This is a genomic window from [Limnothrix rosea] IAM M-220, from assembly GCF_001904615.1.
Taxonomy (GTDB): domain Bacteria; phylum Cyanobacteriota; class Cyanobacteriia; order Cyanobacteriales; family MRBY01; genus MRBY01.
Genome location: NZ_MRBY01000001.1, coordinates 1 through 57,671 on the forward strand (window position 1 = coordinate 1; position 57,671 = coordinate 57,671).

Genomic DNA, 57,671 nt, shown 5'->3' on the forward strand with positions numbered 1-57,671 from the left:
ATAAGCTCCTTTACTTTACCCCTTTCCTGTCTTTTATTTTGATGCGATTACCCTGTAAAGTTGCAGAAACAGTAGCTTCCTTGAAAAGAAAAATATTTTCCTGACCTTTACATTTCACAGAGTAAGTTTATGGCTGACGTTTCATACATCATTTGTACCTATAATAATGCCTCGCTCCTGTCAGGGTGTATTTTATCTATTCTGAATCAAGACTATACAGATATTAACTCTGTAGAACTAATCGTCGTTGATAACAACTCCATAGACGAAACAAAGAAAGTTGTTGAAGAATTTCAGCAGACTAGTAAATTCGTCAACATAAATTATGTTTTAGAAAAAAAGCAAGGAGTTGGATACGCCAGAATCACTGGAGCAAAAAAAGCAAAAGGAGAATTTTTAATTTATGTAGATGATGATATTCGCCAAAAGCCAAACTGGTGTAAAGAAGCCCTCAGATTTTTTCACAATCATCCCAAAGCCGGCCTAGTCGGCGGTCGCATTGCCCTAAAATATCTAGTTCCTCCAACACCGACTGTACAAATGTGTGAAACCGTTCTTTGTCGTATGGACTTCGGCTCAGAGGAACTAGAAGCTTGGTCTGGTAAAGGAAATATCTATCTCGTTGGAGCAACATTTGCTTGTCGTAGAAAAGCCTTGTATGAATCGGGTTGGATTGAAAACCCTGTCCTCATAGGACGAACAGGAAAAAATTTAACCTCCGGTGAGGACACGGAGATTTTTTTTAGGATTAAAAATCAAGGATGGGAACTTTGGTATTCTCCAAACTTAGGTGCTACCCACGAAATCCCAGAAAAGAGAATGACAGTCTCCTACCTTTGTCAGTTACATCGCAATATATCGAGGAGTAGTGCACAACTGCGAGCTTTATATTCATATGGTGAAGTCTCCGTAGGGACTCAAGCTCTAAATCTAACGAAAGATCTATTTAATCTTGGTAAACGCTCCATGGCATGGCTGATAAAAGATATGTTGTTAGGGAAAAATATCGGCAATAAGAGGTACATTCAAATTTTTGAAACCTATGGAAGAGTCGAAAGCTCTTTTGCATATCTATTCGAAGATAAGAGCAAATACCATATTGAAAAAAAACAGTCTAAATAATATGCTCGGAGATGTATGCTTTCTATAAATTCGAGTTATTAAAATTGCTAAATGAAAAGAATTTATCTTGCAATTCAACATTCATTAAACCCTCGCTTTTATTATGGAAAATTATGGATAGATAATTTTGTGCCTGCTCTGGAAAATTTGGGCTATGAAGTTGTTATCTCAGCTGTTGACTTATTACCGGCTAGCCATTTTATGGGGGTAAAAAAGCCTTTTACTTCGGAAGAGTTGGCGATGCGCTCAAAGCTCACGGAACAAATAATTAATGAGGTTAAAACAGTTCATCAACAGCAGGGTATCGATCTGTTTCTCAGTTATTTTTACGATTCTCATTTTGATCCAAGTGGCTTCGATGAAATAAAAAAATTAGGCATTCCTATTGTCAACTTTTACTGCAATAGCATTTATCAGTTTGAGCTTGTTGAAGAAATTTCAGCAGCAGTAGATTTTGCTTGGCATGCAGAAAAGCATGCGCGGGATTCATATTTGAGTGTCGGAGCAAATCCGATTTGGGTGCAAATGGGAGGTAATCCGGATTTGTATGCTCCGGTAGCGGTCAGCAAACGTACTAAAAAGGCTTGTTTTGTGGGTCAGCGGTATGCGGATCGGGCGATGTATCTGGCGGCTTTAGTGGATAATCAGGTGCCGGTAGATATTTATGGGAATAGTTGGGGCTGGACTCCTCCTGAAAATGAGGCGGCGATCGCCCCCCCAAAACCCAAAGAACCTTCTATCGAACCGCAGGATGCAATACCAACAGGCTCCTATTTAGGTCGTGAAATTCCGCAACTAGGGGGATTAAAAAGTTACCTCAATGTTATTAGTGAAACATTAAATGAGCGCGGCTTAATCAAAGGCTGGGCTAATGTTTTTGAACAATTTCTTTATCGTCAACAAAATCAGCAGCTCATTGCCAAATTAACCAGTTCGGCAAAGGGCTTTGCGGAGAGTATTCCTGAGACTTTTTCGTCCTATGAAGTGGTGCTAAATTTTAGTAATGTCTGGGGCAATGGTCGTCCGGGTTCTGGGTTGATTCCCCATGTACGTTTGCGGGATTTTGAAGCACCTTTATGCCGGAGTTGTTATCTGACGGGCTATACCGATGAAATTACTGAGTTTTATGAAATCGGCAAAGAAATTGACACCTATAGCTCCCCTGAAGAACTGGTGGAAAAAACAAAATTTTATCTAGAACATCCAGATGCGGCAGAAAAGTTGCGGAATGCAGGATATGAGCGGGCTTTGCGAGACCATACTTGGGAAAATCGTTTTCGAGAACTTTTTAGTAAGATTGGGCTTAGTTAATGTTTGGAGCTTGTGATGGCTGAAATTTTGCCAATATCGGCACTGATTCCAACTCGTAATCGTGCAGTGGTTTTCCGCAGAACCTTGGAAAGTCTTGGGCAACAGTCGGTTCAGCCCGATGAAATCGTGGTAGTGGATGGCTCGGATGATGAATCTACGGCAGTAGTCTGTCGTGAAAAGATTGCTAATTTGGAGACTAAAATTCGGTATTTTCGTGCTGATAAGCTTGGGGCTGCGGTGCAACGAAATCAGGCGATCGCCGAAGCAACCCAAGAAGTGATTTGGCTACTAGATGACGATATTCTACTAGAGCCCGAATGCCTACAGCGACTATGGACAGCCCTCCATTCAGATCCAAAAGTAGGTGGCGTTAACGCCATGATTACCAATCAAAAATATACGCCGCCCGGTCGCATTAGCCGTCTGCTCTACGAGATTTTGTCAGGTCAAAAGCGAGAAAGTTATGCCGGACAATGTCTTGGCCCTGCGCTAAATTTGTTGCCAGAAGATAGAGAAGAACTACCCGAAGTTGTACCCGTTGACTGGTTAAATACCACCTGCGTTTTATATCGTCGCGAAGCCTTGCCAGAACCTTTATTCCCTTCAAATTTTAGGGGTTATTCTCTCATGGAAGATGTCACTTTATCTTTGACAGTGGGAAAAAAGTGGCAGTTGTTGAATGCTCGAACAGCAAGGATTTTCCATGATAGTCAGCCGGGTGATCATAAAAATAGCCAGAAAGTTTTGGCGCAAATGGATTTGGTGAATCGTCACTTTGTCATGACTAAAATTCTAGAGCGTCGGCAATTATCTGATTATTTTAAATTAACTCTCCTTCAGCTTTTTTCTATTGCTGCGTTATTTGGTTCCCAAGGAAATGTTAAGGATTTACCGGCCGTTGTATCGGGAAAAATTGCAGGGTTATTTGAAATTTTAAATTCTACTAAAACCCAAAAACATTCGCCGAGCTGAAATGAATAATGATTGATTTGTTAGAGCGAATTTATACTGGTTTATTGTCCCGTTACCGGAATAACTATTACAAGCTACGGGGAGTCCATTTATCTGGCTATTCACGGCTGCAAACTATTGAGATTCCGCGTAATTTTGATGATATTGAAATTCATGAAAATTGTGCCTTAGATCGAGGTGTAACGTTACTGTGTAGTGGTGAAAAAACGGATAAACCTAAAATTCAAATCGGTGCGCAAACCTATATCAACCGCCATTGTTTTTTTGATGCTGCAAAATTAATTGTGATTGGCAAAAATTGCGGTTTTGGACCTGGTTGCTACATTACCGACCATGACCATGGTTTAGACCCGGCGTTAGCACCACTGGAACAAGAGTTAATCTCTAAAGAAACCATTATTGGCGATCGCGTTTGGATTGGGGCAAATGTCACGATTCTCAAGGGTGTAAATATTGGTGATGACGCGGTTGTGGGTGCTGGCAGTGTGGTCACAAAAGATATCCCGGCGCAGGCGATCGCCGTCGGCAATCCAGCAAAAGTATTACGGATAAAGGGTCAGGAAAAATGACGATTTGCGATATCAGTGTGGTCATCCCAACTTACAAGCGACCCGATGATTTGGTGGTTGCCATCGAAAAGATTGTCGCCTGCGATCCCCAGCCAGCGGAGATTGTGGTGCACATTGACTACGGTGAAACGGTGACTAAACCAGTCCTTGACAAGCTAAACTACGACTCGATAGATATTGTGATTATTGAAGGCGATCGCCGCGTGGGGCCGGGAGGAGGTCGGAATAAGGCCATAAAAAAAGCAAAACATAACATTATTGCGAGTTTTGATGATGATTCTTATCCCCTAGACAAAGACTATTTTGCACGGCTATTAAGTCTGTTTGAAAAATATCCAAAAGCAGCAGTGATTGGCGCAGCAATTTATCACAGAGATGAAACCATTTTGCCGGAACGTCATGAAGCTCAATGGGAACATTCTTTTGTGGGTTGCGGTTGTGCCTATCGCAGAGAATTATTTCTTAATACGGGGGGTTATGTTGAGCTACCTGTCGCCTATGGCATGGAAGAAGTCGATTTATCTTTGCGTTTATACGACCAAGGTTGGCGTGTTTTGGTGAGTCCTTGGTTGAGGGTTTTTCATGATACAAATTTAGCGCGTCATGGTAATCCGAAAATTACAGCAGCGAGCATTAGCAATCAAATTTTATTGACCTATTTAAGATATCCTGTATTACTGTGGTGGATTGGTATTGGTCAGACAGTAAGTCGTATTTTGTGGCTAATCCGGAATAATCGTTTTGCAGGGATTGGCAAAGGACTGATCAATATTCCAAGCCTAGTATTTGATAATCGTCAATATCGCGCTGTCGTTAAAGCAAATAGTTTAAATGACTTTTTGAGATTAAAACGTCAACCGATTCCTGAAAAAATTACTTAAATAGCTTAGGTTTAATCACTATTTTTGATCTTTTAGCGCATTGGATTTATCTGTGACACACCCAACAAAAAATGATACAACATGGTTCTGTTGTCAGCTTGGGGCAAGGGAACATTACTCAATTCCTAGAGCCTTAAAGCAAGCGGGTCAACTAGGAGCTTTGCTGACGGATGCTTGGGTACAGCCTGAGTCTCTAGTGAAAAAAATTCCGGTTAGTAGTTTAAAAAGTTTGGGCGATCGCCACCATCCTAACCTATCAAATACTGAAGTTTATAGCTTTACCAATCAACTGATTTTATTTGAAGTACAGCAACGTTTACAAAGAACTGAATCTTGGCCGAGAATGATTTCTCGGAACAATTGGTATCAAGGACAAATTATCAAAAAGCTCAAGCAACTCTCAAGTCAAAATCCTCACCACAAAAAGATTTTATTTTCCTATAGTTATGCGGCATTAGAAATTTTTAAATATGCAAAATCCCAAGGCTGGCAAACTATTTTAGGTCAAATTGATCCCGGAGTTGAAGAGGAAAAAATCGTTATTGAGGAATTTCAAAAAGACCAAACTCTTGCTCCTGATTGGCAGCCTGTACCGCAAAAATATTGGCAAGATTGGCAACTGGAATGTGAGCTAAGTGATCGTATTTTAGTGAATTCTGAATGGTCGAAAAAATTATTAGTTAAAGGTGGTGTTGAGGAGACGAAAATTAAGGTTGTGCCGCTAGTTTATCAAGCCCCTAAAAATGTTGATGATTTTACACGAAAGTATCCGGCGCAATTTACGAAAGAGCGACCTCTACGGGTTTTATTTTTAGGATTAATTACGCTGCGGAAAGGGATTCGGGCTTGTTTAGAGGCGATCGCCCCATTGGTTGACGATGAAACCATTGAGTTTTGGTTTGTGGGCAGCCAACAAATTAATATTCCAGAAGAATTTCACAATCGAAAAAATATTCACTGGGTCGGCTCAGTGCCCCGTAGTGAAACCGCAAATTATTACCGACAAGCGGATGTGTTTTTATTTCCCAGTTTATCCGATGGTTTTGGCCTCACTCAGCTAGAAGCCCAAGCTTGGCAACTGCCAATTATTGCCTCAAATCGTTGTGGTGATGTGGTGACAGATGGTGAGGATGGGGTTGTTTTATCGGATGTTAGTGGCGAAGAAATTCGGCGATCGCTCCTGCAACTGAAATCCCAACCAGAGCTTTTACAAAAATTTGCTGATGCTATTCAACCGAAACCGCAATTTTCCCTTGAATATTTAAGTCAATCCCTCCAAAAACTCACTGTATCAGCCTGAGAATTCTCCGATAAAATAACAGCGCGGTATTCCATCAATTTATGAGCCAGTCACCCATTCGAGCCACGTTTTATTCAATTTTGCCCTCGCCCTATCAGCGGGATTTATTTGCGGCGATCGCCGCCCGCCCTGATATTGATTTGCAGGTGAAGTACCTCGAAATGACGGTGGATGACTCGCCATGGCCGCAAAAAGAATTGCAAGCTTATGAATCCGTTTTACCCGGTAAAGATCTGCGGTGGGGTTCCTCGCGCTTCCATATAAACTGGCATTTGCCAAATTTTGCCGACACCGATGTGGTTGTACTCAATGGCTATCAAAGCTCGGTATCCCAATGGATTCTCCGTACCCAAGCTGGCAAAATTCCCTGTGTGTTTTGGGGTGAAAAAATAGTCGGTGCTGCAACCGGCGTAAAAGGAAAAATGCAAAAAAACTTTGCTGATTCTCTTAGTAATTGTCAGGCGATCGCTGCCATTGGTGCTGCTGCCGTAGAAGACTACAAACAGCGTTATCCCAACATGCCCGTTCATCCCATTCCGTACTACTGCACCCTCAGAAACTTTCAAGATAATATTCCCCAACGTCCCAGAGACCCCATTAATATTTTCTTTTGTGGTCAGATGATTGCCCGCAAAGGCGTTGATCTATTGCTACAGTCCTTTTCCCAAATTATTGACCAAGGTTTTAACGCCACATTAACCCTTGTCGGTCGTGAGGCTGAACTGCCGGAATTTATGGCAGCGATTCCAGAAAAAACCCAAGAAAAAGTAATTTACAAGGGATTTCAAGCCCCTGAAACCCTACCGAAATTTTTTAATGAAGCGGACATTTTTGTTTTGCCCAGTCGTTACGACGGTTGGGGTGTCGTTGTGAATCAAGCTGTTGGGGCGGGATTGCCGATTGTTTGTTCTGATGCGGTCGGTTCGGCAGCTGATCTTGTCAAAGATAACGGCATAATTTTTGAGGCAGGCAATCAGGCAAAACTCTACGAAGCTCTACTGACCTACATTAGCAATCCAGAAAAATTAACCGCTGCCAGCAAAGCGTCCTACGCAAATTCGGCTGACTGGTATCCGGAAGTTGGGGCAGAACGCTGGGCTAATTTGTTTCGTCAGGTGCTGGCGTAAATTTAGTAAATTTAGGGATGAATCATTGTTTGAGTTCAAGGATCATGCTGTCACGGGCGGGTAATTTCAGCGCAAGTTGGTTCTTCGTTAGCTCACTGCCGTTACCGTAAAGGGTGGCGATCGCCTCAAATTTTCCTAGAGAATCTAGCGACACTTTACCGTGATAATTTTCTAGTCCAGCATTAACAAAAACGAGAATCGTTTGGGTAAAATTCTCTGTTTGGAGTTGACGACTAAACCCGTAAACTTTGCCCTCTGCGAGCAGAAATTTGTAAGTACCGCGTTGTAGCGCAGGGAAACGCCGTCGCAACTGAATTAACTCGCGATAACACTCGGTAATGTCCGGTTGCCAATCGTTTTCGCGGGGGAAAACCCGCCGACAATCGGGATCAATACCGCCCCCTAAACCCACCTCATCACCGTAATAAATGGAGGGCGCACCGGGAAAAGTCATGAGCAAAACCGCACACAATTTCACGCCTGCAATGGCGGTGGCGATCGCCCCTTGTTTTTCAGTTTCACCGCCGAGAACCGTGAACAACCGTGCAACATCATGGCTCGACAAAAGATTCATTTGGGTGAGCTGAATTTCCCAATCGTACAAGCCCAAAAGATGCTGAATGCGACGGTCATATTCGGCGGCATTAATCGGTTCATATTGACGGTGAAAAGGTTTTTCCATCAGTTCGGGCACGATATTTTCGCCCCCCGCAAAGGCGATCGCCTCTCTGGTAAACAGATAATTCATTACGCCATCAAACTGTGTGCCGTCCAGCCACGGGCTGGCATCAAACCAAATTTCGCCGACAATATAAAGATCAGGATTGATTTTTTTGAGGCGATCGCGAAACTCCTGCCAAAAGCCCTCCACTTCAATTTGCTCCGGCACATCCAACCGCCAGCCATCGATACCAAACTCCGCCCAATATTCCCCGACCCGCATAATATATTCCCGCGCCTGTGGATTCTCATGATTAAACTTGGGCAACGAGCGATTATCAACCCAGCCCACATAATTCGCCGGAAAATTACCGTCATAGGCAGACACCGGCCAATCCGTCACCTGAAACCAATCAAGCCAAGGAGAATGGGGGCCATTTTCGAGGATGTCATTAAAAAAGAAAAAGCCGCGACTAGCATGGTTAAACACACCATCTAAAACAATTTTCATGCCCCGTTTGTGAGCCGCATCCAGCAAAACTTTGAGGGCACGATTGCCGCCTAACATTGGGTCAACTTGATAGTAATCGTGGGTGTGGTAGCGGTGATTACAAGCAGACTGGAAAATTGGTGTGAGATAAATGGCTGTAATGCCGAGATCTTTGAGATAATCCAGCTTTTCGATTACGCCCCAGAGGTTGCCACCCTTATAACCCTGTAGCGTTGGCGGACTCTCCCACGGTTCAAGGGGCACTTGCATCGCGGGCGAAGGAGTGGGCGGTTCGGCTTTGGCAAAACGGTCTGGAAAAATTTGATAGAAAACCGCTGATTTAACCCAATCTGGTGTCTGAATCGACATATTTCACCCTACATTTACAGCTAATGTCTAGGGTAACGAAGGCTCCCAGAGATTCAAGTCGGTAGCGGCGATCGCCCTCTGGGAAATCTCGCAACATTTTGTCGTAAAGAAAATAATCAACGGCTGGAACTTTAAAATAGGGTTTATTTTAAAAATTCTTTAATTCGCTCAAAATTTAATTCGCCCAAAATCTTTATACCCCACAAGCTATGACTGCAAGTACGCCTACCAAGGAAACTGACTTTCGTTCTAAATTAGTGAACCGTATTTTATCGGTGCGTCCCCTTGCCGACTTTGCGAAAAATCGTGCTCGCCACATGATGATTACCCGGGCGGAAAAGTTGGGTGTGCCTTGGCGGAAAACGGTTGCAGAACTTCAACAACGCAATTGGCAGCCGGATCTGGAAAAAATCACAAATTCTAATCTAAAATATCCCGACTATTACACCACTTCATTCCACGCCTACGATGAGGGTAATCTCGGTTGGGAACCGGCGTTAGAAGTTGAATGTGCCTCAAAAGCTGTGCATTCTACTTTGTTTGGGGAGCCGACAATTGAGGGCGATCGCCTATTGCGAGAGAGCTATCACAACATTCTCAAGGCACAATTACCCGAAGCTCCTGAAACCATTGTCGATATTGGCTGTGGGGCTGGTTTAAGTACAGAGGCATTGCAAGAACTTTTTCCCGACGCGCAGGTGACTGGGGTTGATTTATCGCCCTATTTTCTCGCAGTGGCAAGTTATCGTACGGCTCAAGCTGAAAAGCAATTAACTTGGCTCCATGCGGCAGGGGAAGCGACGACTTTGCCGGACAATTCTGTTGACTTGGTTTCTTGTTCTTTGGTGTTTCATGAGTTGCCCCAGAGCGCGGCGATCGCCATTTTTAGAGAAGCAAAACGCATCCTCAAACCCGGTGGTCACTTTGCCATGATGGACATGAATCCCCAGGCGGAAGTGTATCGCACGATGAAGCCTTATATTTTGACGCTGTTGAAAAGTACCGAACCCTATCTTGATCAATATTTTGCGTTAGATGTGGGAACAGAGCTGGTAAAAGCTGGGTTTAATGCGCCCTATTTGGAAGAAAATACCGCTCGCCATCGTACGGTTATTGCTCAGGTAAAAGGCTAAACCATGACCCAAAATGTGGTGATTTTAGGGGCTGGGGTTGTAGGGGTGGCGATCGCCTACGAGTTGAGTTTGCGCCCAGAATTTCACGTAACTTTGCTCGATACTCAGCCGCCAGCTCAGGGTTCAACGGGAGCAGCGCTCGGAGTTTTGATGGGGATTATTAGCCGCAAAACCAAGGGTCGAGCATGGCAATTGCGGCGGCGGAGTATGATACGCTTTCCTGAGTTGTTGCAGGAATTAGAGCAAGCGGGATGTCCTGTTCCCCACAATCCTGACGGCATTTTAAAACTGTTTGACGCAGAGACCGATGTTTCAAAGCTCGAAAATCTGCAACAAAAACGCCACGATGGGGGATGGCAATTAGAGCTGTGGGATCAAGGCAACATTAACGAAACCTGTCCGCAAATTACCGAAAATATTTGTGCTGGTGCGGTGTATTCTCCCGAAGATTTTCAGGTGCAACCCGTTCCTTTTGTGCAAGCTTTACTCGAAGTTGCCCAGCAAAAGGGTATTGAAACAGCCTTTGAAATTGAGTCCCCAAAATTAAATTTTGATGGGGGAAATTGTGTCAGTGTCACGGCCGGCGATCGCCTTTTTTCCTGTGATTGGTTAATTATTTCGGCGGGGTTAGGCTCCCTTGAAATTACAAAACCATTGCTGGCAGACTTCCAGATGAAACCTGTTTTGGGACAAGCCTTTCATGGGAAAATCCCCAATTACCAAGCCCCTGATTTTCAGCCTGTGGTCAGTTATAACGATGTTCATGTTGTGCCTTTAGGGGATGGCGAATTTTGGGTGGGTGCAACGGTGGAATTTCCTGACGATGAAGGCAATTTGGCAGCAGATCAGGACTTAGCTCAAAAAGTATGGGAGGCGGCGATCGCCTTTTATCCGGCTCTGGAAAATGCGGAGATTTTGCGCCATTGGTCTGGTCAACGTCCCCGTCCGGAAGGACAAGGCGCACCCGTAATTCAGCCATTACAGGGCTATCAAAATATTTTGTTGGCAACAGGACATTACCGTAATGGTGTGTTGCTGGCTCCGGCAACTGCCCTGAAAATTTGTGACTGGCTACTGGCTCCGGAAACGATTCCCCGTTAACCATTGCCGCGTCCCGAAAAATTGGCAAGCATAACTGGCAACCTCGGCTGCCGATCTCAAAGCTGTTGCAAAGTCTTGTTGGAGAATGTAATGGCAAAATGCGCCGTGGAAAATGTCGCCTGCCCCTAACGTATCCACAACTTTAGTTTTTGGGACTGGAATTTCACCGTGGCGATCGCCCTGCCACCAGCGAATTGGATCTTGCCCTTGAGTAATCGCGATTGATTTAACCCCTAAATTTTTTAAAAAATCCACAACCTCATTTTGAGTTTTACAGTTGGGCGGCAGAAAATTATTAGAACAAATGGCAAAATCTGTATTTTTGAGAACCGTTTCAAAGTTGGGTTTCCAGCTCCCGCCATCCACCACCACCGGAATGTTTTTTTCTCGACTTTGCTGGGCGATCGCCGCGCCGATTTCCATCAAATGACCATCAATTAACACCACATCAAAATCCTCTAAAGGCGGCATTAAATGCTCAAAATTATGCGGAATAAATCCCTTGGTATTGCGGGAAATAACCGCGCGATCGCCTGTGGATTTGGTCACGATAATCGAAGAAAGAGGTGGTTCATATGCGCTGTTTTGAGCTGTGTCAATAATTTGAAGACCGTATTTTTTTAGTTCCTCACCAAGGAGTAAACCGAATGTTTGCTCGCCTAAAAAACTCAGTAAAGTCGCCCCTGAACCGAGATGATGACAGGCGATCGCCGCATTTGTTGCCGGGCCACCCGCCGTAAAGCAATAGTCTAGAGCCTGCACTTTTTCATTCCCTTGGGGGGGACGATGGGCTAAATACAATAAATCCCCGGTCATTAACCCCACAAATAATCCTCTGTGTTTCATTGCCACATTTTTAAAATGACTTTTGTTTCTAGAACTAAACTAGTATTGCTCGCAGATAGTATAAATTCCGCATTCTCTTATGACTGATGGCACGCTCTACCTAGTCGGCACTCCCATTGGGAACCTCGACGATATGACCTTTCGGGCGATCGCCACCTTGAAAGCCGTGGATCTCATTGCCGCAGAAGACACGCGCCACACAGGAAAATTACTGAAGCATTTTCAAATTACAACGCCCCAAATCAGTTACCACGACCACAATCGTCAACAACGGTCGGGACAGCTCATCGAAAAATTACAGACAGGCACAGCGATCGCCCTTGTGAGCGATGCGGGGATGCCGGGCATCAGCGATCCCGGCTATGAACTTGTCGTTGCGGCGATCGCCGCAGGGATTACCGTAATTCCCATACCGGGTGTGAGTGCGGTGCTCACCGGCTTAGTGGCATCGGGGTTATCACCAGAGCAATTTGTCTTTGCCGGATTTTTACCCAATAAAAAAAAGCTCCGTTTACAGCAGCTAGAGCAATTAAAAACAGAACCCAAAACAATTGTTTTCTACGAAGCGCCCCACCGCGTCCTCAAAACGCTGCAGGAATTTCAAGATTATTTTGGCGGCGATCGCCCCATTGTCTGCGCTAGAGAACTGACGAAACTCCACGAAGAATTTTGGCGAGGAACCATTCAGGGGGCGATCGCCCACTACCAAACCCAAGCACCCAAGGGAGAATTTACGCTGATCGTTGCAGGTCAATCACGCACCGAAACCACAGAAATTACCGATGCGGAGATTCTAGAAGAACTTCAAAAACAACTTGATGCAGGCGTTAGCCCATCCCAAGCTAGCCGTTTACTCGCCAACGAATTACAAATACCCAAGCGGCGTATCTATCAACTCAGTCGAAACTTAAACGACTCCAAAAATTAACTCTTCAGTCGATGGCACTTATTAACGTCAGTTCGGGTTAAGGAGTGATCTGAATGCCTTGAAGACACAGGGACATTGGGAGAGGGGGACGCGGGGAAGGAGAGACGCGGGGAGGGAGTAAAACATTCAAATGCGCATTTTTTGACTCCTAGAATTTTTGGATGAACAATCGCCCCATCCCTCGCTCTCCCTGTCGCCGCGTCGTCATTCCAGACCATGCTTAAACCGAACTCAGGTTTTATTAAGAAGCCGTTCGTTCAATCCGCGTTGCATCATCAGCAAGGGCTTGGTAGGTAAACTCTTCCACTGCGCCCGGTTCACCCAAGGGCTGAGGTGTTTCGTTATTGATGGTAATGAGGACAGCACCAGCATTACCTGTGCGAATTTTGATACTTTCATCGACAACCCATTGCCTTTCGGTTCCTTCCGGTAATGTCCCTTCAAAGGCTGTTTCGCCATCGACTTCGACGCGCATCCAAGCCGACTCTTGGGTTTTAATATCGACAACAACGGATTCTACTGGGCTCGTGATAGATTTTGGCAAACTATCGACTAAAGCTGTGCCCGGATTAACCGATGCTTGGGAGGTCGGCACGGGAGCGGTAGGGGCTTGGATAGGAGGCGTATCAGGCGTAACTTCGGTGGGCGTTTCTAACTGTGGATCAAGACTGAGTTGTGGCGATCGCAGATTATTCGCAAGGGACTGTACAGTCGTCACGATAACGACCAAATACACGACGTAGAGGTGTACTGGACGGAGGTGAAACTGTAGTGATAGCCGTTGCCAGAAAGGTAATTTCCAACCGTGGGGATTTTCGTCTATGGGAAATGTCAAGGCGATCGCCTGGGCATCAAGACCGAGGCATTCTCCATAGCGTTGGAGCAAACTCCGAATATAAACAGGTTCCGGTAATCTATCCAGCGCTGCCTCTTCGATATGTTGAAGCAGAGTGGCACGAATTTTTGTTTGGCGCGCGACAAAAGCAAGGCTCCAGCCTTTGGCAAGACGGGCATTTTGGAGCAGACTGCCGATTTCAGTAAGGCGCTCTTGCTGCTGAATCAAAATATTCGAGGTGGTCTCCTTCATACTGAATGCTCCCGGTGCGAAACGGGCAATTTTGGTGAGGCTTGAGGGTGAATATGTTGTTGGAGTTGATGAAGTTCGATGGTCGTCAGAGGACGGGATTGACCCCGTTTGAGATTCCCTAAATGAATATCGCCGATGGCAAAACGATGCAGACTAATCACGGGATAGCCAAGCTGTTCGGCGACACGGCGGATCTGACGATTTTTTCCTTCGGTAAGCATAATATCAACACAAGTTTTATCTTGGTTAACTTTTTTTAGCGTAATTTCCGCCGGAAGAGTTTTTCTGCCATCGAGCATTACGCCATTACGCCACTGGGTAAGGATGCTATCGGGAACTCGACCCTTTAGCCAAACGCGATAACGCTTGCTGACATGATAGCGGGGATGGGTGAGGGCGAGCGTTAAATCACCGTCATTGGTGAGCAGCAGGGCACCAGTAGATTGGGCATCAAGTCTACCAATGGGGTGCATTCCTTGTCCTTCCTGTAAGTTTTGAGGCAATAGTGTCAGAACTGTGGGGCGATCGCGGGGATCGCGACAGGTAGAGACTACTCCTTTTGGCTTATGAATCAGATAGTAATGATTATGGGGACGGTGGCTGGGGCTGATTTTTTTGCCATCGACACAAAGTTCGTCGATGCTGGGATCAGCACGGTCACCTAGTTGGACAGGTACGCCATTGAGCGTAATACGTCCAGCGGTAATCATTTTTTCTGCACTACGTCGGGAAGCGATTCCCCAATGCGCAAGGATTTTTTGGACTCTTTCCGCCATTTAGGTATTGACAAAACTGCTTTTTTCGGGATTCTCTTACTAGCCTTCACAAATCTTAGCAGGCATCGGTTGCCATGAACGTGGGTTTTTGATACTAAATTTGTTTTTTATGGGGTTCGTGCTGTGGTTCGTGATGATGTGATGGGTGAATCGGTGCTAAGGGGTTGTGTTAGTCTGTTTTGCCTGTACCACCGCACATGGGGCAGGTTGATTCGTATTGGCTTTTGCCGACACAGTCGCGAATTGGCACATAGCCTTTGCCTTCGCAGGGGTTGTCATGGTGTGAGGGGCATGGGGGTTTTTTGAATATTACAGAAATAATTTAGTTGTGGCGGGCGGCGATCGCCCACTAATTTAGGTTTTAATAAAAAATTCCGAACTAAAGCAATAAAAACATAATGAGCGCGCAAGTAATGTCTTCTGTGTGGCAATTTTGGATTGATCGGGGTGGCACATTCACCGATATTGTCGCGAAATCCCCAACGGGCGAGCTTATTACCCATAAATTATTGTCGGAAAATCCTGAGCTTTACCCCGATGCGCCGGTGCAAGGTATACGAAATATTTTAGGTTTAGCGTCGGATGAAGCGATTCCCCTAAATCAAATCGAAGTGATCAAAATGGGGACAACGGTAGCAACGAATGCCCTACTGGAGCGGAAGGGCGATCGCCTTGTTTTGGTGATTACGCAGGGATTGCGAGATGCGCTGCGCATTGGCTATCAACATCGCCCAGATATTTTTGCGCTCAATATTCAGTTGCCGGAAATGCTTTACGAACAGGTTATTGAAGCGGACGAGCGGCTCGATGCCCATGGTGACATTCTTCAACTTTTAGATACGGAACAGATTCGGCAGGATTTACAAAGGGCTTTTGACTTAGGCATCCGCAGTTGTGGTGTGGTGTTGATGCATAGTTATCGCTATCCAGATCATGAGCAAAAAATTGGGGCGATCGCCAAAGAGATTGGTTTTACGCAGATTTCACTTTCCCACGAAGTTAGTCCGCTGATGAAGCTCGTTAGTCGCGGCGATACAACGATGGTGGATGCTTATTTGTCACCAATTTTGCGTCGCTATGTTGATCAAGTGGTTGGCTTTTTACAGGAAAAAGTCCCCCTTACAAAGGGGGATTTAGGGGGATTCTCCGTCGGTTACGACAACCCAAATAATCCTCTCCAGCTTCCCTTGTCAAAGGGGGATTTAGGGGGATTCTCCATCGGTTATGACAACCCAAATAATCCTCTCCAGCTTCCCTTGTCAAAGGGGGGAGGAAGAGATATCAATCTCATGTTTATGCAGTCTAATGGGGGTTTGGCAGAAGCAAGTCAGTTTCAAGGGAAAGACAGTATTCTGTCGGGGCCAGCGGGAGGGATTGTGGGCGCGGTAAAAACGGCGGCGATCGCCGGATTCGAGAAAATTATCACCTTTGATATGGGGGGCACTTCGACGGATGTGGCTCACTACGATGGCGAATATGAACGGAGCCTAGAAACAGAGATTGCCGGGGTGCGGCTGCGGACACCGATGATGGCAATTCACACCGTGGCGGCGGGGGGCGGTTCGCTGGTGCAGTTTGACGGGGCGCGGTTTCGAGTGGGGCCGGAGTCGGCGGGGGCAAATCCGGGGCCTGCTTGTTATGGCAAAGGCGGTGAGCTGACGGTGACGGATTGTAATGTGATGCTCGGCAAAATTCAGCCAGCGTTTTTCCCGAAGGTGTTTGGGCGTAATGGTGATCAACCTTTAAATAAAGAAATTGTTCTGCAAAAATTTCAGCAGTTAGCAAAAAATCTTGGTCAAGACGCAGAAGAAATTGCCGCCGGATTTTTGGCGATCGCCGTGGACAACATGAGCAATGCCATTAAACAAATTTCCCTCCAACGGGGCTACGACATAAGTGACTATACGCTGTGTTGTTTCGGCGGGGCTGGCGGTCAACATGCCTGTGGGATCGCCGCAACTTTGGGGATGAAACGGATTCTCATTCACCCCTTTGCGGGAGTGCTGTCTGCCTACGGGATTGGGCTGGCGGAGGTGCGGATTCTCAAAGAAAAGTCATTGGAAATGCCCTTAAATCCGGCTCTAATCGCAACGCTCCAGCAAGAATTTTTACAGTTGCAAGATCTTGCCCAACAGGAATTAGCCCAGCAAAAGGTGTCGTCGGAGGCTTCCCAAACTCAGAAAAAAGTTCACCTAAAATATCAGGGGACAGATTCCAGCTTAATTGTGGATTTTGATGAATTAGCACCGATGCGCCAAGCCTTTGAAACCCTTCATCAGCAACGCTACGGGTTTACCCTGCCAGACAAACCTCTAATCGTTGAATTGGTTACTCTCGAATTAATTTGTGAAACTCAAACGGCAACTGAGAAAGAAATCACTCGGCGATCGCCTCATCCTCCAAAACCAGTGGAAACTGTGCAAATGTACAGCGGAGGTCAATGGCGAGATACCCCAATTTATTTACGAGAAAACTTACAACCCGGCGATGTAATTTCTAGCCCAGCGTTAATCATTGAAAGCACCGGAACAAACGTGATCGAATGGGGTTGGCAAGGAAAAGTTACTGAATACAACCATCTCGTTCTTGAAACAGTGAACAGTGAACAGTTATCAGTTATCAGATATCAGATATCAGACATCAATGAACCGGATCCTGTGCAGCTCGAAATTTTTAATAATCTTTTTCGGGCGATCGCCGAGCAGATGGGCGTGACCTTACAAAATACGAGCTACTCGGTAAATATTAAAGAACGCCTCGATTTTTCCTGTGCAATTTTCGATCAGGAGGGTCATCTCGTTGCCAATGCGCCCCACATTCCGGTGCATCTGGGATCAATGAGCGAAAGCATTTACAGTCTCATTCAAGCGAAGGGAAATGACTTAAAACCGGGCGATGTGTATATGCTTAACAATCCCTACAACGGCGGCACACACCTCCCCGATGTTACTGTTATCACCCCTGTTTTCTCTCCGGAAGTCCCCCTTTCAAAGGGGGATTTAGGGGGATTTCCCCAACCACTTTTCTATGTCGCATCCCGTGGACACCACGCCGATCTTGGCGGCATTACGCCGGGATCCATGCCTCCCCAAAGCCACACCATTTCTGAAGAAGGCATCCTCATCGACAATTTCCAGCTGGTTAAAAACAACATTTTCCAAGAAGCAGCCGTTACTCAATTATTCACCGAAGCCGAATACCCCGTCCGCAATCTCACCCAAAATATTGCCGATCTCCAAGCCCAAATTGCCGCTAACGAAAAAGGCGTTCAGGAGCTGCATCGTATCGTCGCTCAGTATGGCTTAGAAACGGTGCAAGCCTATATGCAACACGTTCAGGACAATGCCGAAGCTGCCGTAAAAAAGATTATCCCGACCCTGAAAAATGGTGAATTTAGCTTGGAGCTGGATGGTGGCGATCGCCTATCCGTCTCTATTCAAATCGATCATAAACAAGAAAAAATCACCGTTGATTTTACGGGCACTTCTCCCCAATCAGAGACAAATTTCAATGCCCCGAAAGCTGTTACCCAAGCGGCGGTTTTGTACGTTTTTCGCACCCTTGTCCAAGACAATATTCCGTTAAATTACGGCTGTCTTAAACCCATTAAGGTAATTGTCCCTGAAGGCTGTTTACTAAATCCCGTTTACCCCGCGGCGGTCGTGGCGGGCAATGTGGAAATTTCTCAAAACATTACCGATTGTCTTTATGGCGCGTTAGGGGTTTTAGCCGCATCCCAAGGCACGATGAACAATTTTACCTTTGGCAATGAAAAGTACCAATATTACGAAACCATTTGCGGGGGATCAGGTGCAGGGCAAGGCTTTCACGGCACAGACGCTGTGCAAACCCATATGACCAATTCCCGACTCACTGATCCTGAAGTGCTCGAATGGCGTTTCCCTGTGCTTTTGGAAGAATTTTCGATTCGTAAAAATAGTGGTGGCAAAGGCAAATTTCACGGTGGTGATGGAGTGAGTCGTCGCCTACAATTCCGTGAACCGATGACTGCAGCCATTTTATCCAGCCGCCGTAAAATCCAGTCCTTTGGCTTAAACGGCGGTAATTCAGCAAAAACTGGTGAAAATAAATTAATTCGCGCGGATGGTACAGAATCTCAATTAGATTCAACCGTTGAAGTGGAAATGAAAAGCGGCGATCGCCTAGAAATTAGAACACCCGGCGGTGGCGGTTACGGTAAGCCTGATTAGATGCCTTTTGCGCCGGAAATATTAGTTTCGATGTCAACGTAAGCAAAATAAAACTTTGTGCCAGTCAGATCCGCGTCCCGTAAATTTGTGCCGAGCAAACTCGTGTTAGCGATCGCCGCATTTGCCAAACTACAACCTCCTAAATCGGCGTGGTCAAATTTTGTGTTTTGCAGCTTGGCATCACTAAAATTCGACTTACAAAGATTGACCCCAATCAACGTTGCACAGGATAAATCAGAACCCGCAAAATCAATCCCGACATGATGATAAGAATAACTTTTGCCAGAGGCGATATTACTGCCGTTGAGGTTTGTGCCGACCAACTGTGCTTGGGTAAAAGTTGTCCCCTGCAAATTGGCGTTGGTCAGTTCAGCTCGACCGAGATCCGCTCCAGAAAAATCGGTATCACTCAAATTGGCATTTTCCCAATGGGCATTGGCTAAAGTGACTTCGGTAAAAACACTTTTTTTCGCCTTCGTATTGGTCAAAATCGCGCCAGAAAAATCAGCTTTGTGACAGTGAGTATCGTCAAGATTTCCCTCGAGCCATTGCACCTGCTTTAGACTTGCCGCACAAAAAATCGCCTGCTGTGCATTAGCGTGATTTAATGTCGCTTTATCAAATTTTGCCTCGGAAAAATCACTCCCTTTAAAGCTGCCGTCAATCCACTGCACGCTATCGAGATTTGCCCCAATAAAACTGGCCTGATCGGCGATCGCCCCCGACAGATCCGCCTCCGACAAATCCGCCCCATCAAGGTTCGACCCCGTAAGCTGCACACCCGCCAACTTTGCCTTGTGGAGTTTTACCCCCTGTAAATTCGTCTCACTCAAATCCGCACCACTGAGATCAACGCCACTTAGATCCGGCACATAGGTTTCACATTGGCGAAATAAATTCCATGCTCGAATACCCGCCTCTCCAGCTTGTAATAGCCGTACTGCTCGCGCCGTTGTAATCGTCTCTTCGTTAGTCGTCGTCGTGTAATGGGGTTGCTCGGCTGCTGCCGTTGTTTTTCGATGTTGTAAAAGTGCTAGATCAGCTTCGATCTGTGCTCGCAACTCACGGGAATGGACAACAGCTAATGCCTGCTTTAAATAGGTTTCGACAAGGGATAGATCCTGCACTTCGACGGATTCGGACAAGGCAACAGCCAGCGCATATTGCACCTCTGCAAGAATATCGCCACATTCACTGTCTTCTGGAAACAACCCATACAAATTTTTGGCGATCGCCACCGCCTGCTCCAGTTCCCCCAAATCACAAAAATAATCAATCTCCCTAATCAATGCCTGACGGCGATCGTCATTCAGAGAATCGTCATAAACCTCCCGTTGAGACGGCTCAGACAGAATTTCGTAGATCAGATTAAGCTCTTTCAACCTTTCCTCAGCCAACTGACGTAGAGATTGTGCCGTGTCACCACTGAGTTTATCTGGATGAATTTCTATGGCTTTTTTGCGATATGCCTGCTTAATTTCTTTCTGGGTCGCACTAACCGGAACCCCTAAAATCTCATAATAGTTCACGGCAATAACCCTTCCCCTGAGCCAGAACCCAGACAATTTAATAAACTTTTTTTCGATGTCGTCAATTGCTGCGATCGCCGTAGTTGCTCATGAAACGTCATCAGCAAACCCACTTCCCCCATACAAATCCCAATCAACAAATCCACCAAATCATTAATATGAGCCAAGTTCAGGTAAACACCACCCGTTTCCCGTGCCATCTCCCGGAAAACCCGTTCCGTATCCCGATGCCGACCACACTGAATCGCATAAAGCTTAATGCCCTTACGCTTCAAAACCTGAACCTCTTGCCGCCAAAAATGCCCATATTTACAATTTTTTACCGAATCAATCACACCATGGGGCGGTGCATCCCCAATCAGGGCGATCGCCCGCCTACTCCCCAGCCGCCAATCCATCTGATTTGCCCGAAACAAAGCCTCCTCAATGGCCTCAGGAAAATCACCACCATCCGTTTTTTTAGTGCCCAGAAGAAACCGAGAAACCTGACTAATATCCGCAGTAAAATCCAAACCCCTTGTCACGTAGGTAGTCCTTGCATCACAATAGTCCCCGTAGGCTAAGACCCCTACCCTTGACTTCGGAATGTAATCCCGAATCACCTGCGACAAGTGAGATATCTCACCGCGTACCCGTTCCAAAAAACGGTACATACTACCCGTCGTATCAAAACAAAACAAAATATCTAGAGATGCCACCCGAGATAATGTCGGAACAATTTCATCCCCTAGTTTGCCATTAGCGCAATAACGCATCACATTATGACTTCGGCGTAAGTAGGACATTGCATACCCCAAGCCCTAAACCTCAACACATAGATGTCTTACCTAGAGCAGTGAATTTCCCTTAACCATATCTCAAAAAAAAACAGAAAAAGCACAATTTACACTTCATAACCTTTGGCTAAATCTTGACAAGTGATCATACCCAAGCCAAGCCTTTCACCATTGTTAGTTGATTACCAAATCAAAGACCCAAAATCTTTGCTTATTCTTAGATAAATATTTTCCTAGATAAGCTTAGAAATTGACCCTAGAAAGACTTTATTAGGCTTTCGAAAACACGAAATACATGATCGACAGTTATCAAGACATTAACTCACCGCGATGCACCCGAATAATCCCTAAGCCAGACCCCTCAGATTTGATTTAAAACCCTAAGAAATACAACAACAATATAACCTTGATTTCGATGTCATGAGTTGGGACAGTACTAGAAAAAAACGCTCACCCAGCACATCCCTTGAGCCCGCCGTCTCTACCCAAATCAGAAACCAGTACTTCGACAAACAAATATGTTTGCGGTTGATTAGAGCTGAGCGCCTCAGCGATGTTGAAAAAATGGCCAGCTTCTTAATTAAAGACCGCATAGCTCAAACGCAACATCTATATACACTATGACCCAATCTATCCAATCACATACAGCCTTTTCTCCAATGCTTTAGCCGAAAGCTTGACACTATTGCAAATGCCCAAACTAGTTGTGAGGCCGCAGAATTTTGGGACAAAACCAGTCTCAAAAATATCTTAGATGACAGACAAGCCGATTTTTTTTTGAAAGCTTTGATCGTTTTTTCGTTGAAATGGGAATCCTATATCATCATAAAACAATACGTACGTAGATGATTTATTCTTGGTTTTGGACTTGCAGTTTTGTGGGTTCCATTTACAAAAAACAATGTATTACTTCAATACCTCATGACCTGCTCCCATACATTTCTCTATTAAGGCCGGGCAAAGTCATGCCTGATTTTTGCAGAAAAAATTCTTTAATTCTTTACTTTGTGAAGAATCATTTGTCTTTTCGCCGATCATGATTTTATCAGCTACGCAAAAGTGCTTGACTTTTACTGCTTTTTTAAATTCTCCTGTATTGTTAGGTACGTGAGATCCGGAGAAGTTGTATTTTTCGTAAAAAAAGCTTTTCCTACTTAAGGAGTTGAGATTTAATGTTTGGTGAATACGTAGAAGCGTAGATTGGGGAAGATGGATCAAATTATTTTGATCTTGCACTTTCTCAGATAGGTTTTCACCAAATCGTGATTTCTCCTCCCCAAGGACGCTTTTCCTTAACAGTTAACTCCTATCCAAGAATGTGAGGATATAAAATTTTGTCTAGTCCCAAGCGATCGCCCAAGTGGTCAAGATCAGTCTCTCCCTTCCTTGTCGCCGGCCTGCTAGTAACGGGGAACTTCCACTTTATTCCCCAAGTTTTAGCCCTCGGAACAGCGGCTGGCACGCCTATTAACAATAGGGCAACTGCAACTTACGAAGATCCTGATGGTAATGAGATTGATGCGATCTCCAATACTGTCATTATTACAGTTGCGGAAGTCGCAGGTATTACAGCAGTACCAGATCAAATAGTTGACCGGGATGGTGGCGCTGTTGAAGCCGGCGATACCCTAGATTTTTCCTTCACTGTTACCAATACTGGTAACGACACAAACCAGATCAGTGTTCCAACAAATGTTGGTACAGAGAATTTTGACGTAATCCCAGCCGGTAATATTCGCGTTGAATACGATGAAAATGGTAATGGAACGATCGAGTCTGACGAGGTTTACACATTCGATGGGACAGCCTTCTTAAATCCCAGTAATGTAGATTTTGAAACAGTGGATGTCCCAGCTGACGACGATTTCTTGGTTATCGTCACCGGCACAGTTCCAGCTACTGGCGTTAATTCTGGAGATCCGGTTTCTGTTACCCTTGGTGATACTCCAACGGTTGGAGACCAAAACGTTGATTTTGACGGCTCTCTTGATACTAATGATTTAGCAACTCTCCAGACAGATCCTGTGAATGGCCGACGAGAGGCAAGTGCAACTCAAAGTATTCCCTTCGCATCAAGCGTCAATCCTCTCGCATTAGCCAGAGTCGAAAAGAACGACACAAACTACGTTGAGGGAGATCTAACGACTTACAGTGACGATCTCATCACTTACGAATTAGATGTTGACGTAGCTGATACTGATCCTAGTAACCTTTTCCAACCCGGTTCGTTAGCTGGAACCAACATCACCCTTGACGGCGCTACTGCCCAGCGCATTTTAGTTTCAGATGCTATTCCGACGGACACTCAACTTAGTTCAACTTCCACTACCCTACCTTCTGGATGGAGTGTTGTTTATACAACTGACAGTCCAACCACAGCAGGGAATGAAGCACCGACAGAGGCGCGATGGTGGACAAGCTTTGGTACAAATATAGGGCAACCAGCAACTCTTGCTGATGTCGCACGTATCGGTTTTATCTTTGATGGTTCTCTTGCCGCAGGATATGATACTGCCAATGAAGCGGGTAGCTTAAGTTTTACGGTTCAAGTCACTAGTACTAGTACAGCACCGGGCCTTAATATCTACAACTTGGCTCAATTGCTGGGTATTACCCAGGGTGACGATCCTGCCGACCCTAATGACATTGTTTATGATGAGTCTGGTGACGATAACACTAACAACTTTAGTGATGATGGTACACCAACGCCCTATGACCCAAATAATGACACTGGGGATCCCGGTACTCCACCAGATGATGATACTGATGACGGTACAAACACTGGTACAGATACAGATCCTGCAGTCGGTGGTGGTGAACCGAATCGTTTGCCTCTGACAATTATTGCTGCTAACGACACTATCTTGATAGGTCCCGATGGAGCAGCAGGTGCAGTTGGTCCTGATGGAACTCAAGACACAGATTTTACGAACCAATCTGCCCCATTTACCCCTGTTGATGCAGACAATGATGGAAACTTTGATGCATTTACCCCTCCTGAAATCGTATACACGAATACAATTCAAAACCCAGCAACATCGGGCTTTATCGCTGATGCGACCGTTGAACCTGCAGACATTGCTCAATCAGGAGCAGCAGCTGGTGATATCCCCACAGGTACTATTGTTCGGATTACTAATGGTGTAAATACTGCTTTTTATGAGTATCAAGCCGATGGGACATGGAGTGCACCTGGTACCACTCCTGACTTCACGGGTGGTAATCCTGACAATCCCGGAATTCCAGTTATTTTTGATGACCAGCTAACAGCACAGGAAACGCAGCAGGTTACAGTGGGGGTTCAATTCCCTGAACTGTCTAGTGCAGACGACATTCCAGTCAATGAGTTACCTAGTTATCCGATTACTTTAATCGTATTTCCTGAGGATGATCCTACAAATCCTGGATTTGATAACGAAGTTACTTCTAACTTAACAATTGATCGTGCATACCCTGCAGGCTACGTCGAACTTTTGAAAGAAGCACGAATTCTAGATTCTACAGGTGCCCAAGTTTTTCCTGCTGCTACTGGCACATATGCAGAAGATGGTTTCCCGGCTCTTGAGATTGGTCAAGTCATTGAGTATAGAATTACTTATACCAATATTTCTGAAGGCAATGGCGTGGGTACTAGCAATGGCCTCTTGCCAGCGACAAACTTCTTTATCTCTGAGGATGGGACAACGGCCCCAAACAATTGGGCGCTTGATAATGATGCTAATGGAACAGTGGATACCCTTCATCAGAATGGTGCGACTCGTACTGATGGAGACATCTACTACTACAGCAGTGCCACTGATACTAATTTCACTGGTTTTGACCCCACTGCACCATCCGGCTCTACAACCGATCCAGCTGATGATTTAACGGTGCAAGGTTATATCAACCTTGTGGGTGATGTAAACCCTCAGGATAGCGGTTCATTTACCTTCCAACGTGAACTTCAGTAACCGATCAAGAATAATTTAGTGTTGCTTTTTAGTTTTGAATAAGTAGTTGGAGCTATTAAATCAGCACTAGATTTTCCTCTGGGGAAAGTTGAAAGTAATTTTGGCTTCCCCTTCCGACTTACTTTGTGAATACAGACATTAAAGTTTGGTTTTGTTTTCTAGCAAAACTTCTGATGAGAGAGGATTTATCTATGACTAAACGCTCTTCCCTAATTGCTTTGGGTGTTGGCTTGGCTATCGCTGCTAGTTTTGCGCCAGTCAATATCCCACAATTATCATCCCAGCCGGCGATCGCCCAAACGCAGGAGCAAAGTCTTGAGTTGGCGCTTGTTGGCGAGCTGAAAGTGACTCGAACAAACTGGCGTGGGCAACAAGAGGTTGCTTGGCGAAATCTAGAAGGTGGATTTTTCCGAGGGGCTCCGACTGTCCGCCCTGGTGACATTATTCGGTATACGGTCAGTGGCAACAATCGTACGGAACAGCCGATTTCTGGTTTAGTCCTCACTGATGATTTACCAGCAAATATGGTTTATGTCATGGACTCTGCTGTTTCTGTGGGTGGTGCAACCATTACCTACAGCATTGATGGCGGCAAAACATATACGGCTAATCCGACAATTCAGGTCAGACTACCTGATGGCACTTTCGAAACACGTCCGGCTCCTGCTGAGCGCTATACCCATGTCCGCTGGACATTTCGATCGGCAGTCCCAGCAAAGGGAAGTGTGAATGGCCAGTATCAAGTTCGTGTTCAGTAAAAAAACAAGACCTTATTTTTTGAAATAAGTTAGCCGCTGCATCTACATTTTTCTCCTATTCTTTCTCCACACCCAAAATATATCTAAGCAATGAGAACATTTCTCCCGCAAAGTTTGCACTGGTTAAGGCGATCGCCCCGCGTGGTTGTTATGGCTAGTTTGATTTTGGGTTTTCTTCCCAATGCAGCCTTTGCCCAAATCGAAGAAGGCAATAGTATTTCATTATCGAATACAGCGCAGGCCTCTTATCAAGGGATTAATAATCCTACTGTCATCAATATTCTGAGTAATCAAGTTGATATTGATTCCGATGCAAGGGCTCTCATTGACCCAACAGGTCTCATTGTTGATTGTGAGGGCGTGCCTTTTGATAGCTATGCTGGTTTTTCTGTTGCTTTATTTAATGCCGCTGGATCGACGGGAGCTGAACTGGGCTCTTTGGTAAATCTGCCAAGTGTGTCACCGGCGGATCTTGCGAATAGCACCATTGTTAATGTGAACCCAAGCAATGATAATCCTTTTGATGTTGGCATAACGGATAGCCTGGATGAAAATCTGCGAGGACGCTTTAATTTCCTCTTGTCTCCGGAACAAATTCAACCCGATGATGCGTATATTCTCGTTATTCAGCCGCCGCCAGATTTGCTAGTGGATGAGCGCCGAATTCGTATTGCTGATTTTCAACTGACTGGTGGGGTGGGGTCAGAGCAATTGACTTATCGAGCTATTTCCTTGGATGGATTGCCTCTTAGTGTGGAAGATTCTGTCCCTATTGCGAAGGAAATTGTTGTGCCTCAGGGGCAGCAAAATGCGATTTTCTTGACTACTGCGGTCACACCACTGTGCCAAAGTCAGGCCATTCGCATTCGCAAGACGGCGGATAGGGTGACAACGCAACCTGGTAGTTTTGTGGTTTATCAGATTACGATTGAAAATCTGAGTACTTCAACTCTGGAGAATGTTACTGTCAATGATCGTTTACCTCGTGGTTTTTCGCTGTTAGAGGATTCGGTACAGGCTCAGATTGGTGATAATTCTACGCCGATTACAACGGTTGTTAATGGCCGTAGTGTTAGTTTTGAGTTTCAAGAGGGTTTACCGGGTAATGCTGATCCCAGTAATAATCCTGTGGCTAGGATTGCCTATGTCACGGAAGTGAATCCTGATGCTTTGCGGGGTGATGGTCGAAATGTTGCTTTAGCGTCTGGCGATCGCACGGACAATAGTTTTGTGGCGAATGATGGGCCGGCGATTTTCGAGGTAGATATTCGAGAAGATTTGTTGTCTGATCTCGGCACAATTATTGGGCGGGTATTTGTCGATAAAAATTTTGATGGGGAGCAGCAGTTTGGTGAGCCGGGTGTTCCTAATGCTGTGGTTTTTATGGAAAACGGCAACCGGATCGTGACGGATAAAGATGGTCTTTTTTCTGTTGCGAATGTTTATCCCGGTTGGCACACTGGTGCATTGGATCTAACGAGTGTTCCGGGTTATACCTTAGCCCCGAATCCCTACATTTTGAGGAAAGAAAGTCAAAGTCAGGCGGTTCGTGTGGAGCCGGGTGGTCTGGCTCGATTAAATTTTGCGGTCACTCCAGTAGTTGAGGGGGCACGCTAATGCAGTCATTATCTACTTCTACTTTATTAACTGCGCTCATTGTTCCGGGTCTGGTTACGCCTGCTGTTGCTATTCCTGTTGCGTCAAATTCAGAGTTTTTACCATCGCCGCTGCTATTTGCCCAGGTGGAGAGTCGGGTTGAAGATGGTTCTGTTGCTGATACTGATGGTGTGAGTGCTGTAAAAATTCTGAGTCCTACGATGGGCGCAGTACTGAAGAGTAATTCATCTGCGGTTGTGATTGAGGCTCCCATTGGTAGCCAGGTGACGTTACAGGTTAATGGTCGTCCTATTGATGCGAATCAGGTGGGTCAGTTACAGACTGATTCTGCTCAGGGTATTGTTCGTCAGACTTGGTTTGGTGTGATTTTTAAGGATGGTGATAATATCCTGACGGCGATCGCCACAAAAGATGGCGAGACAACCACCGATGAAATTACACTCCAAGCACCCGGGATGATCGCTGATTTAAGGCTCACTACAGTCGAACAGCGAGTACCTGCAGACGGTCGTTCTACGGTTACAGTTCAGGGTTTTTTATTAGACGATAATGGGAATATTTCCAATCGTGGTGGACTAATTACTTTAGTCTCGTCCTCTGGAGAATTTGTGGGGGTGGATGCCGAGCCTGATGCTGAAGGCTTTCAGGTAGATGCGAAGGATGGTCAATTTGAGGCAACGCTCCAATCTTCTTTAGAAAGTGGCACTGTTCAGATTCGGGCTGATTTGCTGGGTTTAGAAGCTTTTACTCAGGTGCAGTTTGAGACGGCATTACGTCCGAGTTTGTTGACGGGTGTCATTGATGTGCGTATCGGTGCTGAGAATACTAATTATTACGGTAGCTTTAGTGAGTTTCTCGATCCGGACTCTGATGGCAAAACGGTCATTGATGTTGATGGTGCGGCCTTTGCTATTGGGGCAGTTGGTGATTGGCTGCTAACTGCTGCCTTTAATGGCGATCGCCCCCTCAATGAAGCCTGTGAAACCTGCACAAACCGCTTGTACCGCGCTGATCAAAAATCAGAAGAACCTTATCCCACTTATGGTGATGAGTCTACCGTTTCGAATCTCACCCCTTCCCAAGATCAACTATTTATCAGATTTGAGCGTTCTCCCGGCATTTTGAATGCCGACCCCGACTACATCATGTGGGGAGACTACAGTACTAGGCGAGAGTTTGCCAATGCCTCCCAAGAGTTTAGTGCCCTCAGTCGGCAGCTGCATGGTGCAAAGCTTAATTACAACCTTGGTGATCTACAGATTTCCGGCCTTTTCAGTCAGGGAGGCGAATCTTTCCAGAGAGATACCCTCTTGCCCGATGGCACCACTGGTTTTTACTTCCTGACCCAACGTTTTGTTGTACCGGGTAGTGAAGAAATTTATGTAGAACTAGAAGAATTAGAGCGCCCCGGCACTGTACTCCAGCGCGATCGCCTCCAGCGCGGCATTGACTACGACATTGACTATGACCGCGGTAGCGTCGTTTTCACGGATCCGATGTTACGGACAGAATTTAGTGACGAAGGGGCGCTGCTTGTCCGCCGCATTGTGGCCAGTTACCAGCACGAAACCGATAGTGACAATAAGCTCTATGCAGGTCGCTTAAGATATAACTTTAGCCGCGAGACAGGCGCTGAGAGTTGGCTCGGCACAACCTATTTCCACGAAGATAAAGGCGAGCGAGATCTTGAAGTCTTTGGTGTTGACTCTCAAATTTCCTTTGGCAAAAATTATTTGTTCACAGGTGAGTATGCCCGGAGCACCAACGATTCGACAGAGCTGGGTAATGTTTCCGGCTCGGCTTATCGCTTAGATTTTATTGGGCAATTTAGCGACAATATTTCTGGACGTGCTTATTACCGTCACGCCGATACGGAATTTGCCAATGAATCTACCATTAGCTTTGTTCCCGGGCAGACGCGCTATGGTGCAGAGCTAGATGCCAAAATTTCTAACAGTACTCAGCTACGCTTCAAGTATGATCATGAAAATAATGACGGCGTTAATATTCGTCCGATTGTCACCCTTGGAGATTTATTAGCTGCTGACGATGAGGCGATCGCCGACGGTTTTGTGGACAACAGCTTAACTACGATTTCCGGTGGCTTGCTCCAAAAAATTGGCAAATCTAACCTCACCCTAGACCTGATTTACCGCGATCGCGAAGACCGCATCAACCCAGACAATAGCGGCAATTCCACACAGCTACGTAGCCGCTTTACCACACCCCTAAGAGACAACTTACGCTTTAGTATCAGTAACGAAACAACCCTCTCAGGTGACACAGATGCCGTTTATAACGACAGAACCCAAGTCGGCTTTGACTGGAAAATTCTTTCCGGTGTAAATCTCGGCCTTAAGCAAAACTGGTACACCAGAGGTAGCCTCGCCGGACAATCAACGACGAGTATTGATCTTGGAGGTCAATATCAACTCTGGAAAAACGCAGTCTTTACTGGGCGCTATCGCTTTGAAAACTTCAGCACTGGTATCGAAGACAGCCTTGGCTTTGGCATTAGACAGCGCTGGACAGTCTTCCCCGGTTTTCACGTCGATGCAGCCTACGAAAAAGTTGTCGGTAACTTATTCTTTGGCGGCGATGGTTCCGTGTCCCAAGGCGGTAGTCGCTCCACACGGGTGCGGGATGGCGATAGCTTGAGTCTGCGGGCAAGTTACACCGATAACCCGAATTTCAAGGCGGAAGCTTTATACGAATGGCGCAATACCAATGGTGGTCAAACCTCTAATGTCTCTGCATCATTGTTGGGTAAAGTTTCGCCCTCTTTAACAACTTTATTTAATATTGACCGACGTTTTGCTGCGGGCAAGGCAACCAGAGATTTACCGGCCAGCACAGATATTCGCTTAGGTCTGGCTTACCGTAATCCCTACAGCGATAAGTTTAATGCCTTAGTGAAATACGAATATCGTCATAATCCTGACACCATTCCCGAAACGCTATTACTGGGAACCGGCAACAGTTTGCGTGAACATATCTTTGCTGGCGAGATGATCTATGCGCCCAATTGGCAGTGGGAATTTTATTCAAAACTTGCCTACCGTCACTCCAGTATTGATTTAGCAGATAACTTTAGTGCTAGTAGCTCCCTTGGCTTGGCTCAGGTACGGGCAAGGTATCAAATGAATCGTTGGGTGGATTTAACCTTTGGGGGACGTTGGATTCGTCAGTTTTCTGCTGGTTATGATGAAATGGGTTGGCTCGGAGAAGTGGGTTTTCATCCCACTCCAAATTTAAGGTTGGCTGTGGGGTATAGCTCTGGTGAAATTAATCAAGACCGCGATTTTGACGGTACACGGGCTGATAGTGGTTTGTATGCGGCGGCAACATTGAAGTTAGATCGGCTCTTTGGTGGGTTTGGTTTACAAGAGCCTTTGCCTACACCTCAGGTACGTCGTCAGTTGATGGTGGAAAATACTGAAGCTGAAGAAGACATTACATTGCAAGCAGCTTTGCCGTCACAACCTTTACGGCTCAATGTTTCCCAAACTATTGAATTTTCGCCTAATGCAACTTCAATGTCTCGTAAGGGACAGGTGGTTTTGGATAGTTTGATTACGGTGATGCACCAGTATCCTGATTTAAATATTGATATTCAAGGTGAGTTGCCGCCCCTTGCGGAGTTAACGCCTGACAATATTGAGGCGCAGCGTCTCCAAACTGCTCGTAAGTATCTCCTCAGCAAAGGTATTCAAGGAAATCGTATTGTTATTCGTTCTCTCGGTCAGATGGCGCGTAATACTGTTCAAGAACAGCGGGAAGACAGACTTGTTGGTTTTGCGCTCATCGGTTCAGCTGAGACGTTTGAGTTGTTGTCGAGTCAGCTCAGTAGTGAGTTTGTTGGGACGTTGTTAGGTGAAGGTTTGCCTTCTTTGGCGGCACGTCAGGCTGAACTGGAAGAGAATATTGTCGCGGTTAATCCTGTGGTTTCTGAGGTTGTAGAGCAGGCTTCTACGAATGTCGAAGAACCGGAAGGGCTTGAAACAACGGCTGTCGTTCCTCGTAATTTTGATGATGATCCACTTTTTAGTTTTGCGCCTTTGGCTGTGCCGTCTGAAGGGTTGGGTGACATTTTGGTTCGAGAAGCAACGTTGGATCGTGAAGCTAGGGACATGCTTTTAGGCGATCGCCGGGTTGATGAAGCTGAAAATATTACTGAAGACTTCTTTACGACTGAGGTGAGACCGGAAGAAGAACTAATTTTAGGCGATCGCCGTATTCCCAATGATGAAACAGACTTAACCTTCTTCAATACTGACCAGTGGATGAATATGGATATGCTCACCCTGACAAGCGTCAATCTGGATCTCACAGATGGCTTTGCGAATGGTTTGATTTTGTCGCAACTGCCTGAATCTGAAGCGATGACCGTGCGAGACTTTAGCTTCTTCACTGATGATCGCGATACCCTTGCTCTTGCTCCTACTGACGTGACTGAAGACACGGTTGCTCAATTGAGTTATCTCGAAGCGCGTCAACTAGAAAGTGCCTTAAGTTTCCTCTTAGGTCGTGATGTGGAAACCCTCGACACTATTCTGGAGGCCACTGCCCAGCAGCAGGAATTGCGCGGTGAGGTCATTGACTTTGATCGCCTAATGAACCAGAGCAATGATTTGGGAGGTCAACTATGAAGCCGATAAAGTTATCCACAGTGCCACAACATTTAATGTCATTCACCGCAGCTTTGCCATTGTTAATGTGGGGGATGTCTAGTACGAATACCCTTGCTTCTACGACTGAGTATCCAGATGCTGTGTATTCCAATCCCGACGAAGTGCCGATGCGGCCTGCCAGTGAAGCAACCTACGCCATTGTGGTGAATAGTGTTGCTGATGGTGAAATTACACCCGATAGCAGTTTGACATTACGGGAGGCGATCGCCCTCACAAATAACGAGATTTCATTCGCCGAACTATCTGATTTAGAAAAGCAACAAATTCAACCCCAAGCCGACTATTCTTCGATTACTTTTGATCTAGTTGGGACTCAAACCATTTATCTCCAGAATGAACTTCCGCCATTACGTCAGACGGGCTTAGTTCTTGATGGGAGCCTTAACGGCGATGCGAAGGTTGTTTTAACCCCAGACCTTGCGGTGATTGCCAGTGCCAATGAGCTTGACGACGATGCCCTTGACGACGAAAACATCTTAAATAACTTTGATGGCGACAGCATTGATCGTTACATGCCAGAAGGTGAAAAGCTGAAATATGGTTTGCCGATTGGCTTCTCCGTTATTGCCGATGACATTACCATCAAAGATTTTCAGTTTTATGGTTTCCACAGCAGCGCTTATAAAGCTTATCCCTTCGTTGGAGCCGTCGTTATTAGTACTGGTCAGATGCTTTATGACCTCTGGCGTTTACCGGATATTGTCCAGGTTGAAGCCCCCCAGAACGTGCGGATTGAAAACAATATTTTTGGAATGACTCCAGAGCAATTGCTAGAAACTCAACCTACCCTTAGTTTTGGCTTGGTGCTTTACGATGCGATCGCCGCGACGGTCACGAATAACGAATTTCTTAACCTCAATGGCAGTGGCATTCTGACGGGAAAAGTCGCCGAATCAGTCGTCATTGCCGATAATTTATTCTTAGCAAATGGCGGTAACGGTTTACGAGATGCTGTACGTCTCGAAGGCGATATTGCTGGAACTTCTCTGGTAAACAACCGCTTTTGCGGTAACAGTGGTGCAGGTATTTTTCTCTTTAAACCAGAAGGGGCGATCGCCGTTAAAAACAATTTATTTGATGGCAACGGCTCGCGCAACGAACGAGAATTTGTGCTCACCCATCCCGATGACGGCATCGCCGCAATTTATCTAATGGGTTCAGAACACGAAGTCACAGGCAATACAATTATGAACCAAGGCGGTTCTGGCGTTGTGGTCGCCGCCTATCCCCGTAGCCAAGGCAATCTCATTACCGACAATATATTTGCCAATTTGCAAGGCTTAAGCATTGATCTCGCGACCCGCAGAACCATCGATATCCATACCTACCAAGACGGTGATGGCGCAAACCCTTGGCGCGACTCAAAAAACAGGCGCATTGATACAGGCAATGGCGCGGTTAATGCCCCTCACTTTGCGAATCCAGAATTTTTTCCCTTTGGCCAAGAAGTCGTGATTTCCGGTATTGCCGATCCCAAGGTCACGATTGACTTTTACCGTGTCCTTGAGCCCACCTCAGAATTTGGCCCCCTCAATGAATTTCTTACCCAAACGACTACCGATGAAGAAGGACATTTTTCCCTTGCCCTCACCGAATGGGAACTGGGCGATCGCCTATCCGCTATTGCCACAGACCCGACATATGGCACATCAGAACCCGCTGAAAATATTGTTATTCGTTCATTCGAGGATACGTCTCGAGATTTCCCGAAAGCAACTTCCCCTGTAACTACCGCAAAAAAAGTGTGCCATGAATTTGCAATTCTAGATACTGAACCAGAATGACAATCTACAAAAGACAAGAGATAAATTGGGCTATTCCTGAAAAATCTCAAGCCTTGCAGTCATCTATACATTCCATTACACAATGAGCCTCGTCTAGTTAGATTTATGCCAACGAATAATCATACTTTACTCACATCTTATTTCCGTAGGTGCTGCCAATGTATGGTCGGCAGTTTAACCTTACTGGTTGCCATCATAGGCGTGCCTAGAACAGCAGAAGCAATTGAATCACAAGTATGCTATATCGTTGCTGATACTGGTGGTGGCAATGGAGGGGACGATTTACTTCTAAAAGTTGACTCCGAAGCAACACCTCCTCGGAATTTTGTTCAGGTTGGAACTGGCACAGGCACAAACAGTATCGAAGCCGCCGCTGCTCAACCCGGCACTAATCTGCTTTTTGCGGCTGATCAAGATGGAACAAATAATGGCCGCTTGGGTATTATTGACCTGACTACAGGGGTGTTCACAGCGAGGCCACAAGTCATGGGTTCAGGTGATGGCGCTAGAGACACTATTACATTTAGAGACCCAGATGGCCTCACTTTTGATCCCGCTAGCGGCACTTTATATGCCAGTATCCGTATCGGTGACTCATCTGCGCCTCCTGACGTTCTTATTCAACTTGATCCCGTCACAGGCGCTCATATCCCCGGTGCTTTTGGGACTGACATTAACGGCAACCCGATTGATTACATTGAAATTGAAGTTCAAGGTGGTCGAAATGACATTGATGGTATTGCCTTTGCCCCCAGTGTCGTTCTCGGTGGAGCCCAACCAAATACTCTTTATGGTGTTGCTAACCAAGGTGCCGGCGATCCTCAAATTTTAGTTGAGATTGATCCAACTACAGGTAATACAACAATTGTGGGTAATATTCCGCTCCCGGATGTTGAAGACCTTGCCTTTGATATTCCGGGACAACTCTATGCCTCTACTGGCCGCGATGGCAAACTATTTGATCTAAGCATTTCTGGTTCCACTATTTCAGCAGAGGAGGGTCTAACACCGGGAATTGGTCGGGACTACGAGAGTTCAGGATGTTATCTTGAGCCGCCTGTAGACTTGTCCTTATTAAAAGCTGCCGATAACCTTACTCCGAACCAAAATGAAGTTGTCGAGTTTACACTGACGCTTGCCAATGATCAAACTGATTTTGTTTACCATGATGCCAATGATGTTGAAGTTGAAGATGTTCTACCAACCGGTCTGACCTTTGTTGCCTTTACCAATATCCCCTCTGGCTCAACAGCAAGTGAGAATAATGGCACCATCACGTGGAGTGTTGATGAAGTTTTGTTAGGTCAGAGCCAAGAACTGCGATTTACTGCCAGAGCTACTGGTGTGGGCACAATAATCAACTCAGCTGAAGTTATAGACCTGCGGGAATTTGACCTTGACTCAACGCCCAATAATAATCGGCCTAGTGAAGACGATCAAGATTCTGTAACCTTAACGGTGACGACAGCTACAGGGACAAATCCAGAGGTCATTCTGGTGAAGCGAATTACCGCAATTAATGGAACGCCTACAGTGACTGTTGATCCAAACACCACCCCTGAACTTGAGGATAATGATGCTGAATGGCCTAGTAATTTCCTTGAGGGAGCTGTCTCTGCGCCTGTGATGCCTAGTGATATTGTCGATTACACGATTTATTTTCTGAATACTGGTGATGGAGCCGCTGAAAACTTGACGATTTGCGATATTTTGCAATCGGAGTTGACCTTTATTCCGGATGCATATAATGCTTTTAGTGCTGATGCTGATGCTGGTGTCGGAAGTGGGACGGACTTGGGTATTCGTCTTGATGATGGTGCTACAACGAAGTATTTATCGGCGCTCTCTCTGGATTCAGACCGAGGTCGCTTTATTGAGCCAGCAACTAATTTAGACCCAGAATGTGATCCAACTGACACTTCACCTATTGACTATTCTAATGCTGAAAATACTGTTGTGGTTGATGTGACTGGTAGTGACTCTGGTCAAAATCCCAATATTGCTCCAGGTACGGCTGGATTGGTTCGTTTCCGGGTAAGGGTGGATTAGATTGCTGCTTTAACAGATTATGAAAAAACGCGTAGTCTTTTTTTTCTAGGTATTCATGGTGGTTGGAATAAAAGATTTGCAAGAAAGACGAGTGTCTTGTGATGGTTTTTTCGTCATATTGGTCGCTAAGCTATGGAGATTTACTTGGTCTTTTCTGAAAACAAATCAAGCTGCTCAGGGCGATCGCCATTATTGCTACTGTTTTGATGGGACATGGGGTGTAGCCAAATCTCATTTTGTGTTGTGGGCATCCGGATATTGGCGGCTTCAAAGGCATATGTCAAACGACGACGGTATTCCCTTGCGACTTCCCATTGCTTTAAGGGCAGCGTTTTGAGCCATAGTTTGACGAGCATACCTCGCTCATTAAAGTTATCAACGCCTAAAAGTAGTGGATCTTCTAAAATTAAGGCTCCCCAAAATTCATCTTTTCGCATTGTCCAAGCTGTGTTGTTAATAACTTCTAGGGCTTGGTCGATGTCTGTTTGATAGGCTACAGGAATATGTAGGCTAGCCCGCGACCATTCATTGGTGAGGTTGGCGACAATCTTGACTTCACTATTGGGAATCGTAATTAATCGGCCTTCTTCGTCTCGAAGCTGGGTAATACGCAAATTTACGTTTTCAACGAAACCTGCTACATCGCCAACGCTGATGACATCACCGACGGCATATTGGTCTTCAAAAATAATACAGAAGCCGTTGATGATGTCTTTTAGTAAGTTTTGGGCTGCAAATGAAATGGCTAAACCGATGATGCCGGCACCGGCAAGAATTGGGGCAATGTTGATATTCAGCACCCAAAAAAATGTGAGTAGGGCGATCGCCAAAATGATGATGGTGATAATGCTGCGTGCTACTTGGGAGAAGGTATTGACGCGCAGTTGGAGACGTTGGTTGGATTCTTGGGTAATAAACGCAAAAGCATCGAGAGCACCAGCTGTGAAGAGTTGATTTCCCTGAGCAACGAGGGCGTAACTCAGGCGGATAGCAATGTATGCTGTGATACTGATGACGGCAAGAATAATCGGATATCGAAAGATGCCCAGTAGCCAGACTTGGGCAATACGAGTTTGGGGAAATAAACCAACAACGATAAATACAGCAATCATGATGCTTCCCCATCGCAATAGTTGGCAGAGGCGATATTGCACCTCTTGAAGGTTATAAAATTGCCTGAGTGTCAGCTGGGTTGAAATGAGGGTTGTGTCTTGGGTGCAGGTTTCTTCTCGTTCTTGGCGCTGTTTGAGTTTTTTATACCAATTTCTGCCGTATAAGTTTAGGGCGATCGCCACGGCGAGAATGATGCCCGCCACAATGCCCTGTCGCCTTAAAAATTCCGGCGATCGCTCATCCTGAATGCCCGCAAGACTCGCTTCAATTTGTTCAATGATATAGGTCGTACGACCCGGAATCGTTTCACTCTGTAACTCCGCATCCCAGCGGGTCACTGTCATCAACCGCAAAGACTCATCATCAATGGTGATCATGATGTTACTCAGGCTGTCGTCTACCTTACGCCAAACCTTGACATTGGGATCTGCTTCAACGCGGTAAAGTCGCTTCGCGCGATTTAGTTGTGCCTGAATATAGGTGAGGCGGGTCTCCATTTCAGAGCGTGGAGCCGCTACCTTAAACACACAGCGACCGTCGAGATATACACAACGCTCAACAATTAATTCATTGCCGTCATTGGGCAAAATACTTGCTAAGTCTGTTTCGGGGAACATAACATTAAAAACGCCAAGGCCAGCAAGGACTGGGCTTTGAGCACTGATCGTAATGAGTAGCCCTAGGCAAAATGCCAAACAAGCAAGGAGCGATCGCCGCAATGTCATATAAAAAAAATCGAGATGAAGATCAGCTCGACTCTAGCAAATATAAAAAGGAGTTGAAGTTATTTGTGACTCACTAACAGCGGCGATCGCCATCCCTTTGCTTTAGCCCTCCTGCACCGCAGCACTGCTCGTTTGCGCTAAATAAATCCCCGTCAGTACCACCGCAAAACCGAGCCATGTCGTTAGTCCGAGCGCTTCAGTGAAAATAACCCAAGCCAAGAGCGCACTAACAATGGGTTCAAGCAATAAAAATAGCGACACAAAGCTACAGGACAGCTTATCCAGACAAGCCGCAATGAGCCGTTGTCCAAAGCCCTCACAAACAATACCCAAACCGAGGGCGGCGAAAATTGCCACCTGGGTTGTTGGAAAAAATTGCCCCTCAGTAAAAAAGACAATGGGCACAAGCATGGCACTCCCAACACCACATCGCCACAGCAAAATAGTCGTCGCATCAAAATTTGTGCGGAGCTGCTCCACCATCAAAAAATAAGTTCCGAGAAACATGGCTGAGGCGATCGCCAACAAATCCCCAATCAACAAGCCATCACCGCCCTGCAAATCCTCAAATCCTAATCCCAACGCTCCCGTCAAGGCGATCGCCATCCCAATCAAAAAGCGTTTATCAAAACTTTTGCCAAATAATAACCAGCTACCCAAACTTGTAAAAATTGGCGTGAGATTATTCAGTAGCATACATTTGGCGACAGTCGTGTATTGCAGCGAAATTGCCCAGAGCACCAAAGAAATAATCGAAATAATGCCAACGCTTCCCAGTAACCACCATTGGGATTTGGCGATCGCCACTGGCTTTGATTCCTCTAGTTCATCCCCTTGTTGTGTCCCACGGGCGACGAATTTCCCTAACCCGAAAACCATAAAAAAAATAAACATCCGGTTAAAGACCGTGGCATTTGCCCCCAGCTCCGTTTCACTAAGACGAATGAAAATTGGTGCAAAGGAAATGGCCATTAATGCGAAAGTTAATGTGGCGATCGCCAACACATAGGAGCGATTAGACGATTGAGGTCGAGACAACTCAGAAGATTGCATGGAGTCTATAAATTCAAATAAATCAACGGGACAAAACCGTTCCACAATCTAATAACAGCCGAGTTGCCTAGGCTGTACCCAGTAATACAAACACCAACATTGCAAAATATTTCTAGAAAAATCAGTTCGTCGTCCCCCAAGAAAAACCCGGCAAGCAAAGGCGCAAAATAGAAGGTCGAAGACAAAGATTTTTGGTCAATACCCTTGAAGAATTGGGCATACAGAAGCTATTATTGTAAGCTGTGTCGATTTATAGAAATTTATATGCCTAAACTAAAAACACGTCGCGCTGCTGCGAAGCGATTCAAGGTGACGGGAAGCGGCAAAAAAATCACTCGTCGTAAAGCATTTAAGAACCACCTGCTTAACCACAAGAGCTCTGAGCAAAAGCGTCGTCGTCTTTCTGGTGCGGCACTTGTGCACGAGACTGATGAGAAGGCTGTACGCCTCATGATGCCTTACTCCTAAAGAATTTAGCGCGTCTTCTAAATCTCTAAAATCTTTATTTTCTATTCTCACTTTCTATATTTAGGTAAAATTTATGCCAAGAGTTAAGCGCGGTAATGTTGCCCGTAAACGCCGCAAAAAAATCCTTAAGTTAGCGAAAGGTTTTAGAGGTTCTCACTCTAAGCTCTTCCGCACTGCGAATCAGCAGGTCATGAAAGCCCTGCGTAATGCGTACCGCGATCGTCGTAAGAAGAAGCGTGATTTTCGTCGCCTGTGGATCGTTCGTGTCAATGCTGCTGCACGCATGAACGGCATTTCCTACAGCCAACTGACTCACAAACTGAAGCAGTCCAATATTGAGATCAACCGTAAGATGCTTGCAGAGCTTGCAGTTGTTGATCCCGCAGCTTTCACCAAGATTGTTGAAGTCGCCAAGAGCGCCTAAGCTGTGGCAAAATCACAATTAAAGATTTGATCGTATGAGAACCCTGAAATCATTTCAGGGTTTTTTGTTGGAGGTAGATGAGCTTGATTTCCCTGTATAAACGTTTCAGTAGTCTGGGTTTGGCGATCGCCTCCATTTTTGTTGCAAATCCATTGTTGGCAACGCCTCTCGAAGATATTCAGGAACGTGGCACCATCCAAATTGCCGTCAAAGAAAATGTTCGTCCTTTAGCCTTTCGCGATAGCGCAGGAAATTTACAGGGTTTAGAAATTGATATTGCTCGCCGCCTGGCAAAAGAACTGATGGGAAGTGATGCGCAGGTTGAGTTAATTCCCGTTAAAAACCAAGAACGTCTCGATTTACTTTTGCAAGGGGAAATTGATCTCGTTATTGCCCAGCTTGGTTTAAACGCATCTCGCCGAAGACTTGTTGATTTCAGTGACTATTACTATCTTGACGGTTTAGGATTTGTCACCAAGCAAGCAAATTTGACTGAAGCGCATCAAGTTACGACTCAACGGGTTGCGGTACTAAATTCTTCAGAGGCGATCGCCGCTGTGCGTGCCTATTTTCCTGCAACAACTCTAGTCGCCGTTAATTCCTACCAAGAAGCTTTGGCTAGTCTCGAAAATAACGACGCTGATCTCTTTGTCGGTGATCATTCTGTCCTAACGGGCTGGACGCAAGAATATCCTGAATATCGCCTGTTGCCCGCTTGGCTGGAGGGGAATGCACTGGCGATCGCCATCCCCAAAGGTGCTCAACACCAAAGCCTATACAACGAAATTCAAACCCTAATGGCTGAATGGCAAGCAAGTGGATGGTTACAGGATCGTATCAATCATTGGGGGCTTCCCTAAAGAACTGATAAACTAGCAAAACGGCTGCATTTGTGGCTGTCTTTTTATCTAAAAAATTATTTAAACACCTATTTTTTTCTGCTATGGATGCCGCTTCTTTACCGATTTTCTATCTATCAATTCTCGTCGGATTATTGGGAGTCCTCGGTATTTTATTGTTCCGCCAAGTCCTCAAAACACGCCGCGTAGAAACGACTTTTGGGAAACTCCAGAAAAAGCTACAAAATGAACCAGGTACAGCAAAAGAATATTACGAACTTGGTAGTCTTTATCTCGATAAAAAACTCCATGTTCAAGCTGCTCAACTCTTAAAAAAAGCCCTCAAAGTCGAAGATGAATTAGAGTCTGAAAATGCGGCATTAATTTATAACGCTCTCGGCTATGCGTACTTTGCCCAAGAGCAATATGATCTCGCTATTCGACAATACAAAGAAGCCTTAAAAGCAATTCCTGAATATCCGACTGCACTGAACAATCTCGCCAATGTTTACGAGAAAAAGCAGATGACAGCAAAGGCGCTGGAAACTTATGAGGAAGCACTTAAAGCAGATCCAGAAAATAAGGTGGCAAAAAAGCGGGCTGAATCTCTACGTAAACGGTTTGTTGCTTCTAAATAATAGTCTGAATTTAGCATTAGAAATTCAATAATTTTTTTTGGAGTCAATAGTTATTGGCTCTTTTTTATTGGCAACAACTAAAGACAGTTATTTCGTACTAAAGATTAGAAAATGCCCTGCTTCGGAGGGGTTAGGAGTGAGTTGTAAGTAGGTTACGTAACCTATCGAAACCCCTTCTGCCTTCGGCACTTTCTCCGAGGAAGGATGAATTATTCTGTGTTTATGAGGCAGCGGCGATCGCCTGACCTGCTAGCCAGCTTGTTGTCCAAGCGCTTTGAAAATTAAAACCGCCCGTAACCCCATCAATATCTAAAACTTCCCCGGCAAAATAAAGATTTGGGCAAATACGACTTTCCATCGTTTTAAAGTTAACTTCTTTTAGTTTTACGCCGCCGCAAGTGACAAATTCATCTTTAAAAATGCCTTTGCCTTGAATTTGATATTGCCCTTGGGTGACTTCTTGAATGATGATATTTAGCTGTTTTTTTGATAAATCTGCCCAGTTTTGATCTGGGGCGATCGCCGCGTATTTCACGAAGCTTTGCCATAATCTTTTCGGGATATCAATGGGCGAAAAAGTATGGATTTTTTTCTTGGGATTTTGAGCTTTAAATTTTTGTATTTGCTGGCGTAATGTTTCGGGATTTTCCGTGGGTGAAAAGTTTACTTTTAGAGGTATTTTATATTGATGCTCTGCTAAAATTCTTGCTCCCCAAGCCGATAGTTTAAGCACAGCGGGGCCACTTAATCCCCAGTGAGTAACAAGCAAAGCGCCACTTTGTTCGAGCTTCTTTTTCTTGTCTCGTTTAATAGTGGCGATCGCCTCCGGTACACTTACACCCGCTAAATCTTTGAGCCGTTCATCTTTAATCTGAAACGTAAATAAAGAAGGTTTTGGTTCAATAATTTTATGCCCCAAAGTTTTAGCAAATCGATGACCACTAGGGTGACTCCCCGTCGTAATCAGGAGGCGATCGCCGAGTAATTCTTCTTCATTTTTTGTGGTGATGACAAATTGATCGACATCATTTTTAACGATGCTTTTTACCGGTGAAGATGTGCGTAATTGAATACCTGCATTAATTGCCGCTTGCTGAAGACAGTTTACAATTGTCGCCGAATTATCCGTTGTCGGAAACATGCGCCCATCAGCTTCCGTTTTTAGCTTGATCCCTTCTATATTTAACCAAGCGATCATATCTTTAGGCTGAAATTTGCTAAAGGCTCCCCGCAGTTCGCGATGACCCCGTGGGTAAGCTTTTGTGAGTTCTACTGGGTCAAAACAATGGTGCGTCACATTACAACGACCACCCCCGGAGATGCGTACTTTTCCTAAGAATTCTTTGCCTGCTTCTAATAAAATAACTTGCAATTTTGGGTTACTACGAGCTGCGGCGATCGCCCCAAAAAAACCAGCAGCCCCACCACCAATCACAATCAATTTGGTCATCAATATTTCCTAATAATTTTTTGTCCAGTCAAGACCATAAAAGATACCAGAAAGTATCGTTAAAAGAAGCATAATATTAATAATACCGCCGGGAATTAAAGTAAATGGTGGAATACCAAAACCCCGCAGAAGCCACAATGATAAAAAACAGACAAAACAAGTAACAAATAAAGTTAAAAGACTAGAAGAATTAGAGCGATTCATAATAGTTTTTGACCGGAATATACATTTATCCTAGCACTGTCAATTTTCGTTTTGCGAATCCTTGCATTGAACCCTTCCAAAAGCCGATATGATAAACAATTGCAAAATCTCTAGATCAACACTTTTTTATGACCCAGCAATATAGTATTACCCTCCTTCCCGGCGATGGCATTGGCCCCGAAATTATTACAGTGGCAGTGGATGTACTCAACAGTATCGGCAAAAAATTTGATCTAGAGTTTAAGTTCACCGAAGCGCTCATGGGTGGTGCAGCCATTGATGCAACTGGTGATCCGCTACCCGCTGAAACCCTTGATATTTGTAAGAAAAGTGACGCTGTATTATTTGCGGCGATCGGTGGCTACAAGTGGGATAATCTCCCCCGCGAAAAGCGACCAGAAACTGGCTTATTAGGCTTGCGAGCTGGTCTTGGACTTTTTGCCAATCTCCGTCCTGCGACGATTTTGCCCCAACTCATTGATGCATCTTCCCTCAAACGCGAGGTGGTTGAAGGGGTAGACATTATGGTGGTGCGCGAACTGACTGGTGGCATTTACTTCGGAAAACCTAAAGGCATCGCTGAAACGGAAACTGGCGATCGCCGTGGTTTTAACACAATGGTTTATGACGAGTCTGAGGTAGATCGCATTGCGAAGGTTGCCTTTGAAATTGCCCAAAAGCGCAATAATCGCCTCTGTTCTGTCGATAAAGCCAATGTCCTTGATGTGTCGCAGTTGTGGCGCGATCGCGTCAATCTCATGGCAGAGAAATATAGCAATGTGGAACTATCCCACCTCTACGTAGATAATGCTGCCATGCAATTGATTCGAGCACCGAAACAATTTGACACCATTGTGACGGGTAATCTGTTCGGCGATATTTTGTCTGATGCTGCGGCAATGTTAACAGGCAGTATTGGTATGTTGCCTTCGGCGAGTTTGGGCGCGGTCGCACCGGGAGTTTACGAGCCTGTTCACGGTTCAGCGCCGGATATTGCCGGTGAAGATAAAGCGAATCCTTTGGCAATGGTGCTTAGTGCAGCGATGATGTTACGGTATTCCCTCGATCAACCTGAAGCCGCAAGCAAAATTGAAGCGGCTGTCCAAACAGTTCTGGATCAGGGTTTCCGCACTGGTGACATTATGTCGGAAGGAATGGAATTACTAGGTTGTAAAGCAATGGGTGAAAAGCTTTTAGCTGCTCTTGAGGCATAAATGACAATTTGGTAGGGTGCGTTAATGAAATGCAACGCACCTATTTTTTGTTTAATCTGTGCGTTACGCTTTGCTAACACACCCTACAGACTTGCTTACTCGCAAACAGAATCAAAGTGAAATAACAGGCGATCGCCCCTCAGTTTTCAGTACCAATTTAACGCTCAATTTGTAACGGAAAATCAGGAATGAGCAGAGATTTTGTTAGAGCGCCAGTCTGATCATAGAAACTTATTTTTCCGTTTTCATCACATATCCAAACTTCTTGGCATTTTGCTGAAAAATATAACTGCTTTTTGAACTCCATTTCGCCTAATGTGTTGCCAGATGACTTCACTTCCACGCAAATCTCTGGGGCAATAGAAGCAGAAACTTCATCTTCAATCTGAGTAAATCTTTCGTCAGAACACCACACAACATCTGCAACTCTCACGCCATCTTCTGTTTCAATGGCACATTCTGGCATTACTTCACCACCATCAGTTAGAGATTCGAGGAGCCGCTGAATTCTGCCTTGATAGAAAGAGTGCTTGATTTTGACGGGACTCATAATAATCTGTCCCCATTTATTTGATTCAATCTTGAAGGGCAAATCTTGAAGCTGTTTATTCTCACAAATCTCTTGCCACTGCATCGTTTCACGGCTCTGCTAAAGATGTCACGATTTTAGCAAATAGGCAAGGACTCAGAAAAAAGGCGATCGCCCCCATTCACAAAAAAACAGAGAGGCGATCGCCCCTTACTTCACCCAATAATCAAGCAAAAAATTACGGTTTTAGTTCATCGAGAATAGTGAAACGAATATGGTTTAGGGCCAGCTCACCAATTGATGTCTCTTCTTTGGGAATCACTTCACCATTGCGATAGAGCTTTTCAAACTTCACACCTTTCGCCATTTCCGCGTGATACCAAGCCAAACCCATAAAAAAGCGCGATGGGTAGGGGCCACCTTCTTGGAGATCGTCGGGATTTGATTCCATCGGCAACCAACCATAGCCGGGCAAATAAAATTCCATCCAAACGTGGTTATAGTCAGGCTGCAAAGGAATGTTGCGCTCATGGCCGTGGGCAGGACATTTATAGCGGCCAACGGTACGGCTGGCAATGCCGTTTAGGCGAGAGAGAGCCAGCAACACACCAAGATATTCGCCGCAAGACCCGACACCGCGCCGCAGGGCAATATCAGGGGTATCGATGTGGGGTTTAATGCCGTAGGACAAATGGTCGTAGACATAGTTGCGAATGGAATACATCTGCCGTAAAAAGTTCACTTCGCTGCCGATCGCCTCGGTAGCTGCCCGTTTGATAATGTCTGTATCCATTGCCAAATTGTCATTGTCCACAAGATATTTCGCGGCAAATTCTGGGGTTAGCTCTGGCAGATTTTCACAATCAAGGGGATTGAGTTGATATTTAATGCCCCACACCTGCAACTTGGCGCGCCACCCAAAAACATGGCGTTGCTTGGTGGTGAGGTGGTCAAATTTAAAGACGGCAATTCGTTGACCATCGTGATTTTCCTCAGTGAAGGGAATCCCAATCGGTTCTAGTTCAACGATTTGTTGGCGATCCGTTTCGGCGGGTAGAGCAATTTTCCACTCTAAATCTTTTAACTCAACGGGATCGAGGGGTGATAATTCCTCGACGTAGCTCATTTCGATTAGGAAGCCATTGGACAGGGCGAATTTTTTATCTTCGTAATAACGAAAATACAGGGGATGTAAAAAAGTAACGTCGCGATATTGCAGTTCGTAGTTGGGGTCGGCGTTGGGATTGTCGCGGATGTAGGGTTCTTGCTCAGCGTAGGCAACATAAAGGACTTCTTCGCCGGTGTCTGGATCGGTGTAAAAGGTTACGCCTGTGGGGGATGCAAAGGGCGTGAGTAGGCTAAGTTGTATTTCGCCGGTGGCGCGGTCAAGGCAATAGATGGTTTGTTCGAGGTTGTCGGAAACCCATAGTTCTTCGTTGCGAATGTAGAGATTTTCGATACCGATACCGGGGGCATAAAGATTCGTAATTTCTTTACCATTAACTGCGTTGTAGACAGAAATTTCGCCGCGTTTTTGGCAACTGATGTAAACACTGCTGCCAGATACGGCAACGCCGCTAGCATTGTCCCGTAGGCGTAAAAATAGTTCGGGATTCCACTGACCATCGCTCATGGAACATTTATAAACATGTTCACCGCTCGTAAACCATAGGATGTCGTCGGCGATCGCCAAGCCCGTTGCACCGACGAAGCCAGACCAAGTTTCGGTATTCAGAATTTCTGTAGCGTCAGTTTTCGGATTAATGCGCATCAAATACCCATTGATCGTCTCAATTGCCCAAAAGTATCCCTCGTGGAACGCCACGCCATGGAGCGCGTAGGTTGCAATGGGGCGAATGGTACGGTGGGTGGTAGGAGTCGCAGTATTCAATCTCTCTGGTTCCGGTCTAATAAATGTCTTGATCCACTAGGATTATCTCCTATGAAACTGCTTCTCTTAAACTTTTTTCCGTCGGCATTTCATAAGATTTGCCAACGAATTTTGATCAAAATCTGAGGTGTATAGGTCATGGGCTGCGAACAAAGCTTTGATCGACAAGGGGCGATCGCCTGGCTGGAAAATAATGTGTCAGAGCACCGTCTTAACCACATTCTCGGTGTTGAGGCGATGGCGGTAGAGCTGGCAATTATCCACGGCGTAAATCCCCAAAAAGCCAAGATTGCTGGGCTATTGCATGATCTCGCTAAATTTTTTCCGCCCCCAAAACTTCTGGCGATCGCCCAAGATGCCGCTCTTGAAGTAGACGAGATTTGTCAGCGAGTCCCCCACCTCATTCACGCTGATGTTAGCGCTGTCGTTGCCCAGCGGGAATTTGGCATTACTGATCCAGAAATTTTAGCGGCGATCGCCCTGCATACACTGGGTCAAGCAAATATGAGTGATCTTGACTGCATTATTTTCGTTGCTGATGCCCTCGAACCCGGTCGCGGTGATGATAAAAAGCTCAAGAAAATGCGCGAAATAAGTCAAAAAAATCTCTACAAAGCCGTGTGGCACGTTTGTGATTACACCCTAAAACACCTCATTAAAGGCGATCGCCTAATCCATCCCCGCGTTATCGACACCCGCAACTGGGCAATGCAAAAGACACGTTCAAAACCCAGTCATTGATAGTGTCCTCTGATATGTTGAGAGATCCCAATGAAGCTTTGCGGGATAGTCCTCAAAGAAAGAAAAATGTTTGTCATAATTGACTCAACTTGATTGAAACCATCAAAAATTATTGTCTGCATCTGCACCGTTCACGCTTTATGATTAATCAATCTTTCCGCCAGTGGGGCTTATATGCGAGCCTAATTATTGTTGGGGGAGCGATTGGTGTGGCAAGCCATGCCTACTGGATGCAAGGTCAGCTCAGCGAAGCGTTGCAGTCCTATGAAGAGTTTTATGGCAGTGAACCGATTACGGCAAATTCTCGCAGTGGCTCGGTAAATTTTATTGCCCAAGCGGTTCAGGAAGTCGGTTCGGCGGTGGTGCGTATCGATGCCACAAAGGATCTGTACAGCCAAGATATGTCGTCGCCACTATTTAAGCGTTTCTTTGATCAAGATATCCCTAGTTTTGAGCCAGATGTTGAGCAAGGCACAGGGTCAGGGTTTATTCTCAGTAGCGATGGACGACTGATTACCAATGCCCATGTGGTGGAAGGGAGCTCCATGGTTAAAGTCACCCTTAAAGATGGGCAGGTATTTGATGGCAAAGTCATCGGCATAGACGAATTAACCGATATCGCTGTTATCAAAATTGAAGCGAATAATTTACCAACGGCCAAGCTGGGTAGCGCCGAAGCGTTAATTCCCGGTGAATGGGCGATCGCCATTGGTAATCCATTAGGGTTTGATAATACAGTCACCATTGGCATTATTAGTGCTCTAGATCGACCCAGCGCCCAGGTGGGGATTCCCGATAAACGGGTGCGTTTTATCCAAACTGATGCAGCGATTAATCCCGGTAATTCCGGTGGCCCCCTCCTCAATGTGCGGGGCGAAGTGATTGGGTTAAATACAGCGATTCGCACCGATGCCCAAGGTTTGGGTTTTGCCATTCCCATCGAAACAGCCCAGCGCATTGCAGAGCAACTTTTCTTGAAAGGCAAAGCGGATCACCCTTACCTCGGCATTCGCATGTTGACCCTAAATGGCGAGGGCAAAGAGCGGGTTAAGGAGTATTTTTCTGATTCGATGGGTGATATTAGTGATGAGCAGGGCGTTCTAGTGGTCGGCGTTGTGGAAGATTCTCCGGCGGCGATCGCCGATCTGCGCGAGGGAGACATCATCCAAAAAGTTGGCGATCGTAAGGTATATACGGCCATTGAAGTGCAAGAGGCTGTGGAAAATAGTGTCATTGGTCAGGTGTTACTCGTAGAAGTAAAGCGGCAAGACAAAATGGTCATGCTTAAAGTGCGTCCCACTAATTTCCCCTTGACCTACTAAACTCGAAAAAACGCGCAATTTTTCTCTGGCGATGGCGACAACTTTTACCGCTTTGATGATTGGCAATTCGCGCTATCACTGGGCAACGATTATTAACGGCAAAATCAAACAGGTTTGGCATTGTGATCATAATGAACCGTTACCCAAACTCGAAAATGCCTTGGTTTTTGCTTCTGTTGTGCCGAGCCAGAGCGATCGCCTCAAACAGTCTTTTCCAAATGCCCATGAAATAACTCTTGCCGATATTCCTCTCAAAAATCTTTATTCTACCCTCGGTATTGATCGCGCTTTAGCAATGTATGGTGCAGGCGAAGCCTATGGTTATCCTTGCCTCGTGATCGACGGCGGCACAGCCTTAACTTTTTCTGGTGTGGACGGCGATCGCCGTTTTGTCGGGGGGGCGATTTTACCGGGACTAAAGTTACAGTTTCAAATGTTGTCCCAAGGCACTGCGGCATTACCCAAAATTGACTTACCAGAGCAATTACCGACTCGCTGGGCACAGGATACACAAGGGGCGATCGCCAGCGGTATTTTGCATACGGTCACAGCCGGACTAAAAAGCTTTATCGATGATTGGTTAATCAAATACCCAGCAAGTTCGATTGTAATAACAGGTGGCAACGGTAAATTCCTTCTCCACCTTATTTCGTATTGTGAAAATTCCTATTACAACGAAAACTTGTTAAACCAAGCATTTCAAAAGCTTTTTATCGGTTCCTAAAAACAAAAAATCTCCTCTAAATTTAGAGAAGACTTTCTTTGAGGTATTTATGGGTGGTATGCGGATGGCGAGACTCGAACTCGCACAGCGTGAGCCACACGCCCCTCAAGCGTGCGTGTCTACCAATTCCACCACATCCGCTTGTTTTTGACCTTAGCAATCGTAGCATAGGTCGATTCTCTTTGCCAAGATTCATCGCTGCAAAATTTTTGAGGAATAAATTGAAATAGTTGGCGATCGCCGATTAGAAGTGGGCTCTAAAAACCTAATCCTATTGATACTGTGGAGTTTGGGAGACTTCACTCGCCCTTGATTTAACCGCTAAATCTCGTTTTGACCAATTCTCTTGGACAGGCTCTAATTGATTGGCAATTTGGATTTGGTCTTGCAATTGCTCAGTGGAGGAAACAAGTTGGCTGAGGCCGTTGACGAGATCAATTAAGTTTTTTCGGAAGGTTGGATCCCCCGTTAGTTCGTCGAGATCTGAGGTGATTTTCTGGGTGTTTTCGAAGGTGACCCGTGCTGCATCTAGGGTTTTTTGGAGGATCGTGATATTCGCCGGGTCATTGAGGGTGACAGAGATATCTTTGAGGTTGCTAGAGGCGATCGCCGCGTTATTGGTGAGGGTTGCAAGGTCTTGCATGAGCTGCCTTGTATCGGTCATGGCCAAGCCATCATTTAACGTCCCTAGGGCTGTATCCAGAGAGGCGATCGCATTTTGCATCTGGTCACTAGTGCGGGTAATACTATCAAGCGTACCCACAAGGGTTTGACGATTTTCGACAACAAGGGAATTAAGATTTGTGGTGAGCTCATTAATGCCACCCATCGTTTGTTTGAGCTGGCTAGAGCTATCAATGGCTGCATTGGTAATAGACTGGGCATTTTCTGAGAAATTCCCCACTTCTCCCCGTACATCTCGAGATAAGAGGGTGAGCTCTGCCGTTAATTCTGCTAATTGTTCAGCGGCACTGGTCGAACTTTCTGCAAAACTCGCAATGAGGGCGACAAATTCTTCGTCACTGTAGGCGCGGCTAAATTGTTGCGTTAACCGCAGCGTCTCCTCAAAGCTCACCCCGATAACGCCTTCGATGTTGTCCTCATGGCAGATGATCTCACCCAGTTCTGCACAATCGCTTGCTAAAGGACTTTGGGCGATCGCCGCCTCACTGAGCACAGCACCGGGCACAATTTCGATATCTGGCTCTCCCACCAAACCCGCTTGGTTGGTTTCAATGAGCGAATCTTTCGGCATCACCAAGTCAGCAGAAGCGACTTCAATCTGCACATTGACACCATTACTATTCGGCTCCACCGATGCGACGCGACCAATTTCGAGACCACGGTAACGGACAATTGCCCCCTCCCTTAACCCATTGGCATCCGCAAAATTGACATTAATCAGGTAGGTTTTTCGACTAAAAGTTGCACCAGTTAGCCAGATCAGCACTGCACCAAGGAGCGACAAGCCACCGAAAATAAATAAACCGAGGGAACCTTCTTTAATCGTGCGAGAGCGCATTAGTAAATGGGAGAGTTAAATAAAAAACTTAAGAGCTATTGTATTGGGGATCTTCCCGATTTAACCGATAACTTTAATGGGGCCTTCGACTGCCGCACTAAAAAATTGTCGTACCAAGGGATTGTCCGTGCTATCAATTTCCTCAACGGAGCCAGCCCATTGGATTTTACCGCCGTAGAGAAAAATGACGCGGTCAGCTGTGCGGCGAATGGTGCTGTCCTGGTGACTGACCATCACATAGGTGCCGCAAACCCCCTGCATATATTGCAGCTGGCGCACCATATTTTCAATAACCGTTGAGGCGATGGGATCAAGACCTGCCGTTGGCTCGTCGTACAAAATGACATCGGGATTGTCTTTGGGATTATCCGGGTTTGCCATAATTGCCCGCGCAAAACTCACCCGTTTACGCATACCACCAGACAGTTGGGCTGGATAGCGATCGCCGACACCGGAAAGACCGACCATATCAAGCCTTTCTTCCACCAGTTCCCGAATGTGACGGCGGGACAGCTTGGAATGCTGATACAGTAAAAAACCAACATTTTCTGCAACGGTGAGGGAATCAAACAGAGCCGCCTGCTGGAAAACCATACTGATGCCGATGGGGTCATTGCCATCTTCGATGAGGCCAATGCGCCGTTCTCCTTTGACATAGACCTCCCCCGCATCGGGTTCTAGTAACCCGGCAATAATGCGCAAAATGGTGGATTTACCAGTACCGGAGGGGCCAATAATGACGAGGGCTTCCCCTTGGTAAATTGTCAGATCAATGTTGTCGACAATGACGGCAGAACCAAAGGATTTTGAAATGCCCCGTAGTTCGATGAGGGGTTCTGCTTGGGTCATAACCATAAAGAAACTGATACTAAATGTATTGCCTGCGGTATTAGGTTGCATCTTAACGGATTGCGTCCCTTTAGGGCGATCGCCCTGCACCTTATACCCAAAAAGCTTGTTCTAGCCGACAGGTAAGCGATTATATTTCAAGAAAAATCCGACAAACAGTAATCCCACAATACCCAGAGTGCCCAACCCAACCCAACTAGGCACCCAAAAAACCACATCAAGATGATTCAGTTGCCCCGGTTGTAATGTCCAGATCAGGCGATCGCCCTCCTTGCGCGTCATCGCTTGCCCCACACCATCATGACTCACAACATTTGACCAGAGCGGCGTTTTTAAACTGACATCAAGATCTAGCAGAGAACCCGGACTAAGAATTAAACTACCTTGCTGGGACAGCACCCCCAAAGCTCTCAAATCCACATCGAGGGTGGCGCGATTCCGTTCAAAGAAAAGCCAGTTGCGTTGATCGAGCGCTAATGTCGATTTCAGCTGCACCAAATCAAGTTCATCAGATTGGAGATTTTGTCCTTCTGGATTGAAAAAGCGATTAAACTTTTCCACCATGTCGTCACCATTATTAAATGGGATTCGCACATCCAGTTCTTGCTGAGAAATGCGCTTCACCGAGCCGTGCAAACTTTTTGCCCGTTTTTCCACACTGCGGAGCCATTTCCGTGATTCCTGCTGATTAAAGTTCGTGAACTCTTCACCGAGGCGTAAATGCTGATGAATTTCGCCATGGTGCTGATGGTCAAAGGCAATTTCGACATCATAATCCACACAGCCGCCCAGAACTAAGACACAGACTAGGCAGGTGAAGACAAAGCGTAGAATCGGATTTCGCGTAAGGGCAACCATAGCTCGCAGTGAAGGAAAAAAATTATCAGTCTAGACTTCCAAATTCTAAACCTCCCGCGACGCAACTCCTAACTTGCCAAATAACATCGACGGCATTAGGGCGCTACCACCCACCCATTCCCGGCGATCGCTAAGATCGATTAAGTGATCAAACGCTTCAAAAATACTACCTGCCACCATCGTATTTTTTAGACGACCAACGATTTCACCATTTTCGACTTTGTAACCGAGGTCGAGGTTTACCGAAAATTCGCCAGCTAATTGGTTCGATTGTCCCGCCCCTAAAACTTGATCGACAATGACACCCTCTTTCATATCCTTAATTAAATCTGCGAGGGGTGTTTGGCCAGCACCCATACAAAAATTCACCATGTCAGGGCTGGGACGAGATAAGCCACCCCGGAAGCCATTGCCTGTCGCTTCCGCATTACCGCGGGCTGCCCACTGGCGATCCCAATAGAACTGCTGCACTACGCCATTTTTAATAAAGGTTTTTTTGCTGGTGGGTGTGCCTTCATCGTCAAAGGGACAAGCGGAAACGCCAATGGTCGGATCTTCGTAGATAGTCAGCACATCACCAAAGAGTTTTTCGCCTAGTTTGCCAGCGAGGGGCGATGCTTTTTGGACAACGACTTGACCGGACAAAATGGTGTCGAAGAGTCCGCCAATAGTACTCAGGGCAGCGCGGGGTGTGAAGAGAACGGGATACTTGCCACTACTAATACTCGCTGTCTTTTCGGCGTTGGTATATTTCTCGATCAGTGTCGCTAAAATCTTGTCGTAATCAGGTTCGCCGTTTTTCGCGACATCGTAGCCGTATGCTTGCAGAAAATCTTCACCCTGTACTAAATTTCCACCAAGACTAGCACTCACAACCTTACTGTTGCGCTCACCGTACACACCGCCAGTGGTAGCAAGTTTCGTTTGACCAGAACGAATGTGAAAGCCTGCGCTAACTAAAATGTCGCTGTTGTAGCTGTGAACTTTCTCGATGAGCTCCTCACCAACTTTGACGAGCTTGGCGGTTTCGGGCAATTCGTAATCACTTTCGGGAACGACTTCTTTAAAATTTTTGGCAAATTCAAAATCGACGGGATCGCCAATCTCTGCGGTGGCGATCGCCGCATCAACGACAGCTTCGAGGCGAGTCAGGTCAGTAGAGCTCGCAAACCCAAGTTTGCCATTGACAACCACGCGTAGAACAACACCCTGAGTTGCTTTAGTTTCGAGGGACTTAAGGCGATTATTTTCAAAATCAATGGGAGTATCGCGACTGCTGCGATAGTAAACCTCCGCTTCAATACCCTTTTTTTTAGCGAGATCTAAAATTTGCTCGACGACCATAAGTTTCTCGATAATATTTGCCGTCAACTATTGTAAAAGATTCTGAATTATCGACGGCGACATTGCCTTATCTGGCTGGGTAGTAATGTGACATGATCCGGCGTTTTTGCGTAATTAAATTATTGGTATTAGTGGCCATGATGTTAGTGGGTGACTAATGCGCCGCCATGGCGTTGTTGGGCGATTTCTTCAGCCCAATAGGTCAGTTGATACCAAGTATGGATATCGAGCTGCCCGGTGGCTGATACCTCTAGATATTGCTGTAATCGCAGTAGGGCGCGCTCAGTTTTGAGGTTGAAATGGCCATCAAGGGAACCATTGTAAAGGCTTAATTCTTTGAGAATGATTTGGAGACGCTGGACATCGGCACCGTTGTCATGGAGTTTGAGATCACAGTCCGGCTCTAGGGCTTGAATGGACATGAGGGCGATGGGGGAAAGGCGGAGTAATTGCTTCGGCATGGTCTTGGTTTGGCAGAAAAGAATTGTTGAATGGAAATGGTTGAATGGATGAATTAACTTCATTGTCGGGCGATCGCCGCTCTAGCTCAGTGAGATAGGCCAAAGATTGGTGTCTGTTTGATCAACGCCAACCCTTGGGCGAAAACACGTAGATCACCGGATGAAAAACCCTACTTAAAGTGATCTTGCGCACAATGTACAAAAGCCACGTAAGGGATCTGCTTTGATTAGTCATGGCCTTTATGAAGATTCCGGTAAGTTTTAAAAAAAATATCCTCCAATTTCCAAGGGACTGAAGGATAAGCACGATGTTTAAGGAAAAAATAAATTAAACAGTCAAGTCATGGCTCAGGGGCATCTAACACGCCTTAAAACCATCACAGCGTTAGTCAATGCCACTCTTTCTGAGTGGGTGGTGAAAGACTATTCACCGAAAGCTCGCCACCTGTTGTAGGCCAGTCAAGATAGATGAATGTTTTTTTGTCTATGGGTGGCGATCGCCCCTTAATCCGGACGTAGCAAACGATAAAATAACCGTCCTACAATAGAAGGCTAAGCAAAACCTCCCACACCACCTTCCCAATGCTCTCAGAAATTACTGCCCTCGCCGAAAAATTAGCACCCCGCTTGATCGAAATTCGTCGTCATTTACATACCCATCCAGAGCTCAGCGGGGAAGAATACCAGACAGCAGCCTATATTGCTGGGGTGCTTTCTTCAACGGGCATTCATGTGACGGAATCTGTAGGAAAAACGGGGGTTGTAGGCAACTTACCGGGCGTTACGGCACAACACAATACCCTCGCCATTCGAGTGGATATGGATGCCCTGCCGATCCAGGAATGTAATGACTTTGAGTTTGCCTCGGCGAAACCGGGAGTTATGCATGCTTGCGGCCATGATGTCCATACGACGGTGGGCTTGGGTACGGCGATGGTGTTGTCTCAACTACCGGAGGCGATCGCCGGCAATATTCGCTTTTTATTTCAGCCCGCCGAAGAAGTCGCCTTAGGCGCAAAATGGATGGTAGAAGCCGGTGCATTAAAAAATACCGATGCAATTTTAGGGCTACATGTTTTCCCCACCATTCCGGCCCAGTCAGTCGGTATTCGTTATGGCGCACTCACCGCCGCTGCCGATGATCTCGAAATTTTCATTTACGGCGAATCAGGCCATGGTGCACGACCCCACCAAGCCAAAGATGCCATTTGGATCGCATCCCAAGTGATCACAGCTCTACAGCAGTCCATTAGCCGTACCCAAAATCCCCTACGACCCATTGTGCTCACCATTGGACAAATCCAAGGCGGCAGGGCCCCCAATGTGATTGCCGACCAAGTACAAATGACCGGAACCGTGCGATCACTCCATCCCGAAACCCACGCCAACTTACCCGAATGGATTGAAAATATCGTCGCCAGTATCTGCAATACCTACGGCGCAAAATACAAAGTAAATTATCGACGAGGTGTTCCTTCCGTACAAAACGATTTTCACCTCACCCAAATCCTTGAACGAGCCAGTCGCGAGGCCCTCGGCAATGAACATGTGCAAATTTTGCCTGAACCTTCCCTCGGTGCCGAAGATTTTTCTGTTTACTTAGAAAATATACCCGGCACAATGTTTCGCCTCGGTGTCGGTCACCAAAACCGCCTTAACTATCCCCTACACCATCCATTATTTGATGTGGACGAAAGCGCTATTCGTACTGGTGTTATCACCCTTGCCTACACCGCTTATAAATATTTCCAACAGTCTGAAGCAAATCATGAGGAAATATAGAGAATAGGGGAAATAACTGCCGATCCCTTAGCAAATAAACAAAACCTAATCCCCATGGCTTTTGATAAACGCGCAATTCGTAAACTTCACCGCAGCCTAGTGCCGATTATGGTTGCACCACTCATCATTACAGTGTTGTCGGGCACATTATTCCAAATCGCAGCATTAACGGGTCGAGCTGTTGATTTTATTTGGCTCCTCAAGCTGCATAAGGGCAATTTGGGTTTTATTAATTTAGAAAAAATCTATCCCTTTCTCAATGGTTTTGGGTTGTTGTTATTAATTGTGAGTGGTGTTGTTATGTGGTGGACTACTCGGCCAAGAAAGCGGCAGAGCACTTGAAACTTGATAGGATTGTGACATTCGCAATTGATAGTAGGGTATGACCATTAAAATTGCCCATTTAGGCCCGGCTGGGACAAATGCAGAAGCGGCAGCGTTTACTTATCAGGAGTGGTTACAGTCGCAGCAGCAACAGGATATAGAGCTTATTCCTTGTCAGAGTATTGCCCAGAGTCTATACACTTGGGCACAGGGCGAGGTGGATTTAGCGGTTGTGCCCATCGAAAATTCTATTCAGGGTTCTGTGGCAATTTCTTTAGATCTGGTATGGGAGTTGCATCCTCTATCAATTTGCCATCAAATTATTTTGCCAATTCATCATGCCTTAATTTCCTTTGCCCCTGAAATTTCCCTGATAAAAGAGGTGCATTCCCACCCCCAAGCTTTGGCTCAATGTCAGCGTTGGCTAGAAAAACATATTCACCATGCGCCTCTGATCGAAACGAAATCAACGACGGAAATTTTGCAACATCTTGAGGCTCGACCGGAAATTGCGGCGATCGCCTCCCCTAGAGCAGCCCAACTTTATCAGCTCCCCATCCTCGCAGACACCATTAACGACTTTCAAAAAAACTGCACCCGCTTTTGGGTTCTAAGTAAAACGCCCCAGTCAGAAGGAGAAGTGATTTCCCTTGCCTTTACCCTGCCCGCCAAGATTCCGGGTGTCCTAGTTAATGCCTTGGAAGTTTTTTCTCGACGCAATATCAACCTCAGTCGCATTGAGTCTCGCCCAACCAAACGATCTCTGGGAGAGTATTTATTTTTTGTAGACCTCGACGGTTGTCTCAGTGACGAAGCCGTCAAAAAAGCCCTAGCTGAACTACAGACCCATACAGAAATCCTCAAAATTTTCGGCAATTATCGCACTATTCCCCAAGCGATACTTGCGTGAAGGTTTTGTAAATAAATTCAGGTTTTTCCCCGTCTAAATTCAGAGAGTAAGGTAACAAAGGAAATAATTCTACCTAATGGAAGCTAGGTGATAAGAAATCAGGTAGATGTTAGTTTATCCAAGTCGATATTGAAAACATCCTTGAAAATCAAGGGCTTATATTCTCAAGTCAACGGTTTTCATCGGATCAAGCCATTTTATTAAGTAAAAACGTAAATGACTAAAATCTCCGTATAAATTCTAGATTTA

At 45.7% G+C, this 57,671-nt stretch carries 44 protein-coding genes and 1 tRNA gene; 28 read left to right on the top strand and 17 right to left on the bottom strand.

The genetic code is table 11. The features are described from left to right. Positions 1-129: 129 nt before the first annotated feature. The 7 genes from NIES208_RS00530 (at position 130) to NIES208_RS00560 (ending at position 7,282) form a co-directional block, all read left to right on the top strand. Entirely contained in the window at positions 130-1,122 is a 993-nt protein-coding gene (locus NIES208_RS00530) for a glycosyltransferase (protein ID WP_075888637.1), read from the top strand. Positions 1,123-1,251: 129 nt separating this feature from the next. Then, entirely contained in the window at positions 1,252-2,433 is a 1,182-nt protein-coding gene (locus tag NIES208_RS00535) for a glycosyltransferase family protein (protein WP_171971681.1), read from the top strand. Between the two features lie 15 nt (positions 2,434-2,448). After that, a complete protein-coding gene (locus NIES208_RS00540; RefSeq protein ID WP_075888641.1) occupies positions 2,449-3,405 on the top strand; it encodes a glycosyltransferase family 2 protein in 957 nt (318 codons plus the stop codon). Positions 3,406-3,413: 8 nt separating this feature from the next. Then, positions 3,414-3,974, top strand: coding sequence for an acyltransferase (locus NIES208_RS00545; RefSeq protein WP_075888643.1), 561 nt, complete (start codon positions 3,414-3,416; stop codon positions 3,972-3,974). Continuing rightward, on the top strand, positions 3,971-4,855 hold the full coding sequence (locus tag NIES208_RS00550) for a glycosyltransferase family 2 protein (RefSeq protein ID WP_075888645.1): 885 nt from the start codon (positions 3,971-3,973) through the stop codon (positions 4,853-4,855). The genes NIES208_RS00545 and NIES208_RS00550 overlap by 4 nt, the downstream gene beginning before the upstream one ends. Before the next feature lie 52 nt (positions 4,856-4,907). Beyond that, positions 4,908-6,155, top strand: coding sequence for a glycosyltransferase family 4 protein (locus NIES208_RS00555; protein WP_084176486.1), 1,248 nt, complete (start codon positions 4,908-4,910; stop codon positions 6,153-6,155). Between the two features lie 41 nt (positions 6,156-6,196). Then, on the top strand, positions 6,197-7,282 hold the full coding sequence (locus NIES208_RS00560) for a glycosyltransferase family 4 protein (protein ID WP_075888649.1): 1,086 nt from the start codon (positions 6,197-6,199) through the stop codon (positions 7,280-7,282). Positions 7,283-7,304: 22 nt separating this feature from the next. Here the strand turns inward: NIES208_RS00560 and NIES208_RS00565 are convergent, their stop codons facing one another. Continuing rightward, positions 7,305-8,801, bottom strand: coding sequence for a glycoside hydrolase family 13 protein (locus NIES208_RS00565; protein ID WP_075888651.1), 1,497 nt, complete (start codon positions 8,799-8,801; stop codon positions 7,305-7,307). 209 nt (positions 8,802-9,010) lie between these two features. Here NIES208_RS00565 and NIES208_RS00570 point away from each other — a divergent pair, with 209 nt between their 5' ends. Both NIES208_RS00570 and NIES208_RS00575 read left to right on the top strand, forming a co-directional pair. Further along, positions 9,011-9,934, top strand: a complete 924-nt coding sequence (locus NIES208_RS00570) for a class I SAM-dependent methyltransferase (RefSeq protein WP_075888653.1) — start codon at positions 9,011-9,013, stop codon at positions 9,932-9,934. Positions 9,935-9,937: 3 nt separating this feature from the next. Then, positions 9,938-11,035, top strand: a complete 1,098-nt coding sequence (locus NIES208_RS00575) for an NAD(P)/FAD-dependent oxidoreductase (RefSeq protein WP_075888655.1) — start codon at positions 9,938-9,940, stop codon at positions 11,033-11,035. Here the strand turns inward: NIES208_RS00575 and NIES208_RS00580 are convergent. Continuing rightward, positions 11,006-11,881, bottom strand: a complete 876-nt coding sequence (locus tag NIES208_RS00580) for a PfkB family carbohydrate kinase (protein WP_075888657.1) — start codon at positions 11,879-11,881, stop codon at positions 11,006-11,008. The genes NIES208_RS00575 and NIES208_RS00580 overlap by 30 nt on opposite strands. A 79-nt stretch (positions 11,882-11,960) precedes the next feature. Here NIES208_RS00580 and rsmI point away from each other — a divergent pair, with 79 nt between their 5' ends. Next, the gene (rsmI, locus tag NIES208_RS00585) at positions 11,961-12,809 is read left to right on the top strand and encodes a 16S rRNA (cytidine(1402)-2'-O)-methyltransferase (RefSeq protein ID WP_075888659.1); all 849 of its coding nucleotides are present in this window, start codon (positions 11,961-11,963) and stop codon (positions 12,807-12,809) included. A 241-nt stretch (positions 12,810-13,050) separates the two neighbouring features. Here the strand turns inward: rsmI and NIES208_RS00590 are convergent, their stop codons facing one another. Then, entirely contained in the window at positions 13,051-13,896 is an 846-nt protein-coding gene (locus NIES208_RS00590; protein ID WP_075888661.1) for a helix-turn-helix domain-containing protein, read from the bottom strand. Continuing rightward, complete coding sequence (locus NIES208_RS00595) at positions 13,893-14,672, bottom strand: pseudouridine synthase (RefSeq protein WP_075888663.1); 780 nt, start codon at positions 14,670-14,672, stop codon at positions 13,893-13,895. The genes NIES208_RS00590 and NIES208_RS00595 overlap by 4 nt, the downstream gene beginning before the upstream one ends. Positions 14,673-15,085: 413 nt before the next feature. On the opposite strand from NIES208_RS00595, the gene NIES208_RS00600 reads away from it, so the two are divergent. Next, on the top strand, positions 15,086-18,883 hold the full coding sequence (locus NIES208_RS00600; protein ID WP_139324949.1) for a hydantoinase B/oxoprolinase family protein: 3,798 nt from the start codon (positions 15,086-15,088) through the stop codon (positions 18,881-18,883). On the opposite strand, the gene NIES208_RS00605 is transcribed toward NIES208_RS00600, so the two are convergent. Together NIES208_RS00605 and NIES208_RS00610 are read right to left on the bottom strand one after the other, a co-directional pair. Further along, positions 18,880-20,412: a pentapeptide repeat-containing protein gene (locus tag NIES208_RS00605; RefSeq protein ID WP_075888667.1), complete on the bottom strand. Its 1,533-nt coding sequence runs from the start codon at positions 20,410-20,412 to the stop codon at positions 18,880-18,882. The two genes, NIES208_RS00600 and NIES208_RS00605, sit on opposite strands and share 4 nt — an antisense overlap. Further along, a complete protein-coding gene (locus tag NIES208_RS00610) occupies positions 20,409-21,197 on the bottom strand; it encodes a vWA domain-containing protein (RefSeq protein ID WP_084176474.1) in 789 nt (262 codons plus the stop codon). The genes NIES208_RS00605 and NIES208_RS00610 overlap by 4 nt, the downstream gene beginning before the upstream one ends. A gap of 1,325 nt (positions 21,198-22,522) precedes the next feature. Here NIES208_RS00610 and NIES208_RS00620 point away from each other — a divergent pair. The 6 genes from NIES208_RS00620 to NIES208_RS00645 all read left to right on the top strand — a co-directional run bounded on the left by NIES208_RS00620 (position 22,523) and on the right by NIES208_RS00645 (position 36,037). Continuing rightward, positions 22,523-25,138, top strand: coding sequence for a DUF7925 domain-containing protein (locus NIES208_RS00620; RefSeq protein WP_084176475.1), 2,616 nt, complete (start codon positions 22,523-22,525; stop codon positions 25,136-25,138). A gap of 191 nt (positions 25,139-25,329) precedes the next feature. Further along, positions 25,330-25,896 (top strand): DUF11 domain-containing protein, encoded by a 567-nt coding sequence (locus tag NIES208_RS00625; RefSeq protein ID WP_075888675.1) that lies wholly within the window; start codon positions 25,330-25,332, stop codon positions 25,894-25,896. A gap of 90 nt (positions 25,897-25,986) precedes the next feature. After that, positions 25,987-27,513: a DUF11 domain-containing protein gene (locus NIES208_RS00630; protein WP_075888677.1), complete on the top strand. Its 1,527-nt coding sequence runs from the start codon at positions 25,987-25,989 to the stop codon at positions 27,511-27,513. Then, positions 27,513-32,162: a hypothetical protein gene (locus NIES208_RS00635; RefSeq protein WP_075888679.1), complete on the top strand. Its 4,650-nt coding sequence runs from the start codon at positions 27,513-27,515 to the stop codon at positions 32,160-32,162. The genes NIES208_RS00630 and NIES208_RS00635 overlap by 1 nt, the downstream gene beginning before the upstream one ends. Beyond that, positions 32,159-33,988 (top strand): right-handed parallel beta-helix repeat-containing protein, encoded by a 1,830-nt coding sequence (locus NIES208_RS00640; RefSeq protein WP_075888681.1) that lies wholly within the window; start codon positions 32,159-32,161, stop codon positions 33,986-33,988. The genes NIES208_RS00635 and NIES208_RS00640 overlap by 4 nt, the downstream gene beginning before the upstream one ends. A 162-nt stretch (positions 33,989-34,150) precedes the next feature. Next, the gene (locus NIES208_RS00645) at positions 34,151-36,037 is read left to right on the top strand and encodes a DUF11 domain-containing protein (protein WP_075888683.1); all 1,887 of its coding nucleotides are present in this window, start codon (positions 34,151-34,153) and stop codon (positions 36,035-36,037) included. A gap of 140 nt (positions 36,038-36,177) precedes the next feature. Here NIES208_RS00645 and NIES208_RS00650 read toward each other — a convergent pair whose 3' ends face one another. After that, positions 36,178-37,875, bottom strand: coding sequence for a mechanosensitive ion channel family protein (locus NIES208_RS00650; protein WP_075888685.1), 1,698 nt, complete (start codon positions 37,873-37,875; stop codon positions 36,178-36,180). A gap of 102 nt (positions 37,876-37,977) precedes the next feature. After that, the gene (locus NIES208_RS00655; protein ID WP_075888919.1) at positions 37,978-38,928 is read right to left on the bottom strand and encodes a DMT family transporter; all 951 of its coding nucleotides are present in this window, start codon (positions 38,926-38,928) and stop codon (positions 37,978-37,980) included. A 264-nt stretch (positions 38,929-39,192) separates the two neighbouring features. Between NIES208_RS00655 and rpmI the strand changes: the two genes are divergently transcribed. The 4 genes from rpmI to NIES208_RS00675 all read left to right on the top strand — a co-directional run bounded on the left by rpmI (position 39,193) and on the right by NIES208_RS00675 (position 41,297). Beyond that, complete coding sequence (gene rpmI / locus NIES208_RS00660) at positions 39,193-39,396, top strand: 50S ribosomal protein L35 (RefSeq protein ID WP_015132991.1); 204 nt, start codon at positions 39,193-39,195, stop codon at positions 39,394-39,396. Positions 39,397-39,469: 73 nt separating this feature from the next. Next, complete coding sequence (gene rplT, locus NIES208_RS00665) at positions 39,470-39,820, top strand: 50S ribosomal protein L20 (RefSeq protein ID WP_075888687.1); 351 nt, start codon at positions 39,470-39,472, stop codon at positions 39,818-39,820. A gap of 77 nt (positions 39,821-39,897) precedes the next feature. Further along, positions 39,898-40,680, top strand: coding sequence for a transporter substrate-binding domain-containing protein (locus tag NIES208_RS00670; RefSeq protein ID WP_075888689.1), 783 nt, complete (start codon positions 39,898-39,900; stop codon positions 40,678-40,680). Positions 40,681-40,763: 83 nt separating this feature from the next. Continuing rightward, positions 40,764-41,297: a tetratricopeptide repeat protein gene (locus tag NIES208_RS00675; protein ID WP_075888921.1), complete on the top strand. Its 534-nt coding sequence runs from the start codon at positions 40,764-40,766 to the stop codon at positions 41,295-41,297. A 220-nt stretch (positions 41,298-41,517) separates the two neighbouring features. On the opposite strand, the gene NIES208_RS00680 is transcribed toward NIES208_RS00675, so the two are convergent. Next, positions 41,518-42,747 (bottom strand): BaiN/RdsA family NAD(P)/FAD-dependent oxidoreductase, encoded by a 1,230-nt coding sequence (locus tag NIES208_RS00680; protein WP_075888691.1) that lies wholly within the window; start codon positions 42,745-42,747, stop codon positions 41,518-41,520. Positions 42,748-43,079: 332 nt separating this feature from the next. On the opposite strand from NIES208_RS00680, the gene leuB reads away from it, so the two are divergent. Further along, a complete protein-coding gene (gene leuB / locus NIES208_RS00690) occupies positions 43,080-44,165 on the top strand; it encodes a 3-isopropylmalate dehydrogenase (protein ID WP_075888695.1) in 1,086 nt (361 codons plus the stop codon). A gap of 157 nt (positions 44,166-44,322) precedes the next feature. Here leuB and NIES208_RS00695 read toward each other — a convergent pair whose 3' ends face one another. Together NIES208_RS00695 and NIES208_RS00700 are read right to left on the bottom strand one after the other, a co-directional pair. After that, positions 44,323-44,799, bottom strand: coding sequence for a Uma2 family endonuclease (locus NIES208_RS00695; RefSeq protein ID WP_075888697.1), 477 nt, complete (start codon positions 44,797-44,799; stop codon positions 44,323-44,325). A gap of 133 nt (positions 44,800-44,932) precedes the next feature. After that, entirely contained in the window at positions 44,933-46,585 is a 1,653-nt protein-coding gene (locus tag NIES208_RS00700; RefSeq protein ID WP_225875216.1) for a transglutaminase domain-containing protein, read from the bottom strand. A gap of 138 nt (positions 46,586-46,723) precedes the next feature. On the opposite strand from NIES208_RS00700, the gene yqeK reads away from it, so the two are divergent. From yqeK to NIES208_RS00715, 3 genes are all read left to right on the top strand, one after another. Beyond that, positions 46,724-47,326, top strand: a complete 603-nt coding sequence (gene yqeK / locus NIES208_RS00705; protein ID WP_075888701.1) for a bis(5'-nucleosyl)-tetraphosphatase (symmetrical) YqeK — start codon at positions 46,724-46,726, stop codon at positions 47,324-47,326. Positions 47,327-47,466: 140 nt separating this feature from the next. Beyond that, on the top strand, positions 47,467-48,648 hold the full coding sequence (locus tag NIES208_RS00710; RefSeq protein ID WP_075888703.1) for an HhoA/HhoB/HtrA family serine endopeptidase: 1,182 nt from the start codon (positions 47,467-47,469) through the stop codon (positions 48,646-48,648). Positions 48,649-48,679: 31 nt separating this feature from the next. Next, on the top strand, positions 48,680-49,372 hold the full coding sequence (locus tag NIES208_RS00715; RefSeq protein WP_075888705.1) for a pantothenate kinase: 693 nt from the start codon (positions 48,680-48,682) through the stop codon (positions 49,370-49,372). Between the two features lie 59 nt (positions 49,373-49,431). Here the strand turns inward: NIES208_RS00715 and NIES208_RS00720 are convergent. The 6 genes from NIES208_RS00720 to NIES208_RS00745 form a co-directional block, all read right to left on the bottom strand. Further along, positions 49,432-49,513 (bottom strand) — tRNA-Leu (locus NIES208_RS00720). 130 nt (positions 49,514-49,643) lie between these two features. Beyond that, positions 49,644-50,894, bottom strand: coding sequence for an MlaD family protein (locus NIES208_RS00725; RefSeq protein WP_084176478.1), 1,251 nt, complete (start codon positions 50,892-50,894; stop codon positions 49,644-49,646). 60 nt (positions 50,895-50,954) lie between these two features. Then, on the bottom strand, positions 50,955-51,743 hold the full coding sequence (locus NIES208_RS00730) for an ABC transporter ATP-binding protein (RefSeq protein ID WP_075888923.1): 789 nt from the start codon (positions 51,741-51,743) through the stop codon (positions 50,955-50,957). Positions 51,744-51,854: 111 nt separating this feature from the next. Beyond that, positions 51,855-52,601 (bottom strand): DUF3153 domain-containing protein, encoded by a 747-nt coding sequence (locus NIES208_RS00735; protein WP_075888707.1) that lies wholly within the window; start codon positions 52,599-52,601, stop codon positions 51,855-51,857. A gap of 45 nt (positions 52,602-52,646) precedes the next feature. Continuing rightward, entirely contained in the window at positions 52,647-53,945 is a 1,299-nt protein-coding gene (locus tag NIES208_RS00740) for a TldD/PmbA family protein (protein ID WP_075888709.1), read from the bottom strand. A 143-nt stretch (positions 53,946-54,088) separates the two neighbouring features. Beyond that, positions 54,089-54,406, bottom strand: coding sequence for a peptidoglycan-binding domain-containing protein (locus NIES208_RS00745; RefSeq protein ID WP_075888711.1), 318 nt, complete (start codon positions 54,404-54,406; stop codon positions 54,089-54,091). A 582-nt stretch (positions 54,407-54,988) separates the two neighbouring features. Here NIES208_RS00745 and NIES208_RS00750 point away from each other — a divergent pair. The 3 genes from NIES208_RS00750 to pheA are packed head-to-tail and all read left to right on the top strand — an operon-like array spanning position 54,989 to position 57,422. Beyond that, positions 54,989-56,188, top strand: a complete 1,200-nt coding sequence (locus NIES208_RS00750; protein ID WP_075888713.1) for a M20 family metallopeptidase — start codon at positions 54,989-54,991, stop codon at positions 56,186-56,188. A gap of 54 nt (positions 56,189-56,242) precedes the next feature. Then, positions 56,243-56,530 carry a hypothetical protein gene (locus tag NIES208_RS00755; RefSeq protein WP_075888715.1) on the top strand — a complete coding sequence of 96 codons (288 nt, stop codon included), beginning with the start codon at positions 56,243-56,245 and terminating at the stop codon, positions 56,528-56,530. A 40-nt stretch (positions 56,531-56,570) separates the two neighbouring features. Next, the gene (gene pheA, locus NIES208_RS00760) at positions 56,571-57,422 is read left to right on the top strand and encodes a prephenate dehydratase (RefSeq protein ID WP_075888717.1); all 852 of its coding nucleotides are present in this window, start codon (positions 56,571-56,573) and stop codon (positions 57,420-57,422) included. Positions 57,423-57,671 lie beyond the last annotated feature (249 nt).

What these genes read in the sequence shown, in the direction of transcription:
- NIES208_RS00530 (WP_075888637.1), top strand. Translation starts at nt 130, where the DNA reads ATGGCTGACGTTTCATACATCATTTGTACCTATAATAATGCCTCGCTC.
- NIES208_RS00540 (WP_075888641.1), top strand. Translation starts at nt 2,449, where the DNA reads ATGGCTGAAATTTTGCCAATATCGGCACTGATTCCAACTCGTAATCGT.
- NIES208_RS00545 (WP_075888643.1), top strand. Translation starts at nt 3,414, where the DNA reads ATGATTGATTTGTTAGAGCGAATTTATACTGGTTTATTGTCCCGTTAC.
- NIES208_RS00550 (WP_075888645.1), top strand. Translation starts at nt 3,971, where the DNA reads ATGACGATTTGCGATATCAGTGTGGTCATCCCAACTTACAAGCGACCC.
- NIES208_RS00560 (WP_075888649.1), top strand. Translation starts at nt 6,197, where the DNA reads ATGAGCCAGTCACCCATTCGAGCCACGTTTTATTCAATTTTGCCCTCG.
- NIES208_RS00565 (WP_075888651.1), bottom strand. Translation starts at nt 8,801, where the DNA reads ATGTCGATTCAGACACCAGATTGGGTTAAATCAGCGGTTTTCTATCAA.
- NIES208_RS00570 (WP_075888653.1), top strand. Translation starts at nt 9,011, where the DNA reads ATGACTGCAAGTACGCCTACCAAGGAAACTGACTTTCGTTCTAAATTA.
- NIES208_RS00575 (WP_075888655.1), top strand. Translation starts at nt 9,938, where the DNA reads ATGACCCAAAATGTGGTGATTTTAGGGGCTGGGGTTGTAGGGGTGGCG.
- NIES208_RS00580 (WP_075888657.1), bottom strand. Translation starts at nt 11,881, where the DNA reads ATGAAACACAGAGGATTATTTGTGGGGTTAATGACCGGGGATTTATTG.
- rsmI (WP_075888659.1), top strand. Translation starts at nt 11,961, where the DNA reads ATGACTGATGGCACGCTCTACCTAGTCGGCACTCCCATTGGGAACCTC.
- NIES208_RS00590 (WP_075888661.1), bottom strand. Translation starts at nt 13,896, where the DNA reads ATGAAGGAGACCACCTCGAATATTTTGATTCAGCAGCAAGAGCGCCTT.
- NIES208_RS00595 (WP_075888663.1), bottom strand. Translation starts at nt 14,672, where the DNA reads ATGGCGGAAAGAGTCCAAAAAATCCTTGCGCATTGGGGAATCGCTTCC.
- NIES208_RS00600 (WP_139324949.1), top strand. Translation starts at nt 15,086, where the DNA reads ATGTCTTCTGTGTGGCAATTTTGGATTGATCGGGGTGGCACATTCACC.
- NIES208_RS00610 (WP_084176474.1), bottom strand. Translation starts at nt 21,197, where the DNA reads ATGTCCTACTTACGCCGAAGTCATAATGTGATGCGTTATTGCGCTAAT.
- NIES208_RS00625 (WP_075888675.1), top strand. Translation starts at nt 25,330, where the DNA reads ATGACTAAACGCTCTTCCCTAATTGCTTTGGGTGTTGGCTTGGCTATC.
- NIES208_RS00630 (WP_075888677.1), top strand. Translation starts at nt 25,987, where the DNA reads ATGAGAACATTTCTCCCGCAAAGTTTGCACTGGTTAAGGCGATCGCCC.
- NIES208_RS00635 (WP_075888679.1), top strand. Translation starts at nt 27,513, where the DNA reads ATGCAGTCATTATCTACTTCTACTTTATTAACTGCGCTCATTGTTCCG.
- NIES208_RS00640 (WP_075888681.1), top strand. Translation starts at nt 32,159, where the DNA reads ATGAAGCCGATAAAGTTATCCACAGTGCCACAACATTTAATGTCATTC.
- NIES208_RS00645 (WP_075888683.1), top strand. Translation starts at nt 34,151, where the DNA reads ATGGTCGGCAGTTTAACCTTACTGGTTGCCATCATAGGCGTGCCTAGA.
- NIES208_RS00650 (WP_075888685.1), bottom strand. Translation starts at nt 37,875, where the DNA reads ATGACATTGCGGCGATCGCTCCTTGCTTGTTTGGCATTTTGCCTAGGG.
- NIES208_RS00655 (WP_075888919.1), bottom strand. Translation starts at nt 38,928, where the DNA reads ATGCAATCTTCTGAGTTGTCTCGACCTCAATCGTCTAATCGCTCCTAT.
- rpmI (WP_015132991.1), top strand. Translation starts at nt 39,193, where the DNA reads ATGCCTAAACTAAAAACACGTCGCGCTGCTGCGAAGCGATTCAAGGTG.
- rplT (WP_075888687.1), top strand. Translation starts at nt 39,470, where the DNA reads ATGCCAAGAGTTAAGCGCGGTAATGTTGCCCGTAAACGCCGCAAAAAA.
- NIES208_RS00670 (WP_075888689.1), top strand. Translation starts at nt 39,898, where the DNA reads ATGAGCTTGATTTCCCTGTATAAACGTTTCAGTAGTCTGGGTTTGGCG.
- NIES208_RS00675 (WP_075888921.1), top strand. Translation starts at nt 40,764, where the DNA reads ATGGATGCCGCTTCTTTACCGATTTTCTATCTATCAATTCTCGTCGGA.
- NIES208_RS00680 (WP_075888691.1), bottom strand. Translation starts at nt 42,747, where the DNA reads ATGACCAAATTGATTGTGATTGGTGGTGGGGCTGCTGGTTTTTTTGGG.
- leuB (WP_075888695.1), top strand. Translation starts at nt 43,080, where the DNA reads ATGACCCAGCAATATAGTATTACCCTCCTTCCCGGCGATGGCATTGGC.
- NIES208_RS00695 (WP_075888697.1), bottom strand. Translation starts at nt 44,799, where the DNA reads ATGCAGTGGCAAGAGATTTGTGAGAATAAACAGCTTCAAGATTTGCCC.
- yqeK (WP_075888701.1), top strand. Translation starts at nt 46,724, where the DNA reads ATGGGCTGCGAACAAAGCTTTGATCGACAAGGGGCGATCGCCTGGCTG.
- NIES208_RS00710 (WP_075888703.1), top strand. Translation starts at nt 47,467, where the DNA reads ATGATTAATCAATCTTTCCGCCAGTGGGGCTTATATGCGAGCCTAATT.
- NIES208_RS00715 (WP_075888705.1), top strand. Translation starts at nt 48,680, where the DNA reads ATGGCGACAACTTTTACCGCTTTGATGATTGGCAATTCGCGCTATCAC.
- NIES208_RS00725 (WP_084176478.1), bottom strand. Translation starts at nt 50,894, where the DNA reads ATGCGCTCTCGCACGATTAAAGAAGGTTCCCTCGGTTTATTTATTTTC.
- NIES208_RS00730 (WP_075888923.1), bottom strand. Translation starts at nt 51,743, where the DNA reads ATGACCCAAGCAGAACCCCTCATCGAACTACGGGGCATTTCAAAATCC.
- NIES208_RS00735 (WP_075888707.1), bottom strand. Translation starts at nt 52,601, where the DNA reads ATGGTTGCCCTTACGCGAAATCCGATTCTACGCTTTGTCTTCACCTGC.
- NIES208_RS00740 (WP_075888709.1), bottom strand. Translation starts at nt 53,945, where the DNA reads ATGGTCGTCGAGCAAATTTTAGATCTCGCTAAAAAAAAGGGTATTGAA.
- NIES208_RS00745 (WP_075888711.1), bottom strand. Translation starts at nt 54,406, where the DNA reads ATGCCGAAGCAATTACTCCGCCTTTCCCCCATCGCCCTCATGTCCATT.
- NIES208_RS00750 (WP_075888713.1), top strand. Translation starts at nt 54,989, where the DNA reads ATGCTCTCAGAAATTACTGCCCTCGCCGAAAAATTAGCACCCCGCTTG.
- NIES208_RS00755 (WP_075888715.1), top strand. Translation starts at nt 56,243, where the DNA reads ATGGCTTTTGATAAACGCGCAATTCGTAAACTTCACCGCAGCCTAGTG.
- pheA (WP_075888717.1), top strand. Translation starts at nt 56,571, where the DNA reads ATGACCATTAAAATTGCCCATTTAGGCCCGGCTGGGACAAATGCAGAA.